The organism is Balneolales bacterium ANBcel1 (assembly GCA_029688905.1).
Classification (GTDB): Bacteria; Bacteroidota; Rhodothermia; order Balneolales; family Natronogracilivirgulaceae; genus SLLW01.
Map to the genome: position 1 here is coordinate 1 of JARULB010000006.1, position 57,671 is coordinate 57,671.

The following is a 57,671-nucleotide window of genomic DNA, read 5'->3' on the forward strand; positions in this document are numbered from 1 at the left end:
CTGGCGGCCACCTGCGCCCAGGTCCCGCCAAGATCGGCCACCGCACCGGTGTGCACCTGCGGGGGTTCCGCAATGCCTGTGTAATGAATTTGGTCAATGACCCAATTCATTTCTACGGCATAACCCTCGTCCTCAACCTGCTCGGTGTCCTTCCAGGCCGCATAAAACCAGAAGTGTGTGACTTCACTAAGTTCAATTTCAGCATGTGTCATCACCTGGTCGGCTGACACGTCCATGATATAGCTGTCATCAAAATTTACCGGCCCCTGGTCAAAAGTGGAGCTAAATCCAAATTCGGTTGAAGGTGTACCTGCAAAAAAACGAATTTCCTTGGTGTAATTGTAGCCAGTGGTAAATGGATTCAGCTTCGACAAATCGATACCATGGATATTCACTGGTTCGTCAAACTCCAGTTGCACAACACTGTGGTGCTGGGTCAAGATCGATGAAACGCAACCTTCCGTGGCACTGCCCTGAAACCCGATATCGGCACAATCCCGGGCTGAATAGATTCCCCAGCCTGCTTCCTCCATTGGCATCCATCTGGGGTCAATAAAAGTAATCGTTACGCCGACACCATCCGTACCTGTGGCAGTTACCGGGAATTCGTGCCCATGCTGCTCGTCCGGAATAACATTGTGAAAATCAATCACTTCCTGCGCCATGCCGGCCATTCCGGTGAGCAGCAAAATTAGCATAATCGCACCTGCTCTCATCAAACACGAGAGTGCTTGATGAAGTACAGAACTGCCGAAAACCGTCCTCCCCCTTTCCTGCACGAAACTCAGTTCTCCAAGCTCTGCCACATTTTGAGATGGTGGTTTATAAATGGCCAACTATTTTGACTTTTTAGACCTGAAAGTGGGCCGATTGAAATTATTTTTCGGCGAATTGCGTACTTGCAAAATAACACAGGCATATGGACATCCACTTTCGTTATCGACCACCTGTATGGAACCTTAAGCGACTTTTTTATTTTTTTTTGAAACGGGCGTATTAGTGGCCGGTGCTGAACGACGGGGACAGCGCGTCCTGGCTCACCGACAGGACCGAGCAAGTCCGCCTGGTCAGTGACCCAAAGAGATCACCAAAAAAAAACGGGAAAACACAAGGTGTACACCCTGCATTTTCCCGTCTTGCCCAACAACCTCCGACAGGAGGTGTCAACGGTTCCAATGGCCGGTTCCGCCTTCGGAGCCGGGATTGGAAAATTACATCAGCCGGTTGGTTACTCCAGTTCCTTGCCCCAGAGCGAGAACATCTTACGTGCCACGTCAGTGATATGATAGGTACCGGTAAACTTCTCCGCCGAAGGGCCATAGGTGTAGACAGGCACCGGAAGCGCGGTATGGCCACCGGTCGTCCACCCGTATTCGTGGCCCCCTTCACTTCCGGAGTTCAGCGTCATTCCGCCGGTCTCATGATCGGCCGTCACAATGACCAGCGTATTGCCATCATTTTTTGCAAACTCCAGCGCATCACCGACCACATTGTCAAAATCCTTCGTCTCCTGCAGCACATATTCAGCGTCGTTGGCATGGCCGCCCCAGTCGATCATGGCGCCTTCGATCATAATGAAGAAGCCTTCCGGATTTTGGGAAAGCTGTTCAAGCGCCGCGACGGTGAGCCGGTTCATCTGGTCTCCGCGCTGCGGGTAGCGCTGCAGATTCGCCCCCCGAAGAAAAGCGATCACACGGTCATTGCCCGCGATCTGGTCGATATTCTCTTCATCATCGATATAGACATACCCTTTCTCTTCCATCTCGGCAATCAGGTTGCGGCCGTCTTCGCGCTCACCGCCCTCACCTTCGGGCAGAAAATAGTTCCATCCCGCACCCAGCAGCATATCGATGCCGGAATCGACAAATTTTTCGGCGATATCAAACTCCTCGCCCCGGTCAGGGTGATGGACACCGAACACAGCGGGTGTGGCATGTGTAACCCTGACGGATGCCATGATCGCCGTGCTTTTGCCCAGTGAGGAGGCATATTGCGCGATGGTCTCCAGTGGCGTACCGTCGGGCAGTTGTGCAACCATCCCGCTGTTGGTTTTATACCCTGTCGACAAGGCGGTACCCGCCGCTGCCGAATCGGTAACCCTGTTGTTTAACGAATGCGTGAAGGCCGATCCCGTATAGGGCATGCCGGTCATGTTCAAACCGCCGAACTCATACCAGGCGGCGGCCACCTGCGGATAACTCATACCATCACCGATCAGCAGGATGATATTTTTGGGGATGTTCTGCTCTTTATCGGCATCCGGACCCTTTCCGCCGGTACATGAAGCGATCAAAAACAGGAACAAAAGAAATACGGCAGAAAAGCGGGAAGCGCGGAAATTATCAAACATGACAGTTTTTCTTTTTGGTTTTTGGAAATGATTTTTTTTGGAAATGACCGTGTCCTCTTAAAAGAACGACTACAAGATAGGTTACCCCGACAAACTTCCCTCACCTTTTAACAAATATTATCGGCCGGGCAAAATTCCGGGATACAGAGGGAGAATCAGATCATAAAACGGATCCCCATAAAAACTTGCGGGATGTGCTGGTACTGAATCAGGTGAGGGTAGTAGGTTCGGTCGTAAAAGTAATCGATTGTTTTTGTTCTGAACAGGTTGTTGGCATCGGCCCATAGGGTAACCTCGGAGGTTAAGCGGTAACTGGCGGTGATGGAAAGGTTGTTGCTTCCGGTCCGGTACCGGTCAAACCACACCCGTTCCTGCAGCTGCATTTCCGGAACCCACCGGAGATTTCCGTAGGCTACCAGTGCCGGAGTTGACCAGCTGTAAAAAGCACCGGCCGAGAATCCTCCCATATCGAAATTCAATCCGGCATTCACAATATGCGGGTGATGCCCCGGCAGCGGAAAGGTACCGTACCGATCGCTGTTTCGGTCCAGGTCGGCAACGGAGCGTGACCAGCTGTAGTTTACAATGCTGCCCAGATTGCTCAGGAACGAAGGCAGGAAATCAAGTTTTTGCTGCCACGAAAGTTCGAGTCCGTACACGGTTGCACGATCGCCATTCAGCCAGGAGCGTTCGTGCCATCCGCTGAACTCCCCTTCCTGGATACGCTGCTCAACAGGATAGACAAAGTCACTGAGTTGCTTATAAAAGAGTCCAGCCGTAAACTCCCCGACGTTCATGAAATAATGTTCGATGAGAAAGTCCAGGTTATTGGATATCATCGGCTTGAGGTTGGGGTTCCCTCCCACGATCGTCTCACGGTCATAGTTCTTGAGCCGGTAGGGCGAGAGCTGGTTAAAATCGGGCCGCCCGATGGATCGGGACCATGCAAGGCGCATATTGGTCATTCGCCCCAGACCGAAGACAAGCTGGGTATTGGGGAAGAACCGAAAATACGAGGTATGGTTCTCTGCAACGGTGGATCCGCGATAGCGGCCGCTGGAGTCGATCAGGCCGGCACGGCCCCTGTAGCTGTTCAGGGTTTGCTCCATCCTGAATCCGGCCAGCCAGGTGATCCTGCCCAGAACAAGGTTGCTCATGGCGTAGCCGGCAGCGGTATACTCGGACGCCCGGTAATTTCGTGTATCCGAGTTTTCGGCCCAGCGAATCCGGTCCAGCCTCATATGGGGATACTGTCCGTAATAAAAATCCCGCGCGCTGTTCAAATTCAACATCCAGGGAATATGGTAGGTATGGTGATGTTTTCTTCCCAGGATATCCCAGTCGGAATTTACATATTTATCGAACTGCGAGATGGTTACCCGGCTGGCATAATCCATCCGGAAGTCCTCAAACGCCCCTTTTTTTTTCGTAAGGCGGTTGCTTGCCCCAACTTTAAGATATCCCTGGTGGTGCGGGATGGTGGCGTCGATGGCGGCGGAGAGCTCATTGTCCCGGTGTTCGTCCCAGGTGTTATCCACAAAGTTTAGATCAAACAGGTTTTGGGACGGGAAGGGCCGGTTGATCAGATCGATGGTGGGGCTCTTTCTGTCATCGAGAGTAACGAAATACTCGTACTCCCGGGGGGATTCAAACCGAAACCGGTACCGATCGCGATCAAAGCGGCCATGTCCCCATCCGATGCGATACTCCAGATCGAAATCCTGGAACAGGTGTCTGGCCGAGGCGCGGAAGGTATACTGATCGATGCGAAAATCCTCCGTACGAGCGTCGTAGGTAATATAGCCGCGATCATGTCCGAATTCCCGTGAGGTCGTGTGCTGGTTGATGTAGGTTTCCACTCTGGGCCGATATGACAGGCCGTAGCGATGGTCATCCCGGCGCTGGACATTCACCATGCCCTGGACATGAAACGAGGTACGGTCGGACGGCTGGAATGTCAGCTGGATGCCGGTGCCGAATCGTTGCCGGGTATCAAACTGTAGTCCTGTGATGAGATAGGACAGAACGTCGACCGGGCCGTTACCGAAATTCATGATCTCCCAGTCTGTTTCAAACCCTTCACCCACGCTGGGCGATCGCTGATAGCTCACATTGACAGCATAGGAGAATTCCTTGCCGTGGGAATCGCCGTAACTGGCGGCTACCCTTGCTCCCGTCCCGGATTGCTGATAAAAGGCAGGGATCAATCCGCCACCGGCGCGAATATCCAGTTCCCGTGCCCCTCCGACGGGCCGGCGCGTGTTGATGTTGATTACACCTGCGAGGGCATCGGCATCCATGTCGGGGGTAAGCACCTTGATTACTTCCAGTTCGCGTGTCATGTCAACCGACAGGGTGCTCAGATCGACATCCCGGCTGCCGGTTCCGGTGGTACCCATACGCTGTCCGTCGACGGTAGTATTGCTCATGGCGCTACCAACGCCGCGGATATTTGAACCGCCATGCATCCCGGTCACCCGCAGCAACACATCCTCCACAGTCATGGTGGTGTAACGATCGATCTGTTCCGATGAGATGACGGAGCGGATGTTGATGGATTCACGCTGGCGGGTCATTGCACGGGCCTGACCTCTCAGATGTGCGATGATCTGGAGGTTTTGGCCGTGGATCAGGTCCTCTTTCAGCGCCAGGTCATAATCCACCCTGCTGTTACCCTCCACATTCAGATACGCCGTATAGGGTCTATAGCCCAGGTAGGAGGCGGTAACCGCGTATGAGCCTTCGGGAATCAGGCGGATGACGAAACGTCCGTCCTGGTCCGCTACCGCACCAAGTCGGGTACCTTCAAGAACCACGTGGGCTCCGGGCATCACTTCTCCGGTGGTTTCGTCGGTAACCCTGCCTGAAACGGTCCCATAGTTCACCAGAGATACCTGAACCAGGTGATGAGGGGTTCGGCCGTTCACATGATTGGGAACCAGAATAAGCTGCCCATACCGTGAAAACGCGATATTGATATGGTGGATTTCGTGATCGTAGAGCAGGCGGTAGAGTGCCCCCAGCAGAGTGGCGCGTTCATAGTCCACAGAGACCGGCTGTTTCCAGTCAATGTTGAGCGCATCCCTCGAAAACGCAACCCGGAACCCGGCTTTGGATGCGATGGCCACGATGGCATCTTCCAGTGAGACATTATCCAGCCGGACGGAAATCAGGGTGTTCATGGCCTCCTGGTGATGCTCGTCCAGATTGGCGGGAGCGTAATAAATCAGTGGATTTCGATCCGATTCGTGTTCCGGCCCGTGATCGGTAACCGGCCGTACCTGTGCCATGACCTGTCCGTGGCATAACAGGCCGGTCATCACAAGGGCAAATACAAACTGTACCCGCTTCATGGGTAATTTTTGATGCAAACAACAAGAGTACTGCATGCCCGGTCACTATTTGCCGTGCTAATCCGCACAAGGCGCGGGTGCGGGATTCCCGGTTAACGCGTTTCAGTAACAGCGGATCCTTGTGCTCCCTTATTCGGAAGGCTTGAAGTGGATTTCCCTGTCTTTCACTTCGTAGGATAGGTTGAGCGACAGTGCCATTACCCTGATCACCTCCGGCAGTGGTTCGTTCCTGAACGAAGCCGAAAGCCTCAACCCGGAGATTTCAGGATCGGAAAAATATACCTCCACACCATACCACCGATTCAATACCCGTGCGGCCTGCTCCAGCGGGGTGTCTTCAAATATCAATTTATTCTCCCGCCAGGCGATAAATCTGTCGACATCCACATGATGGGACATGGTGATCTCACCCGGACTCAGCCGGTCAATAATACCCATTTCTCCGGATGAGAGCATCACGCCTTCATGCCGTCCGTATGTCTCCTCCGACGGCAACAACCGCACCGACCCTTCCGTTACAATCAGCTTGATGCAGGGTTCTTCCTCGTAGGAGTAGACGTTAAAACGGGTGCCAAGCACCTCGGCGGTTGCGATGTCTGTGTGCACCCGGAAAGAGCGGCTGTCCGGGACTATATCAAAAAAAGCTTCGCCAGAAAGGTGAACGGTACGGGTATTCTCTCCAAACGTTTCCGGGATCATCAGACTGCTTCCAACGTTAAGCCGGACCTGAGAGCCGTCGTCCAGCACAATCGTAGCCCGTTCACCATGACCGGTAACAACTTCCCGCATTCCCATCAGTTCGGCGGTTTCCTGCACAGACGTTTGGTACAGAAAGATGGAAAGTGCCGTAATTCCTGCCGCTATGAGTAATACTGCCGCAGTACGCATTATCCAGTGCATGGCGCTGCGGCGCTGCTGTTTTCTTGAACGGACCCGGGCGGCATGATGTGCACTGCCCGTTGCAGCGGGTATCCGATCGATTTCCTTTGCACCATATCCGGTACCCGAGGATGCTTCAGAATCCGCGTCCAGCCGCTTTTCAAGCCGTTCCAGCGATGACGAGACATCGTGTTGCTTCGTGTTCGGCTGTTTGGCGTACCATATTTGACGTAACTCGCCCATGAGTGCGTCCCGATTCGGCTCCTGCTTGAGCCACTTCTCTACTTCCCGCTCTTCTTCAGCGGTGCACTCACCGGCCAGATATTTGGCCATTCTGCGATATTCAAAATCTTCCTTCAATCGATACTTTTTCCTCCGGCCAATAATTACAGACTGTACCTCATTCCAATATTAAAGTGTCTTACACTGTAACGGGTTACATGAGGATAATAATCACGATCGTAATAATAATCTACTGTTGTTTGGCCCAGCAGGTTACCGGCATCGGCCCATATCCGGATATTCGAGGTGATCCTGTAGCGGACCGACAACGACAGATCATTACGACCGGTACTGTAGCGATCGAACCAGACACGCTCCTGAAGCTGGATCTCCGGAACCCATTGCAGTGAGCCGTAGGAACGGAGCACCGGCGATGACCATCGATAGAACGCGCTTGCCGAAAACCCGCCATGGTTGTAATCCAGGCCCGCATTCACAATGTGCGGCCGCTGGTCGACCAGTGGAAAGGTCCCGAATCGATCGCGATCCCGGTCAAGATCCGCAACGGAGTGAGACCAGGTGTAGTTCAGGAACGTCCCCATGTTGCCGAGCGCACCGGGCAGGAAATCGAGCTGCTGCTGCCAGGAGACCTCTGCCCCGTATACGGTGGCCGACTCTCCGTTTAAAAACGTACGCTCCATCCATCCCGTGTGGGGACCTTCCTGGATACGGCGTTCAAACTGGTAGACGAAATCGCTCAGCTTTTTGTAGTAGAGGCCGAGGGTGAGTTCACCCACATTCATGAAATAGTGCTCGATCAAAAAATCCAGGTTGTCCGAAACCATCGGGTTGAGTTCGGGGTTGCCGCGACGAATAATTTCGCGGTCGTAGTTGATCAGCCTGTAGGGTGCCAGCTGATCGAAATCGGGTCGGCCGATGGAACGGGACCATGCGATACGGACATTGGACATGCGTCCTACACCGTAGACAATCTGCGCATTGGGGAACACATGGGTATAATTGTTGGTACTGTTGACATCGGTTGCCCCCCGGAAGCGGCCTTCCTCATTGATCACCCCTTCCCTGCCATCGTACCGGTTATTGGTGTGTTCCACCCGAACGCCGCCCAGCAGGCGAAATCGGCCGATATTGACCGTTCCCATCCCGTAAACAGCTCCGGTATATTCGGATGCGTCGTACTTGCGGGTCTCCGAGCTCTCCGCCCAGCGTTCCCGGTCAAGCCGCATATGGGGGTACTGTCCGAAAAAGAAATCCCGCCCGGAGTGGAGGTCCATGAACCAGGGTATGTGATAGGTGTAGTGGTAATCCCGGTCGAGAATGAACCAGTCTGCGTTAACCTCCCGTTCGAACTGACTGACATTCACCCGGCTGGCGTAATCCATCCGGTAGTCTTCATGCGTTCCGTTTTTCATGGTCAGCCGGTTGCTGAGTCCGAACTTGAACGATCCGCGGGTATGCGGCACGTCGAAGTCGACGGTTGCGGACAGTTCATTATCCCGGTGCTCATCCCAGGTATTTTCTGCATAAACCAGATCGAACATACCCTGCTGCGGAAACGGCCGGCCGATGATATCGATCGTGGGGTTGTGCCGGTCTTCCAGGGTGACGTAGTAGTCGTAATCCCTGGGTGATTCAAATTGAAAGCCGAATCGTTCGCGGTTGTACCGTCCATGGCCCCATCCAAGCCGGTACTCCATATCGAAGCCGTCGAACAGATGCCGCGCCGATCCCCGGAAGGTATACTGGTGGATGCGGTACGGTTCCAGCCGGGCGTTGTACCGCACATGGCCCCGGTCGTGCCCGAACTCTCGCGAAGTCTCGTTTTGGCTTATATAGGACTCCACACGGGGGCGGAAGCTCATCCCGTGCCTGATATCCTCGCGATCCTGGATATTGACCATACCCTGTACGTGGAATGTGGTTCGCTCGGTCGGCTGAAACGTCAGCTGGGCTCCGGTACCGTAGCGGGTGCGCGTATCGAACTGCAGGTCGGTGCTCAGGTAGGACATCACATCCACCGGGCCATCGCCGAAGTTCATAATCTCCCAGTCGGTTTCGAAAAGCTCCGAGGTTCCGGGCGCCCGTTGATAACTGGCGTTGACGGCATAGGAAAAGTCGTCGCGCGGGGAGTCGCCGAAACTGACGGCTGCCCTGGCACCGGGACCCGTATGTTCAAAGTAGCGCGGGGTGAAACCGCCCCCGAGCCTGACATCAAATTCCCGCGAGGCCCCTACCGGACGTCGTGTGCTGATGTTGATGACACCGGCCAGGGCATCGGCATCCATATCGGGTGTAATTACCTTGATCACATCCAGTTCACGAACCATATCCACCGAAATGGTCCCGAGATCGACGCTGCGGCTGCCGGTACCGGTAGTCCCCATTCGCTGGCCGTCCATGGTCACATTACTCATGGCCCGGCCCACCCCGCGGATGTTGGTGCCGCCGTGCATGCCGGTAACTCTGGAAAGCGCGCCATCGACGGTAGTGGTGGTAAACCGGTCCAGCTGTTCGGAGGAGATGACCGACCGGATGTTGACCGACTCGCGCTGGCGTGTCAACGCCCTGGACTGCCCCCGCTGATAAGCGACGACCAGAATATTGTCGCCTTCAATGGGCCGCGGTTCGAGTCCGATATGTACTTCAAGGCGATCATCACCGGTAACGGCTACCTGTTGTTCTGCGGTGTAAAAACCTAGGTAACGCACAACCAGACTGTACTCCCCTTCCGGTATCCTTCTGAGGGTATAGCGCCCATCGATATCGGTAGCCACACCGATTGTGGTACCTTCCAGCATGACGGTTGCCCCCGTCAGCACTTCCCCGGTGAATGCATCGGTCACTTCCCCGGTGATGGTCGCTGTCTGGGCCATGACCCGTCCGGCCGCCGGTAGCAGCAGGGCCGGAATCAGCACCAGGGCAAGAACCGGAATTATCAGCCGGAGTGAAGCTAGTAACTCCGGCTGATTCCGCTCCACGGATCCGGACGCCCTGTAGTCGTCTCTACTATGTGAGGAAGCAAGGGATAAGGTTGCGATGGGTGATGTAGTCATAGTCGTGATAGTTCTAAACGGTGTTCCTGTGGCATTGCATGGCACATCGGAAAGATGTCATGCGAAGCGATCGAAAGTCCGGTATGAAAGGGTTCCGGTTAGCCGGGATACCTTTGCGGGTTGGTGATCACAAATCGAAACGCAACCCTGCGCGAAAACCGATGCCGCCCCATTTTTCGATTTCAACGGGATAGAGGTCACGGTCGTAGTCATACACCAGGTATTCGTTGCGCAGCAGGTTGCTGACATCCGCCCAGAAGCGGAACTGCTGCGATATCCTCAGCCGGAAAGCGACCGACAGATCACTCCATCCGTCCGAGTGGCGATCGATGAAGGTTTCGCCGGCGGAAGGCTGCGCGATGACAAGCGCCTGTTGCGAACTCAGGGAGTGAACCGTTTCGGAGGTATAGTGCCAGGTAACCTGTCCGGAGAATCGTCCCTGTTCGTAGTGCAAGGCCGCGTTTACGGCATGCGGACTGTGGCCCGGCAGTGCAACATCGCCACTGCGCCAGGCAATCTCATAATCTGACTCCGACCAGGTGTAGTTGGCGCTCATCCCCATATTGGCGAGAACTCCGGGAAGATACCGGAACTGCTCCTGTACACCGATTTCAACGCCGTAAATGGTTGCCTCATCGTCACTGTTGGCCAGTTTGAACTCGGTCCATCCGTCATTGGGTCCGCCGGCAATAACCGAACTGGTCTGGTGGATATAGCCGGAAATTCGTTTGTAGAACAATCCTGCCGTAACAAGCGTCCGGCCCGCGATCTCCTGCTCGGCAAAGAGATTCAGATTGTCGGAGGTCATCGGATCGAGTTCCGGATTGCCCCTCGACAGGGTTTCGTTCTGCACGTGAACCAGTTCGTAGGGTGCGAGCATATTGAAATCCGGGCGGTTGATGCTGCGCGAATAGGCGGCTACGACCCGGGTGGACGGCGAGGGCGCGTACTCCAGCTGCGCGTTGGGAAACAGGTTGGTATAGCCATGGCTGACGGAGGTGTCGGCCGATGAGACGTATGAGCCGATGTCATCAAAGAAGACCAGGCGGCCATCGTAGGTACCTTCGGTGTGTTCGACTCGTACACCGGCCATTATGTGAAACGGACCTGTTTGCAACCCGGCCATGCCGTACCCGGCGTAGACCTGTTCCGAGGCGGTATAATTGCGGATTCCGGAACGGTAGAAATGGCGTCGTTCATCCACCATGAAAGTGGGCCTGCTGCCTGTGTAAAACGAACGTGCGCTGTAGGGATCCACAAAGGAGGGAATGAAATATTCGTCAAGCACATCGAAATTACCATGCCGTGTTTTGTGGAACTGGTCCAGGGTCAGTTGCCGGAGGTAGGTGTATCGGGTATCGCTGAAATCGCCTTCTTTATTCGTGGATCGCGCGTGGGTTCCCGCCTGCAGCGCAAGTGGTCCGACGGGAAGCTCCAGATCAAGTCCGGCGGAAAACGTATTGTCGATATGGTCGTCATACACACGGTCCATGTACTGGAACCGGATCCGGCGCGAATCGATGGTCTCATCTTCCTGAAGCGGAATATTGACGGGCAGCATGGACGGGCGGTCGGTGTCATGGCTGTGGATCTCGAAATCCAGGCCGGCAAGTTCAAACACCATCTCATCCCGGTACTGGCGGGTCTGACCGTGTGCCCAGCCGGCGTTGTACCGAATCACAAGCCGATCCAGAAGATGGCTGCCTTCGAAGGTAACATTGTGCTGAAGGATTTCCGGATCGTTCAGCATAGCGGAATAGCCGTAATGGCCCTGCGCGCCCTGTTCACCGGTGGCCTGGGGGGAGAGCCAGTCTCCGTTCGCGTTCCAGCTGTTGGTATGGCGGATACGATCCTGCCTGCCCTTGCTGAACAGCCCTCTCACCTGGAATCGGGTGATATCGGAGGGGTTGTAGGTCAGGTGCAGGAGTCCGGCGGTTGTGCTGCGTTCGTCCATGTGCAGGGCCGGCGAAATCCGTTCGTAGACATCCACAGTACCATTGCCAAAATCATGGGCGCCGTAGCCCAGCGAAAGCGACTCATACCCCCGCCGGTCTACATCATGGGAGAGGGTGATCGCGAACGAGAGATCGTCGCGGGGGGCGTCGGCATAGCGAACGGCGAACCGGGCTTCCGGACTCATTTGCTGCAGATATCGGGTGTTGCCTCCCCCTCCGGCGATAATGCGGAGTTCTCTTCCTGTCGCCGCGTTGCGCCGGGTGGACAGGTTGATGGTCCCTGCCAGGGCGTCGGCGTCCATATCGGGGGTGTTGAACCGGATTACCTCGACATCGCGGATCAGATCGGCGGAAAGCAGGGATAGCGCCACAGAGCGGTCTCCCAGGCCGGTTGTCGCCATTCGCCGGCCGTCAAGTGTCACCAGAAAGCGATCCTCGCCGATACCGTGCAAGTTCGGCCTGCCGCTGCGATTGACCTGCACCCCGGGCAGTCTTCTGATCACATCCTCAACGGTGATGTCGGTGAGGTAGTCCATCTGTCGCGACGAGATGACCGCGATGTCGTTTCGGGACACCGCCCCGGCCACCTGTGCTTCCGGTTCTTCCCGGAGGAGCTCTGTGGTGGCGGTATGTTCCGGATTGTTTTGCCCGGCCAGTGCGGGAAATGCCTGCAGCACGAATAACAGAGCGGGAAATAGTATCAGCAAGGCGCTGCGTTGCGTCCGACTCACGTCACATAATGATATGATATGGAAAGGCCTTTTCATGGGGTTTTCGACTAATGTATGTTTTCAAATGGCATCCGTTACCGGAATGAAACAGCGGCATGGTTCAAGCCGGGTGATACAGGAGAATGCGGGTGACTGCGATGGTGAAAGCTCATGGATAAAAGCCTCGAATCCTGGAGGGGACCATCTGATTACGGAGGCTTTTATCTCATGAGGAGGATCGTGTTATACGCCGGCATCCGACATTGTGAAACGCTGGATACCGGCGCGTAAATACGGCCTGGAACAGACGCTTATTTCACCAGCATCATCGTCTGGGTGATGACGCGTCCGTCAGCCTCCAGCCTGCAGAAATAGGTTCCGCTGGAGAGATTTGACGCGTCGAAGGTGACGGTGTGGCTGCCGGCAACCTGATGGCCGTTCACCAGAGTCGTCACATGCTGACCCAGTACATTGAAGATCGTCAGACTGACATGGTTGTCGGACGGAAGATCATACCGGATCGTAGTAGTCGGGTTGAACGGGTTGGGATAGTTGTGGTACATGTGCACCCGTTGGGGCAACTCGATATCATCCGATGAGGAGGGTACATCCTGGCCACAGATGATTCCGGTTGACCGAACACCGGTGTAGGTCAGCGGATTCAGGGGATCGAACGGTTCGCTGATCGCTTCAAGCCATTCACTGAAGGAGTGGTTGTCCGGCTCGCAAAGAGCGGTACCGTCAAACCAGAAGAAACGCATCACGTCGGGATCCCAGTTGGTATAGATCATCGGCACAGGCCCTTCGAGACCTTCGTTACCGGATACGATCAGGGCGTCAAACTCCGTTACGCCGCCGAAAATTCCCATGTTGATCAGGTTTTCGGGGAGTTCTCCGGTGAAGTGGTTATTGGCCAGGTTGAGCGAGTCCATGAGAACCAGGTCGCCGAGTTGCGGCGGAATGGGGCCGGTCAGCTCATTATCATCCAGTGCCAGGACCCTGAGATCGATCAGATTGGAGAGCCAAAGCGGAATTTCACCGGTCAGTCCGAGGCCGCCGAGGCCCAGTTCGGTCAGGTTATCACGAGCGGCAAGCCAGGAGGGAATCTCGGTGATATCCATTTGTGTGCGGCCAAGGTGCAGCTGTTCGATATCCGTCCGGTTTTCCAGCCACGAGGGGATGGGTCCGGTGATGTCGTTATCCGAAAGATCAAGGACCACCAGTGAGGTCAGGTCTCCCAACCAGTCGGGGATGTCACCGGTAATACCGTTGTTTCGCAGTTCGAGCCGCTGAAGTCTGGACTGGTGCTCCAGCCAGGAAGGGATCTCTTCGAGGTCAAAACCGATGTTCCTGAGATAGACCCACTCGAGATCGAGGTTGCGCAGATCCGGCATGGGGCCGTCGAGCTGCAGGTTCCGGAAATCGATACGCCGGAAAGCGCCGTCGCCAAAAACGGCCGGAATTTGACCGGTGAAGGCATTGTCTCGCAGACGGAGGCGCTGCAGTCCCGGAAGGTATGCCAGCCAATCGGGAATGGGTCCGGTGAAGTTCGCGTTATCCAGCCGCAGTTCATACAGGTTGTCCAGGAACGTCATATCGGGAATAGGTCCGCCGATCTCATCCCCGTCACCCAGATAGAGCCTTTCCAGCTGGAACATCTGGTTGATCCACGCGGGAATCTCGCCGGTACGGTTGGAGCCGTTCAGATAAACTCGCTCCAGGGTCTCGGCCTGGTTCAGCATCCAGTCGGGAATTGGGCCGGGATTGAGGCCATAGCAGTTACGAATATCCAGCCGTTGCAGCTCAGGCAAATTTCCAAGTTCTGCCGGTATATCCCCGGTATAGCGATTGATTCCGATTTCAAGACGGGTAATGGTGGAGGCGTTGCCCAGTTCGGGCGGAATCTGTCCGCTAAGTTGATTCCGGTAGATACGGAGATGCTGCAGCCGCGGGAAGTCACCCACTACCGGTGAAATTTCGCCCGTCAGCCGGTTGGAGTGGAGCACCAGACGCTCCAGATTGGGCATGGTGACGAACTCCTCCCACGGTATTTCACCCTCCAGCAGATTGTACTCCAGTTCCAGTCGCTGCAGGGTGGAAATTTCGGTGATGCCCAGGGGGATGGGACCGAAAATCTGATTGTTATCCATTTTTAGGCGTTCCAGATACGCCAGTTTTCTGACATCATCAGGGATTATGCCGACCCCCCTGTTGCTGCGCAATTCAAAACGCGTGACGCGCCATTCGTCGTCGTTGACCTCTTCTACCTGATCGACGCCATGCCAAAACTCGACCATGTCGGTCAGCCATCCCGAGTTATTTCGCCAGTTGGGTCCGTCCAGCGCGTGATACAAAGCCACAAGTGCCAGTGAATCGTCTTCATGGACGGATCGTCCCATTTCTTCGAGCGTACGATCCAGCTGGATGCCGTCTTTGTTTATAATGGTTGCTTTTTGGGCATAAGAACCTGACGCAGCAAATAACAGTGTCCCGCATAGCAGGAGGATCATCTTTTTTGCCGGAGCCGAAACAAGCATATTTTTCGCCCCGGTCAACCATTGCTGAGGTGAAAAACACCGGCTTCCGCCTTCTGTAGTAATATTCATAGGTACTCCCCGGTAAGTGTTGTTGTTAATAATCGGTGAAACTGTCTATAGAACGACCCGGTTTGCCGGCACCCCTACAAATTATTTTTTTCCGGTACCGCGTGCGGCCTGTTTCAGGAGTTGTGCTTCTTCATGAGGTCGCGAAGCATCTTCAACGCCCGTCCCATCTGGGTTTCCACCGTTTTTACGGATATGTCCAGGACCTCCGCGATCTCCCGATAGGTGAGTTCATGGTCACGGCTAAGGACAAAAATGGTCCTTCGGCGCTCGGGCAGTTTTGCAATCGCCTTGCTGACGGCATCCGCCAGTTCATCGTGTTCATAGAGCAGGTCCGGGGACGGTGCACTCTGGGCGGTTTCATGCATGGCGGTTTTTTCCCATCGCAAAACGACGTTGCGATGCTTCAGGTAATCAAGCGACCGGTTTCGAACCGAGCGATACAGATAGGCTGCGGGGTGGATTCCAATGTGCCACTCCGACCGCCGGTTCCAGATGTTCATGAAGACATCCTGGACCATCTCTTCCGCAATATCCGGACTTTCAACATACCGGTGGGCAAAACAGCATAACTCAGAAAAATAGGCACGATATAAATCGGTAAACGCTTTTCTGTCGCCTCTGCGTATTTTTTCAGCCAGCAGCCGATCGGATTCCTTTCCCTTTTTTACTGACATCTTGGATAAAAATGTTATCAACCTGAAATGCCAATACTATATTACCCCTCCTTCTCCATGACTTTTTCCAAAGCCATGGATTGTGCTTATTCAATAGTATCTGCGGCTTTAGCTTATCAAAATAAATGATAACCTGCAACGCGATATTGGGCATCGCTGCTTCACCGGGGAAAATCGCGCAAAAGGCTTACCCCGGCTTCACTACGAAGTTGATCACCCGGTTCGGGACGAAGATCTCTTTGATGATCTCTCCTTTTGCAAGATGCCTTGCCACGGATTGCTGCTCTTTTGCGGCCGCAAGGACGTACTCCTTGTCGGCGGCGCGATCGGCCGGCACTTCGACCTGCCCGCGCACCTTACCATTGACCTGCACCGCATATGTTTTCGTATCGTCCTGCAGGTAGCGCTCCTCGTACTCCGGCCAGGACTGATAAGCCAGGGTTCCGGAGTCGTTCTGCCCCCCTGTTGCCGCTTCCGGGCCGGGCGCACTGCCGGCAGACTGTGATATCGTTCCGTCGAGGATAACACTCCCCTCTTTTTCCGCTTTGGCCTGAAGCCGTGACCACAGCTCTTCCGCCAGGTGCGGCGCGAATGGCGAGAGCAGCAGGGTAAACGTGCCGAGGACCTGTGCCGGCCGCTCATCCCATTTCATCGCCTCGTTGGTGAAGATCATCAGTGCCGATATGGCGGTATTAAAGCGGTGGGATTCGATATCCTCGGTCACTTTTTTGATGGCCTCGTGCAGCTGTTTCATCTGTGCGCGCGTGGGCCGGCCCGGCCCGCCGTCCTCGTCTCCGGATCCGTTTGCAGATGATGAAGGTTCTCCCGAGCCGCCTTTCGCCTCTTTTCCCGGTGCAAAGGTGATCGATTCCTGCAATTCGCCGGTCTGTTCATCGATAAACAGGCGCCAAACCCGTTTCAAAAACCGGTAGACCCCCTCTACACCCTGCATACTCCAGGGTTTTACCTGCTCAAGCGGACCCATGAACATCTCGTACAGCCGCAGGGCATCGGCCCCGTACTGCGCGACCACATCGTCCGGGTTGATCACGTTGCCGCGCGACTTGGACATCTTGAACGAACGGGCATCCACGGCCGTATCGGTTCTCTTGAGTACGAAACGGTCACCACGTTTCTCCACCTCCTGCTCCGACAATTTGACGCGCTCGAGTTCCTCAACGGTAGCGGCCCGGTCGGCCGGCACAAACCGTCCCTCGGCGTCCCTGTAGGCGGTGAACTCCAGCTCCCCGAGAATCATGCCCTGGTTGACCAGGCGGTAGAACGGTTCTTTGGTGGAAACCACGCCAATATCGTAGAGCACCTTGTGCCAGAACCGCGCGTAGAGCAGGTGAAGCACCGCATGCTCTGCTCCGCCTACGTACAGATCCACCGGCATCCAATAGCGCTCCTGATCGGGATCCACCGGACCTTTTTCGTAATCGGGACTGATATAGCGCAGATAGTACCAGCACGATCCGGCCCATTGCGGCATGGTGTTGGTCTCACGGACCGCGGGCTGCCCCGTTTCGGGATCGGTGGTATTGACCCAGTCTGTTGCCTTGGCCAGCGGCGGCTCCCCGGTTTGTGTCGGCTGGAAATCGTCCATATCCGGGAGAGTAATCGGGAGGTGATCCTCCGGCAGCGGCTTGGGCTTCCCGTCCACATGTATGACCGGAAACGGCTCGCCCCAGTAGCGCTGACGTGAAAAGAGCCAATCGCGCAACTTGTAGGTGACCGTGTATTTACCCAGGCCCTTTTTCTCGAGCCATTTTGTGATTTTCTCTTTGGATTGGGCTACCGGCAGACCGTCGAGCGAAATTTCATCGTTGGCTGAATTGACCGAGACCCCTTCTTCGGAGTCGACATACGCCTCTTTTTCAATATCGCCGCCCTTCACCACCTCGACAATCGGCAGACCGAACTTGCGGGCAAATTCCCAGTCACGCTCATCATGGCCCGGCACCGCCATGATGGCTCCCGTTCCGTACGACATCATCACATAGTCGGCGACCCAGACCGGGATCTCCTGGCTGTTGACCGGGTTGACGGCGTATCCGCCCGTAAAGACCCCTGTTTTGTCCTTGTTGAGATCGGTGCGATCCAGATCCGATTTGTTGGCGGCTTCCTTGCGATATGCCGCGACGGCCTCACGCCTGTCGTCGGTAGTAATCCGGTCGACCAGCGGATGTTCGGGCGCCAGCACCATATAGGTGGCGCCAAACAGGGTGTCGGGACGGGTGGTAAAGACTTCGATGGTATCGGTGGCGGCGGCTGTTTCGCCGGATTCGGCAGGCCCGGCGCCGGTCTCGCTTCCGGCTTTCAGATAGAAAATCACGTTCGCGCCTTCCGATTTGCCGATCCAGTTGCGCTGCATCTCCTTGATGGACTCGGGCCAGTCCAGTTCCTCGAGGTCGTTCAGCAGACGCTCGGCATACTCCGTGATTTTGAGCATCCATTGTCGCATCGGTTTGCGCTCTACCGGGAAACCGCCGACCTCGCTCTTTCCGTCGATCACCTCCTCATTGGCCAGTACCGTGCCCAGCGCCGGACACCAGTTCACCGGCACGCTCGCTTCGTAGGCAAGGCCCTGCTCATACAGTTTCAAAAAGATCCACTGGGTCCAGCGGTAATAGGCGGGATCGGTGGTATCGACCTCGCGGTCCCAGTCGTAGCTGAATCCGAGCGACTGCAACTGCCGCCGGAATCCGTTGACATTGGCGTTGGTGGTAATGCCGGGGTGAGTTCCGGTTTTGATGGCATACTGTTCGGCGGGGAGTCCGAAAGCGTCCCATCCGATGGGATGCAATACGTTGAAACCATTCATCCGCTTGTATCGCGCCAGGATGTCGGTGGCGGTGTACCCTTCCGGATGGCCTACATGAAGCCCGGAGCTGCTGGGATAGGGAAACATGTCGAGCACGTAGAACTTCGGGCGGTCCCGGTCGCTGTCATCGGTGCGAAAAGTTTTGTTTTTCAGCCAGTACTCCTGCCACTTCGGTTCGATATCAGCGGGTTTGTATTCACTCATGGTTCTAAATGGGGACTAAAATTCCGGTTTCACGTCCGTTTTATGCGCTATTTCTGTACAGCGGATGGTTTTGTGGTGTGAAGATACAGCTTTTTTTCGGGTTATTGAAGAGAGGCGAATCTGCGGCCCCCCTGCACATCAACACCCTTCCAGGCCATCCATTTTCCCAAGCATCTATACTGTTTATGGCGGCTGCATAAACTGCCGTGATCTATCCCGATAGCTAAAGCAGGTTGCGCTATAAATTCTTGTAACTTATTGACAGCTTTTGTATTTAGAAGGGCAGGCTATTCAGGTACGAAAAAGCAACAAACCATCAGAGAAACAACTGCTTACACCGGCCCGTTTCTGGAAGTCAGTACGGGTGCGGAGAATGATCAGGAAGCACAAGATCATCATATGCTATGGATGACATAAAGATAATAATTGCGCAGCTGGAGTCCGGAGAGATTGGGGATATGACGCAGCTGGCATCCGATCTCAGGAGCTGGCATGACCAGCTCCTCAAACAAAAACATGAGGATCAGGCAAAGAAAGCCAGGCTTCGGGAGCGGGTCAAGGAGCGTGATTGCCTGTATGAGGTTATCACACGTCTTCAGGCATCGAAAACCGAAGCCGACATGGAAACCACCTTTCAGGAGGTTGTCCATCTGATACCACAGGGATTTCAGTATCCCGAACGGACGGGAGCCTGTATCCGGCTGGGACGCAGAACCTGGTGCAGCCCCGGTTTTAGAATGAGTGATGGCGGGCTTGTCGCATCCAAAGAGGTTGAGGACGGGATCATCCTTGAACTTCGGGTCGGTTTGCAGATTGATAAACCGGGGGCGCCCGATTCCGGGCTGGCTGACACTGCCGTGAAGCCTCCGCGATATCTGCCCGAAGAACAGCTGCTCATTGAAAAGATTCTGCGGTTGCTGGCGCGACAATATGCGGATCATGTCACTTTCCAAAAGCTGGCCGAAAGCGAGCAGCTTTTCCGGACCACATTATACAGCATCGGTGACGGGATCATCACCACCGACAAAAACGGTGTGGTGCGCCAGCTAAACGGTGTCGCCGAACAGCTTACCGGATGGAGCGAGGATGAGGCCACAGGCAAACCCATCCGGGATGTGTTCACCATCATCAATGAAACCACCAAGGAAGAAGTTGATAATCCGGTTGACAAGGTACTGAAACACGGAAAAACTGTGGACCTGGCCAATCACACATTGTTGATTTCCAGAGACGGCAGGGAAATCCCTATTGCCGACAGTGGCGCTCCCATTCGAATCGATGACGGAGACATTATCGGTGTGGTTCTGGTGTTTCGGGATATCGAAAACTGGCGGAACGCAGAAAAGAGCCTCCAGCAGAACCTCAAGGAGAAGGAGGTGATGCTGGCGGAAATCCACCATCGCGTTAAAAACAACATCGCCGTCATTTCCGGATTGCTGGAACTGGAGGCCGAACAGGCGGAACGTCCGGAATTACAGGCACTTTTCATGAAAGCTGAAAGCCGAATCCGCTCCATGGCACTGGTGCATGAAAAGCTGTATCAGGCGTCTTCGCTTTCGGAAATTGATTTCGGCTCGTATATCATGGAGCTTGCCGGCCATGTACTTGAAACTTTCGCGCCGGATAGAAGTGTTACCATCGATTTCGACGTGGGGCCTGTGCATCTGGATATCACCCATGCCATTCCGTGCGGAATGATTCTCAACGAACTGATCTATAACGGCCTGAAATACGCCTTCCCCGGCAGCGGAAACGGGAAAATCACAATATCCCTGAGTGAGCGCAAAGGCAGGATACGGATGGCCTACCGGGACAACGGAGTCGGGTACAATGATGCCTTTCTGGAGGATTTTGCCGACGGTAAGCTGCAAAATCTTGGTTTCCAGCTCATCACCGGACTCGTAAAACAAATTCGAGGCATACTGAATATCGCGAATGAGGATGGGGCTTCGGTCATTATCCACTTCCCGAAGAACTGAACGCATGTTCGCGAGATTATGTGAGTGCGGCGGTTGCTTGCGCGGCGGTTGCTTGCCCACACACGCAACCGGCATGTGATCGAAAGTGCCGAATTTTGTCGTGTTGCCTGCTTCTGTGCGCTACCGTTGCAAACCCACAATTCGCTTATTCCGCAAGCAGCCACTGCAGCACATCCACCCCGTCAGGCTGCCAGGCTATCGGCGGACGCTGGGCTTCCTCAAGCGGAGCCAATCGAAGGCCGCCATCAGACACTGGTTTGCGGATGTGCTCTTTCAGCGTGTCCGCCGTCACGTAGACCTGCTGCAGACGGTGGCCGTAGCGGGATGCCAGTGTTTCGGCCTGTGCCACCGGTTCGGGATGATGTATCCAGCAGACAACCCGCTCCATACCGGCCATGTCGGGTTCATCGGTAACCAGTGCGGGTCCGGTTCGCACTACAGCGCGCTTTACACTCTTGAGATAGGCCGACCAGTAGCGGATTGAAGGATGTTGTTGCGATTCGGAAGGGTTTTGCTGAAGGAAGTCCATGAGAGCGGATTGCAACCCGCTGGCCGCTTCCGTCAGCGTGACCGGAGCGATGACCACGGCTACCGACCGGCAGCCCTTACCATCGTATCGCAGAATCGCTTCCGCCAGAGACCCGGCAACATCCGGCGCAAGATCTCCGGCATCATTGAAGTCGGCGCTGGAGAGTAGCGCCATGGAGAAGCGGGCCGTGCGATATAAAAAGCGGGTGTATTCGCGGGACAGTCCGAGCTCCCGGCAGCGGCGGGTAACGGCATCCACCGACCCTTCGGAACCGGCAAACAGTACATTATCGGCACGGATACCCGCAAGATCGTCCATATTGGTACTCCATGAAATCACCTGATCCGGCAGGCGCTCTTGCAACAACCGAAGCAGCCCGTCCATTAGCCGGGGATCCTTTCGCGTCAACTTCCCGTAGTAGGCGCCGCCGGAGAGCAGAACCGCCAACAGATCCTGCAGGCCGACCATGGGCAGGTTTCCCGCATGCAGGCACAGCACCTTCCGGGTTTGGCCGGGCGAAGCTTCCGCTTTGATTCCCGTTCGTGAAACAGCGGTATCCACCCATTGGATCAGGGTTTTTCCGGTGACCGTCCTTCTGATTTCCTCCAGCATGAAGGTCACATCATGGCGCGGGAAGAGGCCTTCGGCGACGGTCCGTTCCACCGACTGTCCCAGCAATCCGCCTTCATTGGCCAGCCAGGCGTCCACGGCTCCGGCGATGCATGCAGTTCGGTGCCTCTCCATCTCAATCCTCCATAAGGAAATTGCAGCCGCGCAGTTCGGCGTGATCCCGGCGGCCCAGAACCTGAAACGTGCCGTCTTGCCGGGCGATGCCCATATCCTGCGTCAAAAAAAAGGAGAGGGAGTGGACATTCGCCAGGTCGATGATGCCGATTAGTCCCTGCTCCCCTGCCGGTACGGTTTGAAGCGGGTTTTCGGCATCGCGGATGCTGATTCTGAGCCATGGCGGTGTCCGGAACCAGCCGGTGCCGGGGTCCCATGCCTGGCTGCACATCTCTGCCATGCCGTATTCGGAGTGTACGGCGTCGGCGGGGAGACCGAAGCCGGCGGCGAGCTGTTTGCGCAACTCCTGTTTGGAGAGTTCGCGCCGCCGCGTTTTCATGCCCCCGGTCTCGACGATGACCGAGCCGGCAGGCAGGTTCGGCGCCCCGGCGTCGATCAGGTCCAGGAGTCCGAATGCCGCCCCGAAGAGCATCACCCGCTTTCCGGCGGCGGTGACCTGCTCCCAGGCCTCCTGCCCGGGCGTGCGGTCGAGCGGAAGAAAACGGCTGAGGCCGCAGTCGTCCTGCCGCACAAAATGGTCGATCATGGCAACAAGCGACGACTCGGGGTTGTCCATGTACCCCGGCAGCCAGGCCAGAATCGCAAACCCGTCAGCCGGGTAAAAGCGGGTAAAACCGTGCCACGCCGATTCGAGATAGAGCTTGCTATCGGCGATATGGTGGGTGCTGCGGCGGGATCCGGTCGTGCCGCTGCTGCGGAACCGCATCTCCGGTTTCCCGACATAATCGGCCCTGACCTGCGTATCCCGGAACACCTGAATGGGCATCAGCGGATACTCTTCGGGGCGAACCGATGCGCCTCCGGCAGGTGTGGCCGGCGAAATGGCATCCCGAAGAGACGAGTCCAGGCCGAGACCTTCGCAGAAGTTCCTGTAGACAGGCAGATGCCGGTACTGATGCCGGAACACAACATCCGCTTTCTCCTCAAACGGGATGTCGGGATCAATCACAAAACTGCGCCATGCTGTGCGGGAGGTATTCATACTGCTCAGTCTGCCATTGGGCCAAGATCCATCCGCACCAGTCCGCTGCCGTGCAGCAGCCATGCCTGCCGGCCAAGGATCGTGAAACTGCGCCATGTGAGTGGAGAGGCCTGGCCGACGGCCATTTCCGGCAGACTCACGCGGCGGAGAATTTCACCGGTGCCGTCAATCTGCATAATATGGGCGGATCCCATCACCCATAACTCCCTGTGCGCCCTGGCCAGCGCGCGCACGGGTTCGGGCAGGTGCAGAAAACCGAGGTACGAGCCTGACAGCGAAAACCGGTGAAGGACCTGTTCGCGGCTGTCGGCCACCCAGATCACTTCATCCAGAATGGTCATGGAGAGTGGGAGCACGCGGTCGTCCGGGCCAAACAGTTCAAAACTGAGATCATACTGCCCGTTGCTGTCGATGCGGAAGACGCGGTGGCGCTCTTCGTCGTAAAAAAACAGGCGGCCGGCATAGTCGGTGGTGATCAGCGCGGGGCGGTAGGCCTGGCCGTATCCGGCGCGCTGCGGCAGGGAGACCGTTCCTATATACTGGAAGCGGCGGTCGAAAACCTGGATACGCCGGTTGTTCCGGTCTGCCACGTATATTTTGAGTTCGTTGGTGGGATCGATGGCAACGGGGTTGTCAAACTGGTAATCGCCGCTGCCGAGGCGTCCTGCCGAGTCGATTCTCACTCCTTCCGTGTCAATTTTCAGGATGCGGTTGCGACCCCTTTCGACAATAAAAAGGTGTCCGGCGGATGAGGCCCGCACGGCAACGGCATCGCTTAGTCCTGTCAGAACAGGCGAACGGGGTTCCGCCTGCGGGCTTCCGGTAACACCGGGGGCATCCGGCATCGGCATCGGTCCCGGTGCCATCCAGAATGGCAGGATCAGGCACAGAACGGCAATATGAGTCACACTGGAACGCATGGCAGCACCAACAGGGCGCGATACCCGTTTTCAGGCTCGCTTCAGCCCCTTGGCTCCAATATCCCTCCTGAAAACGGCATTATCAAAAGAAATTTTATCCACTTCACTGTAACAGCGTGTGATGGCGCTTTTCAGGTCGGGACCGCCGGCCACGACAGTGAGAACGCGGCCGCCGTTGGTCAGCAGCTTCCCGTCCTCCAGGCGTGTGCCGCTGTGGAAGACGATGGCCACGTCCGACACCGCATCCAGCCCGGTGATCTCCTTGCCCTTGGTATAGGCCTCGGGGTATCCTCCCGAAGCCATCACAACGCCGCAGAAATGGTCGTCCGACATCTCGACCTCGCACGACTCCAGCTGGTGGTTCACCGTAGCGAGCATGACTTCAAGCAGATCCGATTTCATGGCGGGCAGCAGCACCTGGCACTCGGGGTCGCCGAAGCGGCAGTTGTACTCGACGACTTTGGGCCCCTCGTCGGTGATCATGAGTCCGAGGTACAACACGCCCCGGTACCCATGGCCTTCCAGCTGCATGGCCCCGAGCGTCGGGTAGAGAATGGTGTCTTCGACGATGCGGAGCATACGCTCGTCCACGACCGGAGCCGGAGCGTAGGCTCCCATACCACCAGTATTGAGACCGGTATCGCCCTCCCCGATGCGCTTGTGATCTTGCGCGGAGAGCAGCAGCCGGGCATTGCGCCCGTCGGTTATAGCAAAAACCGAGGCCTCTTCACCTTCCATAAACTCCTCCACGACGACTTCCTTTGCCGCCCTGCGCAGCGACTCATCCTCGCGGATGCGCTGCATGTGCTGGAGCGCTTCGGTCTGCGTCCGGCAGATGAACACCCCTTTTCCGGCGGCGAGCCCATCGGCCTTGATCACAACCGGCCAGGTATCGTTGTCGAATTTGAGCCACGATTCGACATCATCCAGCACGGTATGTCCCGAGAAATGGGTGGATTGGGCCGTAGGAATCTTGTACTTGTGCATCAGGTTCTTGGCGAAGGTTTTGCTGCCTTCAAGCCGGGCGGCGGCCTTCGACGGACCAAATACCTTGTGGCCGCGCTGCTCCAGAAAATCGGTGATACCGTCGACCAGAGGCTGTTCTGGACCGACGACCGTCAGGTCAATCCGCCGTTCCTCAATCACTCCCGCTACCGCCTCGAACCAGGACGTGACGTCCCCGGCATCACTGCCCGGCAGCGCGATGTTTTCGCCATATGCGCCGGTTCCCGGATTGCCCGGAGCGATGAACAGCTTGCCCAGCTTCGGGGAGCGGCTCAGGGCCCATGCCAGGGCATGCTCCCGGCCGCCGGATCCAAGTATCAATACATTGTGTTGTGCCATAGGATTGCGGTCTTTTCCGGTCCGGCGGGGAGCCGTGGCCGGTTATCGGTTAATCTAAAATGCAGGGTGCGGGATTCGAAGGGCATCCGAACCCGTCCGGAGCTATGCCTGCAGCACCGGACGGTTCAGAATAAACCGGGCTTACTTCCGGCCTGCCGCGATAGCGACCAGTTCGGCGAAGCTGTCGGGCTTGAGGCTGGCGCCGCCGATAAGTCCGCCGTCCACATCCGGGTTTTGCAGCAATTCGTCGGCATTATCGGGCTTCATGCTTCCGCCGTAGAGAATGCGGATGGCATCGGCGATTTCCTGACCGAACAGGCCGGCAAGTTCCTGGCGGATGAATGAGTGCATCTCCTGTGCCTGGTCGGGTGTGGCGGTTTCGCCGGTACCGATCGCCCATACCGGTTCGTAGGCGATGACGATCTTCGCGGCGTCGGATGCGTCGATGCCGGCCAGCGAGCCTTTGGTCTGGGTCTTGACTACATCAAAATGGCTGCCGTCCTTGCGCTCCTGGAGCACTTCGCCGACACAAACGATCGGTGTCAGACCGTCGCCCAGGGCTTTCTTTGTTTTTTTGTTGATGATCGCGTCATCCTCACCGAAATATTCGCGGCGCTCGGAATGGCCGAGAATCACGAAATCGCAGCCCAGTTCATTGAGCATGGCGGTGCTGACTTCACCGGTGTACGCGCCGTTGTTTTCAAAATGGACATTTTGTGCCCCGATCTTGACGGCGCTGCCCTCCTTGCGGGCGTCAAATGCCGCCGGCAGCGAGATAAACGGCGGGCATACGGCCGCTTCGACGCCATCAATCTGTTTCTGCGCGGCGTCGTCCAGCTTCGCAAAAAAGTCGGCGGTCTCTTTGGGACCCATGTTCATTTTCCAGTTACCTGCAATCAGGATTGATCTCATAATACTTCTCCGTTGGTTAGCAATGTGTCGATTTTAATAATGAGTTCGTTGAGGTTGTGGCCGTGCAATTTGCGCACTATCCGCCCTTCACTGTCGATCAGGAAGCGGACCGGCATTTCATAAATATTCCAGCGCTCCTCAAGGTCTGATTCGGCAAAGGCTCCCGCCGATGCCACGGGCCAGTCCTGCCCCCGTTCGTTATAAAAAGCGTTAACCGCAATCGGACTGCCTTCTACGGGTATGGTCAGAAACCGGATACCGCGATTCTGAAACAGTCCGAATATGGTCTGCAGCGCGGGGTAGTTGCTCTGGTATTCGCGATCGGCCAGGCGAACCACCTCGATCATTGCGGGGGATCCCTGCAGATCGTCCCTGGTGTAGGGAATGGCCATCCCCGTGCCGGCCACGTCTGCAAATCCAAGCTCAAAATCGGGCAGCAGGGCACCGGCGTACAGGTGCTCGATGTCGTATTTCAGGACTTCGAGCCAGCGGGCGACCTCTTCATCATCCCCGAAATTCTCTTCAAAACGGCGCAAATGCTGCCGGGCCAGATCGGTGCGCGAGCTGTCGTACAACACTTCAATGCGGTGCATGGCCAGCCGCCGGCTGATGTCCCTGTCGCCGCTCCGTTGTTCGAGCGAATCGGCCCAGGCCAGCGCGTAATCGAGTCCGTTCTGCCTGAGCTGCGCCGGGAAACCGATCTGTGAGGCCACTATCCGGATTTCCCTGACATCCCCGGCTTCCTGCAAGCGGCGAATCAGCTTGCCGTCGTCCTGCTGCTGAAGCAAGCGCAGCGATTCCCTTGCGGCGAGTTTGCCGGCTACCGATTCGGGCAGGTCACGCCAGGCGTTCCAGAAAAGATCACTCCAGGTGTCGATCAAATGCGGGATGGTGTCGGCGGGAACCGCGCCGGCCGATGCAAGGGCCATCATACGGTTAAACTGGCGGTCCAGGCGGTTGACGATATGCAGCGCCTCATGTTCCTGGGAACTGATTTCGGCAAATCCCGAAAAACGGGGAAGCGATCCTTCGATGAGGACGGTGTCGCCCCTGGCGAGTACCATGGTGGTGTCGGCAAGGCGCCTGGTGCCCCGATGGATTTCGAGGGCGTAGATATCCGATTCTGCCGAGCGTGCGGTGGCGCCGAAATGCCCGTCGCGGTCGGTAACCGCGCGGTAGAGGGTATCGGGTCCGGCCGTACGGCTGTAATCCAGCACATAGACCCGGATTCCGCTGAAATCGCGGGTCGGGTCGAGGGCCTCATCCACCGTAATGGTCCCGTGGATATGAGCCGCCGGGCCGCCTTCATTCGAATCGGTATCGGAGGAAGAGCCGCATCCGGCGACCGTTATCAAGGGAATCGCCACCAGTAAAAGGACGAGCAGGCTAAGCGGGGCATCGAGGCCCCGAAGGCCGTTTATAGTGCCATATTCAGGACCGGCATGACACTGACAGGGAGCGGTCATCCTTCCTCCTCCAGTTTCTTCTGAATCAGTTCCTTCACCATACCGGGGTTGGCTTTGCCCTGCGACTGTTTCATGATCTGGCCGACGAAGAAGCCGATGAGGCCTTTCTTTCCGTCGCGGTAGCGTTGCACCTCTCCGGGATTGTCGCGGATAACCTGATCCGCCAGGGGCTCCAGAAAACCGGTATCGGACACCTGAAGCAGGTTCAGGTCACCTGCCAGGGTTTCGGCGCCCTGATCCGATTCCACCATTTTTTCGAGGATGGTTTGCATGGCCGATGAGCTGATCTTGTCGTCGTCGCGCAGTTTGAGCAACCCGGCCAATCTCTCGGGGCGTACGGGAAACGCTTCAATATTCCAGCCGTGGGTATTCAACAGGCGCCGCACTTCGGTGATCATCAGGTTGGAGGCCTGTTTGGGCGCAATTCCGAGGCCGGTCACCTCTTCAAAATAGTCGGCCATGGGCCGGTCGGCGGTGAGTACGGAGGCGTCGAAATCCGGCAGGTTGAACTCCTCCATGTAGCGTTTGCGGCGCGCTTCCGGCAGTTCCGGGATTTCGAGGAGAATCTCCTCAAGCATCTCGTCGGTCACGATAACCGGCGGGATATCGGGTTCGGGGAAATAGCGGTAGTCGTGCGCCTCCTCCTTGGAGCGCATCTGCCGGGTTTTCATTTCGTTGGGATCCCACAGGATGGTCTGCTGCACCACCTTGCCTCCCGAAAGGAGCACCTCCTTCTGGCGTTCCACCTCATAGGCCAGGGCGCGTTCCACATTGCGGAACGAGTTGAGGTTTTTGATTTCGGTACGGGTGCCGTACTCCTTTTGTCCGCGGGGACGGATGGAGACGTTGGCGTCGCACCGCAGGCTGCCTTCTTCCATATTGCCGTCGCAAACGCCGAGGTAGCGAACTATCTGCCAGATTTTTCTCATGTAGGCACCGGCTTCCTCCGGACTCCGTATGTCCGGTTCCGAGACAATCTCCAGCAGCGGGGTTCCGGCACGGTTCAGATCGATGAGGGTGTTGTGCGGATCCTGGTCGTGAATCGATTTGCCGGCGTCCTCCTCCATATGGATACGGGTAAGGCCGATGCGTTTGGTTTGAGTGGCGGATGCGCCGTTGCCGGCGGAATCGCCCCGGCGGCCGTTGTCTGCCGGCACCTCGATATCCAGATAGCCGTCGTAACAGATCGGGGTCTCGAACTGGGAGATCTGATATCCTTTCGGCATGTCCGGGTAAAAATAGTTTTTCCGGGCGAAAATGGATTTCTGCGCGATTTTGCAGTTGGTTGCCAGTCCCAGTTTGACGGCGAAGCGAATCAGATTCTCATTCGGAACGGGCAGCGTGCCGGGATGCCCCAGGCACAGGGGGGTCACGTTCGTATTGGGAGAGGCGCCGAACCGGTTGGATACCGGAGCGAACGCTTTGGATTCGGTAAGAAGCTGCGCGTGTACTTCCAGTCCTATGACGGTTTCAAATTGTGTATCCACGCTCATGTCGGTAATAGATTTGTCATCAAAAAAAAATCAGCGGCTGCGGTCCCATTGCCTTGTTTCGGTGCCGGGTGCCATCCGAGGCCGCTCCTGCACGACTGAAGTCACCTGCACGGCAATTGCCGGGAGATCCCGTACCGCCGCACAACCTTGCAGTGAAAACCGGCAGGCACGCACAGCAATCCGGAAATGGTATCGGGCTTGGTAAAAACGTGCCGGGGCCGTTCACGGATTATAAAACATCGATACCCGGCACACCGCCGGGTGCAGCAACGGCCCAAAATACAAAAAAACGGGTAACCGAACACCTGGATTGCAGGAGAAAATCATTTCAGGGCCTGGTGCTCACGACGTATCTGGGTGTGCATCCCGTCATAGTTGAACACCGACCGGAATCCGTTGGCGGACATAAAATGGGAGGCTACCCGGCTGCGATTGCCGGAATTGCAGTAGATCAGGTAATCGGCATCGGGGTCAAGAGCGGTAACGCGTTCCTCGAACGAAGGGTCGCTGAGGTTGATGGTGAGGGCACCCTCCACCGTGCCCCCGGCCCACTCTGCGGGTGTGCGCACATCGATGATGACGACATCGCGTTCGGCCAGCAGTTTTTCGAGCTCTCCCGGCCGGATATCGATATAAGACGACTCCTGTGCCGACGAACTGCAGAAAGTAAGAGTGATAAGGGCGGCAAACAGTGCGGCCCGGCAGATCAGATTTCGCATGGCGTAAAGATAGGATTTTTATAAATAAATCGCTAAGCCGGCGACTTCATGCGGCCGGGACGGCAGGCTGTCATCCGATCACCTGCTGGGTAACACAGTGGATGGATCCCTGTCCCCATACCAGATCGTTGCAGGGCACATCCTTGATATACCGGTCGGGGAACACCGACTGGAACATCCGGAGCACCTCGTCGTCGTAGCGTTTATCGTAGGTTGGAACCAGCACGCACCGGTTGGCAATATAGAAATTGGCGTAGCTTGCGGGCACGTAATCTGATCCGTCGACCGTAGTGCCCGTGATGCGGGTTTGCGGCAGCGGCAGCTCCACGATTTCAAACGGGTTTCCGTGGATGTCGGTCGCATCCTTCAGGATGTTCCAGTTCTCAAGCAGGGTCTCGTAGTTGGGGTCGCTGGTGTCGTCGGTTACCGTAGTAAAGATCACCCTCTCCGAGACAAAGCGGGCGAGGTCATCGATATGTCCGTCGGTATCGTCGCCCCGGAGTCCGCTTTTCAGCCAGATCACCTTTTCAATACCGAACCACGTGCGCAGATTTTCCTCGATTTCGGCTTTGCCGAGGCCGGGGTTTCGGTTGGGGTTCAGCAGCACCGACTCGGTGGTCAGCAGGCAGCCTGCCCCGTTTACGTCGATAGAGCCGCCCTCAAGCACCATTCCGGGTGCGACTGTCGGCAGATTGAGCAGGCGGGCGAGCTTGCCCGGCACCGCGTTGTCGAAATCATACGGGGGGTATTTACCACCCCAGGCGTTGTACTCCCAGTCGCACAGTACCACTTCCGGCGCACCGGCTCCCGCCCCGCCGGTATCTGATACGGCCTGCGAGCCTTGTTCTCCGGTTTGCTTCCCGGCTTGTTCTCCGGTTTGCCTCCCGGCTTGTTCTCCGGTTTGCTTCCCGGTCAAACCCGGCATCGCCGTTACGTCTGGCCCGCCCCGCGATTCCGCCGACAGGGATGAGCCCGAATTACTCCGGCCGGTGGATTTGGCTTTGTCGTACGGAAGGAGCGAAATCGGACCGTAGTCGCGTATCCACACATCATTGACCGGCATGTGGATGAGCCGGACCCGGTTCCAGTCGATATTCCGGTTTTGGAGCAGAGAGGCGGCGGCCTGCCGAGCCTCCTCATTGGCGACCAGCAGCATCACCTCTTCGTGGGGCGTGAGAGCTTCCAGGATGTCGGCATAGACATGTTCGGCTCGGTTCAGCCGGATTCCGGGCCAGGTTTCCCGGTTGTCGGGCCAGGCCATGAGAGTGAGTTTGTGCGGCGCCCATTCGGGGGGCATGTAATAACGTTTACCGGGCATAATATTTTTCTGCAGGCGCCATCAGCTTCGCTGGAACAGGATTAGCCCTCCGGTGCGCGCCAAATTTGCAGTACACGGCACAAACAGAGGGAACATGTCATCAGCTTCGCTGCAGATACGCTCGCATTATCGGGTGTAATAAATAATGGCGATCCGGGCAATCTCTCCGGATCGGATTTCCAATGCAGCATCCTCCCGGCTGGGAACCGGCCGGGAAGTCGAGGCAATATACCTCATTTCACGTAAACCGTCTTGATATTTGTAAACTCCAGGATGCCGAGATGTGACAGCTCGCGTCCGTAGCCGCTGGTTTTGATTCCTCCGAAGGGAAGGCGGGGATCCGATTTGACAAATTCGTTCACGAAACAGCAGCCGGCCTCCAGCTCTTCGGCGGCGATGCGGCGGCCGCGCCGGGTGTCTGCGGTGAAAACGGCGGCACCGAGACCAAAAACCGAGTTGTTGGCCAGACGAATCGCATCGGCTTCGTCTTTGGCGGAGATAATGGCGGCAACGGGCCCGAACAGCTCTTCGTCAAAGGCCGTCATGCCGGGGGTCACGCCGGTGAGTACCGTTGGAGGATACCATGCTCCGGGTCGGTCCGGTACCTTCCCGCCCAACACCAGCCGGGCACCCTGGCTGACCGACCGCTCGACCTGCTCGTGCAGTTCGTCACGAAGATCTTCCCGCGCCATGGGGCCGATGGTGACATTTTCGCGCATGGGGTCGTCCATAACCGCATCGCGCATGTGTTCGACAAATTTTTCGGTGAAGGCGTCCAGAACCTCCTCGACCACAATGAAGCGTTTGGCCGCGATACAGCTTTGCCCTCCGTTGATAAGCCGGCTGGTGGCGCAGGTGGCCGCGGCGGCGTCGATGTCGGCATCCTCCAGAACGATGTAGGGGTCGCTGCCTCCCAGTTCGAGAACCGTCTTTTTCAGCATCTCACCCGCTTTGGAGGCGACGGCGCTGCCGGCCGGACCGCTGCCCGTCAGGGTTGCCGCTTTCACCTTGTCGCTTTCCAGAAGCTCCTCCACCAGAGAGGTTTTGATCAGCAGTGTACGGAAGGCGTGTTCGGGGAAACCGGCATCGCGAAACACCTCCTCGATGGCCAGCGCCGAACCCGGAACGTTACTCGCATGCTTGAGCAGGCCGGTGTTTCCGGCCATTAGCGCGGGAGCGGCAAAGCGGAACACTTGCCAGAAGGGGAAATTCCAGGGCATTACCGCCAGTACGGGCCCCAGTGGATTGTAAGTAATAAAGCTTTCCGAGGCATCGCTTTCAACCGGCTCTTCGGATAAAAATTCCCGCGCGTTGTCGGCGTAGTAGTCACATACCCAGGCACACTTTTCGACTTCTCCCCTGGCGGATGCCAGCGTTTTTCCCATCTCCCCGGTGATGATGCGGCCGTATCGATCGGCCCGTTCCCGCAGCAGCGCCGCCGCTTTTTTCATGAGGCCGCTTCGGTGCTCGAAAGAGGTGTTGCGCCACTCCAGAAACGTGTCGTGCGATTTGTCCACTACCCGCCACATCTCCTCTTTGCTGATGGTGTCGAAAGTACGGACTGTCTTTCCGGATGCCGGATTGGTCACTTCGATACGGGAACTCATAGTGTGAACTCGTTTGGGGTTGGGGTTTTTGACATCGCCGAAATTCAGGTTAAGGCCGAAGTACAGGTATGGCCAAAAATCCGGGCGTCGCCGAATTATGGAATATCGCCGAAGCTATTATTCTACGTAAACATTCCGGGATGGCATTCCGTTTGATCACGATGGGTATGCCGCAGCTTCCAGACGTAGGCCGGTATGCCGGACAGCCGGCCGACAGTCCCTCCTTCACAGGTCCTTGAGCCATCGGGAGAGCAGTACGTCATGCACATAGTAGCCGTCATAATCCTGAATGATGAGCTCCTTCTCCTGAAGTGCCTTGAGTGATGCCGCCAGCGTACTGGTGGCACCAAGCCCCTGCCCCTGCACAAACTCTTTGGAGAGCGGGTTTGTTACCGGTTCCCCTTTGGCAATGGCAACCAGGGCTTGCCATTGCCGGTCGGTCAACAGTTTGCCGTACCCGGAAAACACCTGTTTCTCCTGGGTTATGATTTCATCAAACACCCGGATTATCCCGGCTTCGGTTACGTTATCGCATCCGGCAAACAGTTTGTTACAGACCAGTTGGATCGCGTACGTCTGGCCGCGGCACTGCCGGTAAATCTCTTCGACATGATGAAATCCGATCTCCTTTTCATGCTTTTTGAAATGCTTCCGGATGAATGCAGCATACGCTTCCAGTGGAATGGGTTCAAGGCGTATCTGCTGTGCGCTTCGGTAGAACGGGCGGGATTTCTGTGTGAACATGGATTCCATCATGCCCCGGTGACTTCCGCTGAACAAAAACCGCAATTCGGGATATTGCTGCGTCCAGGCACGAAACAGCGCTTCGCCGTTGCTGTCGGAGTAGGAGGAAACATGCTGGAACTCATCGATTCCAATAATGACCGGTTTTTTGTGACCGGCGAGAAACGCCCCGATCTGCTCGAGGGTCTGTTCCGGCAGCCGGGGTGCCTGCCACCGGAAAGTGAGATATGGCTGCCCCGTATATGCATTGAAGTGAATTTCGGCTCCGACCTGCCCCAGCAACTGCTGCAGGGTAGCGGTAAACCCCCGCTCGGTCCGTCCGAAATACTGATAAACGGCCTGGGTGATGGCCCGGATCGCATCGGAGGCACTGCGCGTGGCCAGCAGGTCCACATAGATGAGCTCATGGCCCCTTTTCCTGGACAGCTCATCAAAAAAACACTGTATCAACGCGGTTTTGCCGATCCTTCGCCAGGAATAGAGGACAACATTGCGCTCATTCCGAAAATGATCATGCAATTGCGACAGTTCCTGCTCCCGGTCACAGAAGTGGCGCCGGTCGATGTAACCGCTTAGCAGAAACGGATTACCGGGTTCTCTTTTTGTCATGGTGTCAGCTCCTGTAATCAAGGCCGGAATCCCCAGAAATGTGCCAAAAACGCTGATTCGGTTTAAAAACCATCCTTATTGCCCTTTGGCCATTCACTTCACTACAACATCTTCGTTACATAATTATTGTAACGAAGATTATGGAACATTGCCAACTAAAATTTTGTGCCGGGTTCGGGGCCTTCGTTGCAAACCTGTCAGGAGGCTATCGTCTGGAGGCTATCGGCGCAAACCGAATCTTGCAAGTTCCGGGGAGAAGCCGTGGCCTTTCCCGAAGTCGTCTTTCCGTTTTCACCGGAACGGGACTGTTACTCTCCCCGGTACTTCCTGAGCCGGTCCACCAGTTCGTTATTGACATGCGTGCTGATCGGGACTTCGATAACGGCCACAGACCGGCGGGCAAGGTGTTCCTTCAGCAGCTGCTCCAGTTGTTCGGGGGATTCGGCACGGTGGCCTTCCACCCCGAAACTGCGGGCGAACGCGGGGAAATCGGGATTGTCGATTCGGGTACTGACCGACCGCTGCCTGGACAAATGCTGTTTCCAGCTGATCAGCCCATAGTCGTTGTCGTTGAACACCAGTACTATGAACCCGGTGCCGAGCCGCCGGGCGGTTTCCAGCTCCTGCGCATTCATCAGAAAACCGCCGTCGCCCATGGCCGCTACAATCTGGCGCTCCGGCTGATGCAATGAGGCCGCTATCGCTCCGGGCAGCGCGATACCCATGCTGGCCATTCCGTTGCTGATCAGACAGCCATTCGGACAATAGGTCGGGAAGTTGCGTGCGATCCACATTTTGTGGGTTCCTACGTCACTGATCAGGAGTCCGTCATCCTCCATGACATCACGTATGATGTGCAGCGCCCCTGGCACGGTAAGCTCCGTTCGGGCCTCTCCCTGATCGAGCCGGTACCGATCCAGATCGGTTCGGATACGGTCGCGGACGGGTTCAAACCACCGTTCCTGCAACTTTGGCAGCAAATCCTCCTTGAGATTCAACTCCCAGAGCGCGGCGGAGATATCCCCGGTCACCTCCAGGTCGGGGTCGTATTCGGTATAGACTTCGGCGGGATCAAAATCCACATGGATGATCTTCTTGTCCTCACCAATATTCCACTTTTCGGGGGGATATTCGGCCACATCATACCCTACGGTCATGACCAGGTCGGCCTGCTCAAACGCTTCCGCCACATAATCCTTGAAACCGAGTCCAATGGCGCCCAATGAATACGGCGACCGGTCGGAGAGCGCGCCTTTGCCCATGAATGTCGAAGCGACCGGGATGCGGTGCTTTTGAGCGAACTCGGTCAGATGCTTGCTGGCCAGTTTCCGGATAGCACCGTTGCCGGCAAGGATGAGCGGTTTTCGGGCTTCAGAAAGCAGTTCTACGGTTTTACGGATCGCCTTGTAATCGGACCCCGGCCGGCGTGGTCGTTTCGGTGTGATGGGCTTCAGAGCGGCATCCACTTGCAGATCGGCGACATCCTCGGATAACTCGATGTGGGTGGCGCCGGGCTTCTCCTGTTCTGCCAGGCGAAACGCCTTGCTGACCATTTCGGTGACTACTTCGGGGGAGGTTACCGAGGCGTTCCATTTGGTGATGGGCCGGAACATGTTAACGATATCGATCCGTTGGTGACTTTCGTGATGAAGCCGGTCGAGGCCACCCTGGGCGGTGATGGCCACCAGGGGAGCCTTGTCCAGGTTGGCATCCGCCACGCCGGTAATCAGGTTGGTGGCGCCGGGGCCAAGCGTACCGAGGCACACTCCCGCCCTGCCGGTCAACCGTCCGTGTACATTGGCGATAAACGCTGCACCCTGTTCGTGCCGGCACGGGACAAATTGAATAGCGGATTGCTCCAGGGCGAACAGCAGGCTTTCGTTCTCTTCCCCCGGAACCCCGAAGATATGGGTTACGCCTTCAGCTTCAAGGCATTGAACAAAAAGTTCGGCTACGGTCATGGTTCTCGGGCGTCAAGGTTTCTGGTTTGAGCAGCTACACGGGCAGATTGTGCAGCATGTTCCGAAAATGGTGCAGCTCGTCCTCATTGACGGTATGCCCCATTCCCGGATAAATCTTTTTGGTGACATCGGCCCCGAGGTTTTCAAACACTCCGGCGGTATCCTGCACCCGGTGTTCCGGGATATGCGAGTCGATATCGCTGCAACCGATAAAGACCGGCGTCTTTTTCATGGACCCCCGGTACCGACTGTAGTCGACATCCGGCCCGATGACACCTCCACTAAGGGCAACCACGCCGCCATAGCGATCGGCGTTGCGGGCGGCGAATTCAGTTGACAAACAGGCCCCCTGCGAGAAACCGGCAAGTACTATGCGCTCTTTGGGGATACCGGCGCCGAGTGCTTTTGTAATCAGTTCGTCCATCACCTGCAGGGCCGACTCAAGCCATGGTTCGTTCTGCTCCAGCGGCGACATGAACGGGTAGGGGTACCATGTGTGATTGGCGGCCTGGGGCGCCATCCACGCCAGATCCGCGACAGATGCGCCGCCGTTTTGCGGATCGGCTGCCGATACCTGCGAACCTGCGGTTGTCTCCTTCCGTGCTCCTGCGGCACCCTCCTTCCGGGCGCCTGCCGACTCCTCCAGGTGCATCAACTCATCATACAACGTGAGGATGCTGTCGGCCGAAGCGCCGCGTCCGTGTATTAATATTACGGCTCCTTTCGCCTGATCCAGCGGTTTGCCTTTTTCCAGGACCGGCTGGCCCTGGTGAGGGTGGTCATTATTCTGAAACATGTATTCAATGGGGTTATGGGTAGGTAACGGGCCCGCCGCACCGGGAACCGGTTATGGATGCCACCGGTGGTCAGTGTACCGGCTTGACAACTGTCGAGCCGTGACGACCAAACCGAACAAGGCGCTGTCTCTGCAATCCGGTTTCGCGGACGACTGTAGTTATGCGGCGGTCCTTGTGAGTATCATATCACAAATAACACGCGCGGCGCAGGGAATCATTCACCGACAGCAACACATCCACCAAAACCGCTCCGATACCGGTAAAACGACAACTTGTAGAGTATCGCTCTGGATTCTGAATCAATCCTCACGCCATCTGCCCCTCCATACCGGCCTCTGGTTCAGGCCGCCGACGAATATCGCCTGTTGCGGATCCATTACCTTTTTTTGGAATCAAAGCGGTATATTTTCCCTTCCGCTTCCCGGCAGCTTCGATCGGAAGATGAATGCAACCCGTTATCATTCAAATAATTGCGTAGAAATGTCCACAGTCCGTTTATTTCAACAACCCCGCTTCTTCCTGCTCACCCTTTTTATCATCGGCCTGATGGCCCCGGCGGTTACCGTGCCCTCGGCTTTTGCCGGCGGCTCCCACTGGTCACCGGAGGACATCGTCAGCCAGGAACGAGCCGGGCAGTTTGCATTTTCCCCCGACGGGACAATAATCGCATGGGTCAAAACCCGTAATTCAAGTGAGAAGGACCGCAATGTCACGGACTTGTACCTGACCCGCCTGGACCGCACTGCGGGCAACAGTCCATCCGGCGGCCGCTCCGCTGGTGCCTCTTCGGAGGACGAAGCTTCATTTCTGACCATACGCCTGACCCGCTCCGAAGAGTCGGACCGCAACCCCTTTTTCTCCCGCGACGGTAATCTGCTCTATTTTCTTTCATCCCGCGATAACGGCAACAAACTGTGGGCCATGAATCTCCATGGAGGAGAACCGTATGAGGTGCATGAATTTGACGAAGGGATCCGTAGCGTTCAGCAGCTCGAGGACGGCACCATCACCTTTCTGTCTGATGAGGGCGACCTGCTTATCGAGACTGAACGAAAGGACCGGGAAGACAACACGCAGGTGATCGAAGATACCGTCACATTCAAACCTGTGCGGCTTTTTTCATTTGATCCGGATTCACGGCAGGTCCGCCGCCTTACCGACAACCTGTTCCCGATTTCCACCTACGCGGTTTCGGACGACGGGCGCTTCGCCGTAACCGGGCACACCCGCAGCCCCCATTACGGCGCCGATGCCCATCCGCCCCCCTCCTACTTTTTCTGGGACCTTGAAACCGGCAAACGAATACGCATTTTGCAGGGGATGCAGACCCCCGGAAACTTCTCATTCACCGACGACAATCGGGGCGTCTATTTTTCTGCTGTGACCTCATCCGACCCCCAGTGGAGCGGTGCCGGTATCTCCGAACTCTATTATATGGAGATTCCGGAGGATGAACCGCTTGCGCGGATTATGGAAGCTCACGCGACCAACGCACGGGCCGAAGCCGAGTCAGCTAGCAGCAAACCCCATCCTGCCCGCATCGGCCAGGCGAACAATCGGGAAGCGGAGGTGTCCGGCAATGCGGATACGGCGGACAACCGTCAGGCCGGCAAAGGGCGTACCACAGATGCCGGTGCCGGTTCGAAGCCGGGAAGCGATGAGCCGAATGGTGGCGGCAACGTTGACCGATTCGGATTTCTGCCACCCGGCGAAGTGCCCGATGGCCCTCTGAGTGTAGTGAAGGTCCCGCTGGATTGGGACTGGGCCCTCGGCTCCGGCTATCATGTACTCGGTAATGATGTTCTCGCATCGCTGGCCGATGGACCGACCCGCAAACTGGCCCATTACGAACGTCGTGGCAACGGAGAATGGCGCAAACGAGAGGTAGATGCCGGAAAGCACAACGGGCGTGTGGCTATCGCCGCCATCGCGGAAGACCATTCGAACATGGTATTCGTCCATTCCACCGCCTCAACCATGCCGCAGTACCGAATCGGGGAGCTCGATGTGCGCCGCCGCAGCGCACAGCTTTCCGAGGGCAAAGAGCTGTTCCAACTGAACAGCGGGTTGCGGGACAAGCACATAGCAAAAACCGAGATTTTTCGCTGGACCGGGGCCGAAGGCACCGAGGTAAACGGCATTCTCTACTACCCGGAAAACTACGATCCCGAACGCCGTTATCCGCTTACCGTGGCGATTCGCGGCGGACCCGCCGCCGTTACCCTCGACTGGTGGAATATGAGCTGGGCCTATTTCCCGCACATCCTGTCACAAAAGGAATCGTTTGTACTGATGCCCAATTACCACGGCTCTTCCAGCCACGGACTGGAGTTCGTGGAGTCGATCAAGGGCCGCTATTATGAGCTGGAACTGATCGATATCGTCAACGGGATCCAAACCCTGGACGAGCAGGGCAAGATCGATACAGATTCGCTCGGGGTGATGGGCTGGTCGAACGGATCCATCCTCAGTATCGCGCTTTCGATTGAATATCCGGAGATGTTCCGGGTGGTCGGGGCGGGAGCCGGCAACGTGAACTGGATCTCCGATTACGGGACCTGCATGTTCGGTGTCCGATTCGACCAAAGTTATATCGGCGGAGCGCCCTGGGACAGTACCGGCGCCCTGTTTTACAACACGGCATACATCGAGAAATCGCCGATCTTCCGGATGGACCAGGTCAGGGCTCCAACCATTATCTTTTTCGGCAGCGAGGATCGCGCCGTGCCGCGTGATCAGGGATGGGAGCATTATCGTGCGCTTCAACAGATTGGCCGGGCACCCGTCCGTTTCCTTTGGTTCCCCGGTCAGCCGCACAGCCTGCAGAAACTGACGCACCAGACCCGCAAACTGAAGGAGGAGATCGCCTGGTTCGACCGATATCTGTTCGGCACCTACGAAGAGCCGAACCGGGCCTTCAAGGATGACAGCCCACTGGCCGAACTGCTGAAGCGTGACAGCCTGGCCAGCCACGGCGGATATTACGGCGTCCGCAACAGCGACAAACTGATTCCCGAAGTAGTGCCGATCGGATCAGCGCAAAACGGAAACAGCGGGTTCCCGGAAGGGTCGGCCATCGGACGCTTCCAGGTCACCAACAAGCAGTTCCAGGCGTTTGATCCCGAGCATGAGTTCCATCCCCTCATGGGTAATCACCCTGTGCGGTATGTGACGGTGGATCAGGCCAGGGCCTACGCCGATTGGCTCAGCGGTCATACCGGTCAGACCTGGCGCCTGCCCAACGCCGATGAGGCTGAAATCCTGCACCGGGCAGCGCACCGTGCCGGAGCCCGGCAGAACACGCTGAACCGACTGGCCGGTTACGACATCACCGTGGACGAAGTGCAGCTGCTGCGAAGCAAAACAGATCTGCTGCCACCCGACAGACTCATCACCCAGGCCGGCAGTTTTGGTCCCGTGACCGTCGGAGAGGCGGAGATATACGACCTTGGCGGAAATGTAACGGAGTGGGTGGATACCGGTGCGAAGGGAACCGGGACCGCCAAAACAGGCGACAACAGCCGCGGGGTTCACGCGACTGACACCTCCCCGGCCGTTTACGGATTCAGCGCTATCGACTTTGTCGACAAGCGTGACGCATCACGTCCGCCGCCCAGGCTCTCTTTCACCGGATTCCGGTTGATTCGCGAGTAATGACGTGAGAGGAACCCGATGCGCATTCGAATGGGAGGCCAACCGTCCGCGTCGTTCCGGTGACTTGCGAGTAACGCCGGGAGGAAAACTACGGGGCGGAACGCACTGATGTTCCGCCTCCGAAGCAAATTACCTGAAATTCAGAAAGATCGGGCTCTGCAGCTCGGCAGCCAGTGCAGCGGCTTTCTCGAAAGCGGCCAGGCACTCCTGCTGCGATTCGGCGCAACCCGGGATTACATGTGCTTCCATCGGCTCACCATCACTGCCGAATGCATAACGATCCGAGGATGCCGCGCAGGTGATTTCGATCGTCATCGGCGTATAGATACTGAATGACAGGATCGCCACAACCTGATTCAAAAAAGACAGTTTGGTTTCTACCTTTGCGACACCGTCGCTGCAATAGCGCTGTGCTTCGATGGCATCGTCGAGCGTTATCAGCCCGTTTATCAGCGTGGAATGCCAATTCTCCGTATGCACCTCTCCGGATTCCGGCAGCCCGGTTGTGACCTGCGCATGGTAACATCCGGTCAAAAAAAGCACCACGATAATCATGGTGGCAGATAGCATCATCCTTTTCATAACTCCCCATTTTTTTTTGTTTGTCGCCGGTCTCCATCTATTCCGGAAGAGATCGAGCTGTTTTTGTTTCAGGCTCCGGTTGCCTGTTATGCTTGAAACCATCATTCATCGCCCGGGAACTCCCGAGTGATAACAGGATACATCGCTCCGCCCCATCCGTTTTGACAAGGTCCGCATCAATGCTTATCATGCTGATCCCCGTTCGGTCATTTTCCGGAAAATCCATGTCCCGTTCGGCAGATCGCTGCCCCCCGGACGATGATTCGACTGAGCTAATAAAACTTGATGCTAATTCTCCAGTTACCTGTACCGCAACCAAATATACCAACAAACCAATTCTCGTTTGCTGTTTTTTTGGGAACAGCACCCTCCGATTTCACTTCATCAACTGTGCTTCCGATGGACTCTATATCCATATCCATGATAAATCGGCCTCCGCTTTAGGATACCCCGGTTCATCCTCTCATGGAAATTATCGAGTCATCATCCCGGAAAAACCAGGCAGCCTGCCTGAAACAACGAACTAACCATTGCCTATGAAACCCCTCCGTATACTGCTTGCAACGATTCTTGTCACCACCTTTGCCTCTCAAATCACATCCGCACAGGAGTTCCTGTACGCTGGCGGGCCGCTCAACGAAACCTCCAGCTGGGTGGAAAACGGCGGTGCTCACCCCGACGATTTTTCTACTCCGGGACAGCAATTCCGTATATCGGACCATGATCCGCATACCGATGGCGACTGGACCCTTTCGGGGGAAGGAAGCTCGCTGATCATCGACACGGATGAAGACATAGTGTTTGCAGCCGGTTATACGGTGACCCTGGATGGTATCACCATCTCGTTTACGGGTAATGCGGGTGGCGACCTTGAAGCGCAGGGGGATCTCACTCTGGCAGGTACTATTGCCTGGGAGTACGACGACACCGGGGATGTCTGGAGTTTCGATTACCGGGATGACGGCGACCAGACCATCACCGCCGGCGAAGAGGCGCACCTCCTGGTTTACAATTTCCGCTCTGACAAGGAAGAGGGCTCCTTGGATCTGGTGGCCGCGGAACCGGGCGGAACCGTACTCCAGACCTATAACAACTTCCGCACCAACTATCGCGACGGGTCGCTCTTCCGCGACAACGGCAACCGGATTGTCGTAGGCGACGACATCCGTATTCGTGGCGGCGCTGATAATTACGATTTCACAGGTACTCTCGAACACCGGGTGCACGACGGCAACTCCGACTATGAAGAGGTTGTCGCCGAACTGAACAATCTGTACATCCATGTCCGTGGCGACGGTAACCCCCGTTTTCGTGATGATGAGGAGTATACCCGGGATATCATTATCCGGTCGGACCTTATCGTGGATATGGAAAGCAGCGGCGACTTCGAGTTCAATGATGTCCGGCTCACCATCGGCGAAGACTTCCGGATCACCCATCATCGTCCAGCCGGCACCGGTGACGACGACGACGCCGAAATGGACATGGATGACGCGGAAATCCATGTCGGGGGCGATTTTATCGTGTCCGTCTCCAAAGAGGAACCGGACGGTGATGAAAACATCGACATGGACGACGCCGTGGTTCACGTAACCGGCAACTTGCAAATCACCGCCTCCGATAATGGAGAGTTCGATTTCGACGCCTCATCCGTTACGGTGGAAGGGGATATGGAGCTGATCCAGACCGACTACGGCATCATCGACCTGGACGAGTCCGTGCTGGCTGTGGACGGCAACCTGCTTATCGATGTTAACGGATTCGAGGACTTTGAAATGGGTGAAGCAGTGGTTACCGTTGGCGGCCATATGGAGATCATCCATCACCGCCCGGAAGGTGCCGACGGCAACGGCGAAGTGGACGCGGATGATGTGACTATTGAAACCGGAGGCGACTTCATTATCCGCCTCTCAAAATTTGAAGAGGATGGTGACGAAAATATTGATATAGATAACGCCGTGGTTACCGTTGGCGGCAATTTTTACGTCTTTGCCGATGCAAACGGAGAGTTCGACCTGGACGATTCCCGTGTTACCGTTCCCGCTGGATATGTGCGGATGGAAGCCTCCGAAAACGGTATAATTGACCTGGATAACGGCACGCTTATCGTCCATGGTGACGTCACATTTGTTCTGGATGGATCCGGTGTCCTGGATCTGGACGACAGTATTCTGGAGCTTTCCGGCTCTCTTGTCGTTGATGCGCCGGTAGAAGCGGTTATCATGACCGACGAGTTCACGGCACGCTTTTTCGGTGATTCCGACCAGTCGGTTTCCGGTTTGGCCGGGCGCCATTACCATGTGCTTGAAATCGACAAGGACGGCGGACATGTAAGCCTTCCCCAGACCCTGACCGTCAACGAGCTCTTTTTTGCCACCCTGGAGAATAACGCCTCGCTGTCGGATGATGGCGGCAACATCCGCATCAGCCACTGGTTCGCTCTGCAGGGGCACGCGGAGAGTTTCGACCTGCAGGGATCTGTAACCCTGCTCGAAGTTCCGGAGCCTGTTGATGATGGCGAGGAAGCCGTTGCGAAACATGTGCCCGGTTCTCACGACACTGCGGACGATCCGCAGGGAGAGCTTCGGTTCGAATACCAGCAGGTGAGTCCGGTTGATGTAGCCTTCGAACTGTTTGTACAGGCGGAAATGGACACCGCTTCGGCAGGCAACGCCGAGCTGTTCACCCTTTCGGAAATCAATGCCGTTGCATCGGGAACCGTACTGTTCTCCGAAGCCGCGCCGGTATTTCTGGTCCGCCAGCAGCCGGAAGGCCCCGCCGGCCAGGTGATTCTCTCCGAATTGACATGGCGGCTGCCTGATGATGATCCGTTCCCGACAGACAGCGAAACAACGCCCGGCGTTCCTGAGGAAATCAGCCTCGAACAAAATTATCCCAACCCGTTTAATCCGGCCACAACCATACGCTATGAATTGCCGGAGCATTCTGATGTGAGACTGGCCGTATATGACCTGCTGGGCCGCCAGGTGGCGTCGCTTGTTCAGGGGCAGCGGGCAGCAGGCCGGCACCAGATCACTTTCGATGCGTCGCATCTTTCAAGCGGTGCCTATATCTACCGGCTGGAGGCGGGCGGACTCACCCTGACCCGTCAGATGATGCTGCTCAAATGATCTGAAGCGACCGCAGCCAGGCAATTTCCTGTTTCCAGCGGTCCGGTTCGGTGGTCTCGAGTATCATCGGGATGCCATCCAGGCGGTTGTCGTTCATGATCAGCCGGAACGGCTCTTCTCCCATGGTACCGAGCCCAAGCGGGGCATGCCGGTCAACCCGGCTGCCCAGCTCCGATTTTGCATCGTTCAGGTGCATGCCTCGCAGCCATTTGAGTCCGATTACACGATCGGCCTCCTCCATCATCTCCCGGTACGCATCGGCTGTGCGCATGTCATATCCCGCCGCGTGCGCGTGGCAGGTATCAATGCAGAAGCCGACCCGCTCCTTGTCGCCGACCTGGTCGATAATCTCGGCCAGGTGTTCGAAGCGGTTGCCGAGGTTGCTCCCCTGACCGGCCGTATTCTCGAGCACCACCGCAACACCGGCGGTTTTATCCAGCATGATGTTGACGCTCTCGGCGATACGCACCAGGCACTCGGTTTCACTGATCTTGCGAAGATGGCTTCCCGGGTGGATGTTGATCTGGGGAATGCCCAGCTGCTCACAGCGCTGCATTTCATCCAGAAGGGCGGCGCGTGATTTTTCGATGCCCTCGCTTTCAGGGTGACCCGGATTGATCAAATAGCTGTTGTGCGGCAGTATCTGCCGGCCGGTAAAGCCCAGCTCTCCGCACCGCTCCCTGAAAGCTTCCACCGCTCCGGGATCGAGCGGTTTGGCCTTCCACTGCCGCTGGTTTTTCGTAAACAGGGCAAACGCGTTTGCCTCAATGGCACGGGCATTCAGAGGGGCGTTATCCACCCCTCCTGCAGCACTCACATGCGCACCAATCCATTTTCCGGGATGTGCGGTCATTGGTTTATCGCTGATCCGTGAATCTTTCAGTCCTGGTTGAGTTGAACACCCAGCGCTTCAAGATCGAGCCAGGAGTCCGGTTTTACAGTTACGGGTTCTTCAGCCAGGAAGGTTTCGAACCAGCGAAGCATCCTCAGGTTGTAATCAAAGCGGGAAGTAGAGTGCACGTTGCCGTGTCCTTCATCGGGATACCAGACCAGGCGAAGCGGCACTTCCGGCTTGCGAACCTTGATATGGCGGTACAACTCCAGCGACTGGGCGGGGTGTACGCGGGTATCCTCTTCGCCATGCATGATGAGGAGCGGTGTTTGCGCGTTTTCTACATGATAAATCGGACTCCGTTCCAGGTTCCACTGCCAGTGATCCCAGAGGCGTTTGCGGGAATGAACCAGATAGAGCTCTTCGGGGATGTCGCTGGTGCCCCATTTGGAGATGTTGTTACTGATGCCGACAAACATGACCCCGGCCGCAAAGCGGTGGGAATAGCGGGTCGACATCCATGCGGTGGCATATCCGCCGTAGGAGCCGCCGGTGACACCCACGCGATCGGCATCGGTAATTCCCTGTCTGATCAGGTAATCGACGCCATCCACAATATCATCAAATTCGGCGCCGGCAAGGTCACTTTGGCTGGATTTGATAAATTCGATTCCGCGCCCCGTGCTGCCCCGGTAGTTGGGATAGAACGTAGCGAATCCGCGGCCGGCGGCCACCTGGCCGGGCAGGGAATAGCCGGTAAGCCAGCCATTGCTGTAATGCGCTTCGGGTCCGCCGTGCACCATCACAATCGTGGGATAGGGTCCGCCGGTCTCTTCTACCGGGTAAATCAGCAGGCCTTCGATGTTACGGCCGTCTCTCGCCTCATAGCTGACAACTACCTGGCGGCCCATGGGAACTTCATCCAGCCACTCGTTGGAATGGGTCAGGCGTACAAGTTCGTCGTTATCGGCATCAAGAAGGTACACTTCAGAGGGATGGGACGGAGTCTGGACAGAAAAAACAACCGTACCGTCATCGGAAGTCACAAAACGGTTCAATACGGGACTGTCGATGCCGAGCCGGCGCTCAAAGCCGGAGCCATCGGGGTTAATGGTACCGAATGAACGGGCGGTGCTTTCACTGGCGATAAATCGGATCTGGCCGTCATCCGTCCAGTTGATCTGCTCGAATTTTCCATTGAAATCCGGGTAGATGTTTTCGGGGGTGCCGCCATCGCTTGATACGATCATAATGCGTCCGTCGATGGGATCGTGGATGCTGTTTCCGGCGCGAAGGGCCAGCAGGCTGCCGTCCGGACTCCAGGTTATCTGCCCCAGTTTCCCGGCGTTATCGATTTCGACGGTTACCTCGGCGGTTTCCGGATCAACGATTTTGACCTGTTGAAACATGTAGTAGTCATCGATATTCGGGGTCGGGGTTTCCGAGATGGCCAGCCGGTCGCCGTTCGGGCTCCATGTCATGATGTAAATGGTGCCGTCGATCTGAATGCGGCGCGCTTCCGGATCGTCGGCAGTGAGATCGACCAGATACCCTTCCCGGTTTGGAATATTCTCCTCATAAAAAGTCGGCTCATAAGGAAGCGGATTCTCGGGCAGGTCCAGCTGCTCCATGGAAATCACCGACAGCGCATTGCCGGAGGGATGCCAGCTATAGGCGGAAATGTTGCTGAAATGCGCATAAACCTGACTGATATCACCGGATACCGGATCAAGTTCATAGAGTGTGACAAAATCGTCATCCTCCTTGTTACTGGTGAAGGAGAAAGTGCCGTGATCCGGCCTGACAGCGATATTGCCGGCCCGGCTTTCCATTTCGATCTGCGTATGCGTGTCATCCTCCCGGTCGATCAGGTAGAGTTCGGTGCGATTCCTTGCATTATCTTCGAGAGGATCGACCGGAACCGTTCGCGTGTAGAGGATGAAACGGGCATCCTGGGATATCTGAATGGCCCCGACATTTTGGATGCTTGCCAGTTGCTGCGGGGTGAGGGGTTCTGCCTGAAGCGATCCCGCCCATACTGTCACAAGAGCGAAAATAGCGATATAAAACGTGATTCCTTTTGGTAACGATGTTTTTTTCATGGTACGCTTTTTAAATTAATACAGCGGATGGCCTGATGACAGCCCGCCATTGCGAATGAGATTCTATAGATAAGCAAAATAGGGGAATTTTCCACAAAAAAACCCCGCCTCCGGTCAGGGAGACGAGGTTTATTGAATCGAGGTCTCTGTCGTATATCTCCGGTACACTATTCCATGTTGTCCGGATTTATTAACTTTTTGGAAATTCCTTTGGCGATAGCTTCGGAACGGGAATGCACTTGCAGTTTCTGGTAGATGTTGCGGATGTGGTATCGCACACCATCCACAGAGAGAAAAATCTCTTTACCGATAGCGCTGTAAGAGCAGCCGGTTGCCAGCTTTTCGAGTATCTGGTGCTCGCGTCTGGTCAGTGTTTCATCCGAGCTGCCCTGGTGAAAGGTCTGAATCACCTTGCGTGCGATATTCGGGGTGATGGGTGATCCGCCCCTCCAGGCGTCTCGGATGGCGTCGACGAGTTCTTCCGGACTCACTTTCTTCATGAGGTACCCCATGGCACCCGCTTTCAGGGCATCAAAAACATGCTGGTCGTCATCAAAAATGGTGGCCATGATCATCACCATTTTTGGGTAGTGTTCCCTGATGTTCCGAACCCCTTCGATACCGCTCATTCCTGGAAGTCCGATGTCCATGATCATCAGATCGATGCGCTTCATATCTTCGGAGGCGAACGCCTCCTCGCAGGATCCGTAGCTGCCGACCACGTTCAGGTCGTCTTCGAGGGCTATGAATGTCTCCCAACCGTCCCGCATGTAGCGGTTGTCTTCAATGATTCCAACGTTTATCACGATAGTTCGCTCTTCAAATATTGGGTGCCGATACTGCACACTGTCTGTGTGTGTTTCAGCGGATTCCGTGTCTATGATATCAAATAAACGCAATGCTCCGGGCCTCCATGTTGCCGTGGTCACTTTTCAGGAGCAACCCCTGCATGGGAGTTGCCTGAAAAAAAGGTACCACTTGGCCACCGGCGGCGCACCGCATGTTCATGTAGTTTTTCAGATCCTGACCGAGACGTTCCACCGGGTTCCCATGCCCGGATCCGATTGAAGCTCTGCCCTGCCTCCGATCAGGCCGGTTCTGCGCCGGATATTGGCAAGGCCGTTTCCTGCAGTCACTCTCTCCATATCCATCCCCTTTCCGTCGTCCTGAACGATGAGAATCAGCCTGCCTGTTTCATGGCGAATCACCACATGCACGTGTCCGGCTTCGGAGTGGCGTGCCACATTGACCACCATCTCCTTGTAGATCAGCCAAAGGTGCTGCCGCAGCTGCATATCCATTTTACCCGGAATAGTGCCGGCAATATCGAGAGTATAGGTCATTTTCCGACTTTCCAGCAGATCCGAGGTATACCGCCGGCATCGTGACAAAAACGAATCCCAGTCGTCGTGTTCCGGATTAATAGCCCAGACTATATCCGAAATTTTCTCCTTGGCTTCCCCGGCGCTGTCGGAAATGAGCTTGACAAACCTGCTTTTGTCCCCTTTTGTGCGCTGACTCTCAATTGCTCTGGCGAAGAAGCTGATACTGCTGAGCGTGGCACTGATTTCGTCGTGAAGGTCACCTGCGATATTGTTCCGAATCTGCTGTACTCTAAGAACCTGGTTCAATCGAACCCGGTAGGCGGTATACAAAATTCCGCCTGCGGTCAACACATAGAGCAGATACGCCCAGATGGTCCGGTACCATGGAGGCAACACCTGAAGGTGGAAAGGTTCTGCGGCCGCAATGGTACCATACACATTCATGGCCTCTACCAGAAACCGGTAGTGTCCCTCGGGGATATTGGTGTAGTCTTTCCAGGTTTCTGCAGACCAGGCCGACCATTCGCTGTCAAAGCCCTCCAGTTTCACTCGGAAAACCGTCTGTTCCGGCAGGTCGTAGCTGGCGGCGGCATAATGAAACCGGAGTTCGTTGTTGGCATAGTCCAGAACCACAGGATTTTCGTTCGCACCATAGGCAATGAGCGAATCGGTTCGGACCATCACCTCACAGATGGTAGTATGAAACTGCTGTGCCGTATCGAAGCGGTGTTCGGGTTCGAAGCGGATGAGCCCTTTTTCCGTGCTGAACCAGACGCTGCCGTCCTCTGCGGGATAAATGGTATTACTCTGCAGATCGGTGAGTCGGTTCAACACCGGTTCACCGATGGTATAACCTCCGTATTCGGATGGGCGAGCCACCTGATAGCCCATCCCTGACCGGAACCAGACATTGCCATTCGCATCCTCTCTGGCCCAGAATATTTGCCTTTCGGGTTCGGTGAACATGTCTCCAAACCGTTCATCTGTATACATTGAGTCACTTTCATGGTCAAAGCGCTGGATTCCCTTGCCCCAGGTCAGAAATGCCGGCTCACCGTTCAGTTTGGCAACATAAACCCGCTTGTCGTCGGCACGATTCTGAAGCCGGGTGAGATAATGAGTGATGGTATGCCCGGTAATGTGCTCCCCCTCATATTCCAGCTGAATGTGGTGCAAGCCGAGCGACTCCGTCCCGATCCAGATATTGTACCGGTCTTGGGTGAGTATGGAATTCGGATTGATAGCCAGCCCATCAATACGATACCGCTCAACCACTTCCCGCCCTTCCAGGCGTGCCACGGTAACGGATGACTCTTCCGCGGCTACAATGGAAACGGAGTCGAATGGTGCCGCCACTTCGGCAAATGAATTGTGCGTCAGCTTTTGAAACCCTTCCCCATCGTAACCGTGCAGAGTGCCGGTACATGTGACATATAAATATCCCTGGTGGTGCAAAAACTCGTTGCAGAACGTTTTATCATCGAAAAGCTCTGCCCTGTCGTCATCCTTAAAGCGATAGACTCCGGCCGAGGATGTGAGAAAAACCTCCCCGTTGTGCACCGTCATTCGCCGGACAGACTCCCTGATACCGTTGCGATGGTCGAATCGACGAAAAGGCAACCGCAATTCGACTCTGGATAAACCGTTCAGCGTTGCTGCCCAGAGACTGCCGCTTTCATCTTCGTAAAGGCCGTAAACAGAATTGCTGATCAGACCGGCCTGCTCGTTAAGAATGCGGATCAGCTCCCCTTCTGAATTCAATTGTACGATTCCCCCGTTGCGGGTGGCTATTACCAGACTGCCATCGGAAAGGACCCGGGCCTCATGGATATAATTGCTCCGTAGATACTCTTCAGCCCCGGATCGAACAGGGCTGAGTTCACCTTGATTAAAAGAAAAACATTCATAAAAAGAGCAGAAAAACTCCCTCTCCCCCGACTTGAGATAGGCCTGCAGCGTTTCTGACCCGAACAAACCGGAATATTCCCAGGGATGAAGGACATCCGAACCAACTCGCTGAACCCCGTGATGGGATTCCCGGACATAAAAAGCACCTTTCCTGACAAACAGTGTAGTGAAACGTGTTTTCGCCGGATAAACCGTAACGGTGCTCCCGTCGTACCGGAACAGGTAGTTGGCGGATTGAAAAACCACTTCACCACCGTATGCCTCAATTCTCCAAATATTGTCCACTTCTATGGAATCGGGGATGAGGGGCAGCAAAGACCGGTAGGCGACCGGTTCTCCCCTGGGCGAATCTGATGCCGTTACAGTACTAACGCCTGTTCTCGAGCGATTTGCAGCAAGCGACGGTGGTACACTTTCTCCAGCAGCGCTTGCTGCAATTCTGGCTTCCGGCTCTGATGATTTCAGGTAACCAAATTCTCCTAATCCTCCCGCATAAATTCGTCCGGCATCACAGGAAGCTATACTTAAAACACGTCCATTGGGAATCCCGATCGTGTTCCAGTTTACTCCGTCGAAACGGAGGATACCGGAGAGATTGGCAACGTGTAGAACCCGGTTCGAATCGCTGGCAAATGCCCAGTTCTGAACATGTGCATTGTACTCGTCCGGACTGAAACTGGTGATAAAGGGGTATCCACGCTGCTCTCCCGGCAATCCCGAAGCCCCGGAATTTGCACAGACCAGAAAAAGCAGCACCAAAAAGTTACCCCTTAATACCATATTTCCGATTGTTGATGTATATCGTTATCCCATCAGAATATACATCATCCCGCAACTTATGGGAAGGGATCCGGGGGAGGAATTATATCAATATCCCGGTCAGATCCTCGTGATCCTGTATTGGGGTCATCAGCGGCCGCCTCCGGTTGATTCAGATCCGCTATTTCATACACGGCAACCGTCTGTCCGGGAAATTTCGGATGGGCGTTGTTAATCTGAAAAGGGCTCAGCCGCAATCCGTTGCCTGTTCTCAATTCGAAATTTGTATGCTCATCGAAAATAATGATCAAAAAATCTTCGAGGGTAAATGATTCGCTCTTTTCGGGCCCCAGCTTGTGAAACTCCGGCGACTTGTGACTTTTACTCATGCAGGCATAGCTGATCGAAAAATCACTGCCGGTTTTGCCCCGATTGCTGATTCTGCAAGTAGGTTTTCTGGATTCCATAACACGCTCCTTTTTATTATTGACCTGATATACCCCGGACACCCGTGACTTGCATAATGGCCCCCGAAGCGATTGAGTGAAAATACGTTGCCAGGATTCAACCGTCAATTCAGACAGAAAATTCTTTTTAAGGAACAATACTTCCGGATATAAAACTGCCCTTCCACGTGTCACACGGACCGTGAAAGGGCAACCTTATCTCAAGTAGAAATCTACCGCTCTCTTTTATAATTTCTTGTCGAAACCTTTCACATTGAAACTTGCCTGCCATGCAATCTGAAAGATTCCGCATTCCGACAGTATAGTACCAACTGCCCGGCTGCATGTCACCGCATGGTCATGCGGTATTGATTGTTTAGAATCCGAAACATGCTCATAGATTTTTGCCGATCAATTTGGTATCGTTAAGGCCTTGAGAATTGAAGCTTCTCCCTGATATTTTGCAGGACTTCCGGGATGCCGTTATACGAGCTTACGGCCACTCTGTGTGAAACGAAATGGACCGCACTGCTTGTTTTTATCAGATATCTGCAGCGCCAACCGGGGGTTTTTTTACACTCACTACTGAAATTACTACTGTGCCATGAGCAACGACCTATACGGAATTGTCAAAAAGCTTGAGTCGCCAACCGGCTCCCACGATTATTACAGCCTTGAAGAGCTCCAAAAAAAAGGCCATGCAATCGAAAAGCTGCCCTTCACCATCCGCATCCTGCTGGAAAACGCTTTGAGAAATTACGATGACTTCGCGATCAAGAAGGAGCATATCGAGACGTTGCTCAACTGGAGTCCGGACGATGTACCCAGCGAAATCCCCTACATGCCGGCCCGGGTGCTGATGCAAGACTTCACCGGGGTTCCGTCTGTGGTGGATGTCGCTTCGATCCGTTCGGAAGTCGGGCGTAAGAAGGGGGCTTCGGCCGCGTCCGAAATCAATCCGCAGGTGCCGGTGGACCTGATCATTGACCACTCCGTGCAGGTCGATTTTTTCGGGACAGCCGATGCCTATCAGAAGAACGTGGATCTGGAGTACCAGCGCAACGGTGAACGCTACAGCCTCCTGAAGTGGGCTCAGCAGGGATTCGCCGATTACAGCGTACTGCCTCCGGGCCTCGGAATTTGCCACCAGGTAAACCTGGAGTATCTGGCCCAAGGGGCAATTTACCGCAACGGCTATGTCTTCCCGGATACACTGGTCGGCACCGATTCGCATACCCCGATGGTCAACGGTATCGGTGTGGTTGGATGGGGTGTCGGCGGAATTGAAGCCGAGGCCGTCATGCTAGGCCAGCCAATCTACATGCTGAATCCGGAAGTGGTCGGACTCAAGCTTACCGGCTCTCTGCCGGAAGGCGCCACCTCCACCGACCTGGTTCTTGCCGTCACCCATCTTCTCCGCAAACACGGAGTCGTCGGCAAGTTTGTGGAGGTCTTCGGAGACGGGCTCGACAGCCTTACCGTGCCCGACCGGGCAACTATCTCGAACATGTCGCCGGAATTCGGGTGCACCGTCACCTTTTTCCCCATCGACGACCGTACTCTCGACTACATGCGTCTCACTGCCCGCGATGACGATCACATCAAAACGGTTGAGCAGTACACGAAAAGCAACATGCTGTGGCGCGAAAACGAAAATGCCATCACCTACAGCAATCAGCTGGAACTGGATTTGCAGACCATCGTGCCGGCGATCTCCGGACCCAAACGGCCCCAGGACAAGATTGTACTGACCGATGTCAAGAACTCCTTTATCTCGCTGATGAAAGAGGGATACGACCGGTCTTATATCGATTTGGATGACCGGGAGCGATGGCTTTCCGAGGGTGGCAATAGTCCTTCAACCGTCAGCGACGGCTCCTCCGGTGTTACTGCGGAAGTCGACGTGGAGGTCGAACCCAAGGCAACCACGGACAACGGAATCAAATCCGTGGAAGTTAAAACCGGCGATACCGAATTCATACTGAGTGACGGCTCGGTGGTAATTGCAGCGATCACAAGTTGTACCAATACCTCCAACCCGTCGGTGATGCTGGGCGCCGGCCTTGTCGCAAAGAAGGCGGTTGAAAAAGGCCTGGACGTCAAACCATGGGTAAAGACCAGCCTGGCACCCGGTTCCAAGGTGGTCACCAAATATTACGAAAAATCAGGCTTGCTGCCGTTCCTTGAGGCGCTCGGGTTCCATACCGTGGGTTACGGCTGTACCACCTGTATCGGCAACAGCGGTGATCTGCCGCCTCATATCGCCAGGGCTGTGGAAGAAAACGACATGGTGGTCTCTTCGGTGCTCTCCGGAAACCGGAATTTCGAAGCTCGCATCCACCCGAGCATCAAAATGAACTTCCTGGCATCCCCCATGCTGGTGGTCGCCTACGCGATTGCCGGAAGAGTGGACCTCGACATGCTCAACGAGCCGCTGGGACACGACCCCAATTTCGAGCCGGTCTACATGAAGGACATCTGGCCGACCGAACAGGAGATCCGCGAACTGATGGAAGAGGTGATTCAGCCCGAGGACTTCAAAAGCAATTACGCAACGCTGTTTGAAGGCGACGATACCTGGAAGGCTCTTGACGCCCCGACCGGTGAAGTGTATCGGTGGGATGACGACTCAACCTATATCAAGGAGGCCCCCTTCTTCAAGGATATCTCGGAGGAGCCTGATGCTCCCGGGGATATCACAGATGCCCGAACATTGCTGGTACTCGGCGACTCCATCACTACCGACCACATCTCCCCCGCCGGAAAAATCGGCGAGGACACGCCCGCCGGAAAATATCTGATCAGCAAGGGCGTCGAGCCAAAGGACTTCAACTCCTACGGCTCCCGGCGCGGCAACCATGAGGTGATGATTCGCGGAACCTTTGCCAACGTTCGGATCAAAAACCAGCTGGTGAACCGCGAAGGCGGCTGGACCATCCACCATCCCACCGGAAAGGAGATGCCGGTTTATGACGCGTCCGTCGCCTACGCCGAAGCAGGTACCCCCCTGATCGTGCTTGGCGGCAAGGAGTACGGCAGCGGCTCTTCGCGCGACTGGGCGGCCAAAGGCACCAACCTGCTTGGAATACGCGCCGTGATTGCCGAAAGCTACGAGCGAATCCACCGGAGCAATCTGGTGGGCATGGGCGTGTTGCCCCTGCGTTTTCAGCCCGGCGAAAACCGTGAAAGCCTCGGACTCAAAGGAGATGAGACCTTCACGATTTCCGGAATAGCTGACGGACTGACGCCCAACAAGGAGCTGAAGGTAACCGCCGTGAAAAGCGATGGAAGTTCCGTGGACTTTACCGCAGTCGCCCAACTGAACTCCGAAGTTGAAATCGCCTACTACCGGAACGGCGGCATTCTTCAGTATGTACTCAGACGCTTCCTCAAAGACCTGTAACTGAGTGCCAGTTATGGCCCGGCCGGGTCGGATTACCTGTCCCGGTCGGCGTACAGCGCTTCCAGTGCGGCGGCAAGATACACCATCGGGGCATTCCAGTTGATGGCGATTTCGTTGGATGCGTAGGAGCACCAGTCATCTACAAACGATTTGGCCGGCAGATCCGAGGGATAGATACATTCGTCCTGCTGACCGGGATTGGGACCTCCTGCCACCAAACCCGGAACCGGAGGCACATTGGCCCTGGCATCGGAAGGACGGTGGTGAATATCCATAGGAGTTTTAAAACCGAAGCCGGTGAGGAATGAGTATCCGGTGGCATTGCGCCCCAGCAGGTAATCCAGATTCGCCTGGGCATAATCGAGATAGGTACGGTCTCCGGTCAGGCGCCATGCCTGAATCAATGCCACTCCCTGGTTTCCGGCAACTCCGGAGCTGCCCCACACATAATTCGATTCATCACCATCTATGACCGTATCATACCCGGTGCGTGATGCGCCGGATACCAGCCGGTCGGCCAGATCCACAATCAGCTTTTCAACCTGCGGGATGTCTCCGGACGCAACGTCCGGAAGCTCCGGGGCAAACCGGGCCAGGGTGTAATAGGCAAGGGCCTGCACATTGCCCCAGTTCGGTACCGTAAGCTCCCCGTCCGGAAAGAGATCCACCGCATCGTAATACTTCGGGTTACCCGTAGTGACGAACAGTTCGGCGGCCGCCCAGATGAATTCATCCGAGGGATCTCCGTCACCGTAGGCACCGGTGAGGATATCCGGGTTATACCGTTCGTTCATGATGTTCTGGTTGTACAGTTTTCGCGGATTGTTCATGGCCCACTCCCAGGCGTGTTCCGCCGCGGCAAGACAGGAGTCGGCCAGGCCCGGAACGACGTCTTCGTATTTTTCAAAGGCTCTTGCCGACTGGGCCATCACTGCGGCAAAGTTGAGCGTGCCGGTGACACTTTTCTGGATCACGTAACGCGTTGATGTAGCCTCTGCCGGCATCACCCTGCCCTCAAAATTGGCCGTTGTCAGCTTGTGATATACCCCGCCGTCGTAGGGATCCTGCATGTTCAGATACCAACGCAGGTTCCAGAGTACTTCATTGAGCACATCCGGCATTCCGTTTCCGGTTTCCGGGATATCGACATCAAAAGTGCTCATATACTCGGGAAAGTCTTCGTATAGCGACAGCATGGTGCCCATGGTAATTCCCGAGTTCACGGAATACTTATTATAGTCGCCGGCATCGTACCAGCCCTTCGGAGCGGAAATAGTGGAACCCGCGGGCCGTTCAGGCGTAGCCGCCGATGGATGAATGACGACAAGGGTGTCCGGATGTCCGGCCGGCCTGGCCCATACCCCTCCGTACCGCTCGGATATGGGAATGGACATGCGCTGATGATAGTAGCTTTTAAGCGAGGCTTTGGCAGCCTCCTCATAAATCCTGGGGGCTATAGTAAACGGGTAGGAGTAGCCAAGTTTCGTTACCCAGAGTATATAGGTTCCGGACGTGCGAAGCTCGGAAAAGTCGGCGATCCTGACCCGTTCACCGGAATTGGGGGCTTCTTTCAGCCTTCCCAGACGACCCGTGTACAGCGTATCTTCGAAATCCGGAGAAAGGATGTAAAACACATCGGGTTCCCCCTCGGTGACCACCGCTTTTTTGGGAGCATCGGGATGAAAGCCGATTTGATTGAGATGAATGGCCTCCGACAGGCGCTGGGCCTGTCCGCTTGCCGTGATGAAAAATGTGCAAAACAGCGCCAAAAATAATATCTTCATGGTTATTCAATTTGATTTATTAATTAACCTGCAAAGGAAGATACTTTTCTGGCGACAATGAAACAACGAAATTCGGTGTGAAAGGTGCAGTCTCGACGCGGAAAACAAAAAAAGCCCGAACCTGCTTGCGAGGAACGGGCTTACAATGTTTTGGCATTGCGTGAAGGATAGCAGTTTCTATGCGGGAATGCACAGCAACTTGCATATCCGTTTCAGGCCATCGTGCCGGGCGGGATGAGTTACCGTCTTGCCATTGACGCAACCGGACCGGTGCTTCAATCCGGTCGAATCACAAACCAGCTGGTTTCAAATTTGCTGATCCAGATGTTTCTGCAACTGCGCCTTGGGTACGGCTCCGACAATCTGGTCAACCACCTCTCCACCTTTGAAGATGAGCAGTGAGGGAATGCTTCGAATGCCGTACTGCATGGATATCTGCGGATTGCTGTCGACATCCACCTTACCGACTTTAACTTTTCCGTCATAATCGGTGGCAAGCTCTTCCACTACCGGGCCGACCATGCGGCAGGGGCCACACCATTCCGCCCAGAAATCCACCAGAACCGGCTTGTCGGCCTGCAATACTTCATCATTAAAATTGCTGTCTGTGAGTTCTATCGTCTTTGACATAATCAATCTTCCTGGAATTTGTATTCGAATTTTTGAAAATCAGTTTACCGGGTATAACACATGCAATCCGATTTCCATTC

The 57,671-nt window shown here is 55.8% G+C and carries 34 protein-coding genes; 4 read left to right on the top strand and 30 right to left on the bottom strand.

What is annotated here, in order from left to right; translation table 11 throughout:
• From QA596_09205 to leuS, 9 genes are all read right to left on the bottom strand, one after another.
• A partial coding sequence (locus QA596_09205; protein ID MDG5767640.1) for a hypothetical protein occupies positions 1-836 on the bottom strand: 836 nt, incomplete at its 3' end.
• Positions 837-1,228: 392 nt separating this feature from the next.
• Positions 1,229-2,350 carry an alkaline phosphatase gene (locus tag QA596_09210; GenBank protein ID MDG5767641.1) on the bottom strand — a complete coding sequence of 374 codons (1,122 nt, stop codon included), beginning with the start codon at positions 2,348-2,350 and terminating at the stop codon, positions 1,229-1,231.
• Between the two features lie 155 nt (positions 2,351-2,505).
• Positions 2,506-5,703, bottom strand: a complete 3,198-nt coding sequence (locus tag QA596_09215) for a TonB-dependent receptor (protein MDG5767642.1) — start codon at positions 5,701-5,703, stop codon at positions 2,506-2,508.
• Positions 5,704-5,832: 129 nt separating this feature from the next.
• Positions 5,833-6,942: a FecR domain-containing protein gene (locus QA596_09220; GenBank protein MDG5767643.1), complete on the bottom strand. Its 1,110-nt coding sequence runs from the start codon at positions 6,940-6,942 to the stop codon at positions 5,833-5,835.
• 26 nt (positions 6,943-6,968) lie between these two features.
• Positions 6,969-9,878: a TonB-dependent receptor gene (locus QA596_09225; GenBank protein ID MDG5767644.1), complete on the bottom strand. Its 2,910-nt coding sequence runs from the start codon at positions 9,876-9,878 to the stop codon at positions 6,969-6,971.
• A 127-nt stretch (positions 9,879-10,005) separates the two neighbouring features.
• The gene (locus QA596_09230; protein ID MDG5767645.1) at positions 10,006-12,564 is read right to left on the bottom strand and encodes a TonB-dependent receptor; all 2,559 of its coding nucleotides are present in this window, start codon (positions 12,562-12,564) and stop codon (positions 10,006-10,008) included.
• Positions 12,565-12,854: 290 nt separating this feature from the next.
• Positions 12,855-15,149, bottom strand: coding sequence for a leucine-rich repeat domain-containing protein (locus QA596_09235; protein ID MDG5767646.1), 2,295 nt, complete (start codon positions 15,147-15,149; stop codon positions 12,855-12,857).
• Positions 15,150-15,262: 113 nt separating this feature from the next.
• Entirely contained in the window at positions 15,263-15,823 is a 561-nt protein-coding gene (locus tag QA596_09240; protein ID MDG5767647.1) for an RNA polymerase sigma-70 factor, read from the bottom strand.
• A gap of 187 nt (positions 15,824-16,010) precedes the next feature.
• Positions 16,011-18,851, bottom strand: coding sequence for a leucine--tRNA ligase (leuS, locus tag QA596_09245; protein MDG5767648.1), 2,841 nt, complete (start codon positions 18,849-18,851; stop codon positions 16,011-16,013).
• A gap of 404 nt (positions 18,852-19,255) precedes the next feature.
• Here leuS and QA596_09250 point away from each other — a divergent pair, with 404 nt between their 5' ends.
• On the top strand, positions 19,256-20,830 hold the full coding sequence (locus QA596_09250) for a histidine kinase dimerization/phosphoacceptor domain -containing protein (GenBank protein ID MDG5767649.1): 1,575 nt from the start codon (positions 19,256-19,258) through the stop codon (positions 20,828-20,830).
• 145 nt (positions 20,831-20,975) lie between these two features.
• On the opposite strand, the gene QA596_09255 is transcribed toward QA596_09250, so the two are convergent.
• The 13 genes from QA596_09255 to QA596_09315 form a co-directional block, all read right to left on the bottom strand.
• Positions 20,976-22,103 carry an acyl-CoA reductase gene (locus QA596_09255; GenBank protein MDG5767650.1) on the bottom strand — a complete coding sequence of 376 codons (1,128 nt, stop codon included), beginning with the start codon at positions 22,101-22,103 and terminating at the stop codon, positions 20,976-20,978.
• A 1-nt stretch (position 22,104) separates the two neighbouring features.
• On the bottom strand, positions 22,105-23,145 hold the full coding sequence (locus QA596_09260) for a hypothetical protein (GenBank protein ID MDG5767651.1): 1,041 nt from the start codon (positions 23,143-23,145) through the stop codon (positions 22,105-22,107).
• Positions 23,146-23,150: 5 nt separating this feature from the next.
• Entirely contained in the window at positions 23,151-24,053 is a 903-nt protein-coding gene (locus QA596_09265; protein ID MDG5767652.1) for an NHL repeat-containing protein, read from the bottom strand.
• Positions 24,054-24,095: 42 nt separating this feature from the next.
• Positions 24,096-25,409, bottom strand: coding sequence for a phosphoribosylamine--glycine ligase (gene purD, locus QA596_09270; GenBank protein MDG5767653.1), 1,314 nt, complete (start codon positions 25,407-25,409; stop codon positions 24,096-24,098).
• Between the two features lie 141 nt (positions 25,410-25,550).
• Positions 25,551-26,321, bottom strand: a complete 771-nt coding sequence (gene tpiA / locus QA596_09275; protein ID MDG5767654.1) for a triose-phosphate isomerase — start codon at positions 26,319-26,321, stop codon at positions 25,551-25,553.
• Positions 26,318-27,787, bottom strand: a complete 1,470-nt coding sequence (locus QA596_09280) for a hypothetical protein (protein MDG5767655.1) — start codon at positions 27,785-27,787, stop codon at positions 26,318-26,320. Before QA596_09280 ends, tpiA begins: the two co-directional genes overlap by 4 nt.
• Complete coding sequence (gene gatB, locus QA596_09285) at positions 27,784-29,280, bottom strand: Asp-tRNA(Asn)/Glu-tRNA(Gln) amidotransferase subunit GatB (protein ID MDG5767656.1); 1,497 nt, start codon at positions 29,278-29,280, stop codon at positions 27,784-27,786. The genes QA596_09280 and gatB overlap by 4 nt, the downstream gene beginning before the upstream one ends.
• A 323-nt stretch (positions 29,281-29,603) precedes the next feature.
• Positions 29,604-29,999, bottom strand: coding sequence for a rhodanese-like domain-containing protein (locus QA596_09290; GenBank protein ID MDG5767657.1), 396 nt, complete (start codon positions 29,997-29,999; stop codon positions 29,604-29,606).
• A 70-nt stretch (positions 30,000-30,069) separates the two neighbouring features.
• Entirely contained in the window at positions 30,070-31,317 is a 1,248-nt protein-coding gene (locus QA596_09295; GenBank protein MDG5767658.1) for an agmatine deiminase family protein, read from the bottom strand.
• A gap of 233 nt (positions 31,318-31,550) precedes the next feature.
• Positions 31,551-32,924 (bottom strand): NAD-dependent succinate-semialdehyde dehydrogenase, encoded by a 1,374-nt coding sequence (locus tag QA596_09300; GenBank protein ID MDG5767659.1) that lies wholly within the window; start codon positions 32,922-32,924, stop codon positions 31,551-31,553.
• 225 nt (positions 32,925-33,149) lie between these two features.
• Positions 33,150-34,277 carry an ATP-binding protein gene (locus QA596_09305; protein MDG5767660.1) on the bottom strand — a complete coding sequence of 376 codons (1,128 nt, stop codon included), beginning with the start codon at positions 34,275-34,277 and terminating at the stop codon, positions 33,150-33,152.
• 308 nt (positions 34,278-34,585) lie between these two features.
• On the bottom strand, positions 34,586-36,238 hold the full coding sequence (locus tag QA596_09310; protein ID MDG5767661.1) for an acetolactate synthase large subunit: 1,653 nt from the start codon (positions 36,236-36,238) through the stop codon (positions 34,586-34,588).
• Positions 36,239-36,272: 34 nt separating this feature from the next.
• Entirely contained in the window at positions 36,273-37,034 is a 762-nt protein-coding gene (locus QA596_09315; protein MDG5767662.1) for a dienelactone hydrolase family protein, read from the bottom strand.
• Between the two features lie 481 nt (positions 37,035-37,515).
• Here QA596_09315 and QA596_09320 point away from each other — a divergent pair, with 481 nt between their 5' ends.
• A complete protein-coding gene (locus tag QA596_09320) occupies positions 37,516-40,689 on the top strand; it encodes a prolyl oligopeptidase family serine peptidase (protein ID MDG5767663.1) in 3,174 nt (1,057 codons plus the stop codon).
• A gap of 129 nt (positions 40,690-40,818) precedes the next feature.
• On the opposite strand, the gene QA596_09325 is transcribed toward QA596_09320, so the two are convergent.
• Positions 40,819-41,271 carry a hypothetical protein gene (locus QA596_09325; protein MDG5767664.1) on the bottom strand — a complete coding sequence of 151 codons (453 nt, stop codon included), beginning with the start codon at positions 41,269-41,271 and terminating at the stop codon, positions 40,819-40,821.
• A gap of 536 nt (positions 41,272-41,807) precedes the next feature.
• Between QA596_09325 and QA596_09330 the strand changes: the two genes are divergently transcribed.
• Positions 41,808-44,402, top strand: coding sequence for a T9SS type A sorting domain-containing protein (locus QA596_09330; protein MDG5767665.1), 2,595 nt, complete (start codon positions 41,808-41,810; stop codon positions 44,400-44,402).
• Here QA596_09330 and nfo read toward each other — a convergent pair.
• From nfo to QA596_09355, 5 genes are all read right to left on the bottom strand, one after another.
• Positions 44,395-45,255: a deoxyribonuclease IV gene (nfo, locus tag QA596_09335; protein MDG5767666.1), complete on the bottom strand. Its 861-nt coding sequence runs from the start codon at positions 45,253-45,255 to the stop codon at positions 44,395-44,397. The genes QA596_09330 and nfo overlap by 8 nt on opposite strands.
• A gap of 26 nt (positions 45,256-45,281) precedes the next feature.
• Positions 45,282-47,336: a S9 family peptidase gene (locus QA596_09340; protein ID MDG5767667.1), complete on the bottom strand. Its 2,055-nt coding sequence runs from the start codon at positions 47,334-47,336 to the stop codon at positions 45,282-45,284.
• A gap of 167 nt (positions 47,337-47,503) precedes the next feature.
• Positions 47,504-48,142: a response regulator transcription factor gene (locus QA596_09345; GenBank protein ID MDG5767668.1), complete on the bottom strand. Its 639-nt coding sequence runs from the start codon at positions 48,140-48,142 to the stop codon at positions 47,504-47,506.
• Positions 48,143-48,352: 210 nt separating this feature from the next.
• Positions 48,353-51,349, bottom strand: a complete 2,997-nt coding sequence (locus QA596_09350; protein ID MDG5767669.1) for a two-component regulator propeller domain-containing protein — start codon at positions 51,347-51,349, stop codon at positions 48,353-48,355.
• Positions 51,350-51,405: 56 nt separating this feature from the next.
• Positions 51,406-51,717 carry a hypothetical protein gene (locus QA596_09355; GenBank protein MDG5767670.1) on the bottom strand — a complete coding sequence of 104 codons (312 nt, stop codon included), beginning with the start codon at positions 51,715-51,717 and terminating at the stop codon, positions 51,406-51,408.
• A 661-nt stretch (positions 51,718-52,378) separates the two neighbouring features.
• Here QA596_09355 and acnA point away from each other — a divergent pair.
• Positions 52,379-55,177 (top strand): aconitate hydratase AcnA, encoded by a 2,799-nt coding sequence (gene acnA / locus QA596_09360; GenBank protein MDG5767671.1) that lies wholly within the window; start codon positions 52,379-52,381, stop codon positions 55,175-55,177.
• Positions 55,178-55,209: 32 nt separating this feature from the next.
• Here the strand turns inward: acnA and QA596_09365 are convergent, their stop codons facing one another.
• Together QA596_09365 and trxA are read right to left on the bottom strand one after the other, a co-directional pair.
• Positions 55,210-56,961, bottom strand: a complete 1,752-nt coding sequence (locus tag QA596_09365; protein MDG5767672.1) for a glycoside hydrolase family 9 protein — start codon at positions 56,959-56,961, stop codon at positions 55,210-55,212.
• Between the two features lie 306 nt (positions 56,962-57,267).
• Complete coding sequence (trxA, locus tag QA596_09370; protein MDG5767673.1) at positions 57,268-57,594, bottom strand: thioredoxin; 327 nt, start codon at positions 57,592-57,594, stop codon at positions 57,268-57,270.
• Positions 57,595-57,671: the final 77 nt, after the last annotated feature.

What these genes read in the sequence shown, in the direction of transcription:
- QA596_09260 (MDG5767651.1), bottom strand. Translation starts at nt 23,145, where the DNA reads ATGAATACCTCCCGCACAGCATGGCGCAGTTTTGTGATTGATCCCGAC.
- QA596_09255 (MDG5767650.1), bottom strand. Translation starts at nt 22,103, where the DNA reads ATGGAGAGGCACCGAACTGCATGCATCGCCGGAGCCGTGGACGCCTGG.
- QA596_09215 (MDG5767642.1), bottom strand. Translation starts at nt 5,703, where the DNA reads ATGAAGCGGGTACAGTTTGTATTTGCCCTTGTGATGACCGGCCTGTTA.
- QA596_09295 (MDG5767658.1), bottom strand. Translation starts at nt 31,317, where the DNA reads ATGCCCGGTAAACGTTATTACATGCCCCCCGAATGGGCGCCGCACAAA.
- QA596_09365 (MDG5767672.1), bottom strand. Translation starts at nt 56,961, where the DNA reads ATGAAGATATTATTTTTGGCGCTGTTTTGCACATTTTTCATCACGGCA.
- leuS (MDG5767648.1), bottom strand. Translation starts at nt 18,851, where the DNA reads ATGAGTGAATACAAACCCGCTGATATCGAACCGAAGTGGCAGGAGTAC.
- QA596_09210 (MDG5767641.1), bottom strand. Translation starts at nt 2,350, where the DNA reads ATGTTTGATAATTTCCGCGCTTCCCGCTTTTCTGCCGTATTTCTTTTG.
- nfo (MDG5767666.1), bottom strand. Translation starts at nt 45,255, where the DNA reads ATGACCGCACATCCCGGAAAATGGATTGGTGCGCATGTGAGTGCTGCA.
- QA596_09340 (MDG5767667.1), bottom strand. Translation starts at nt 47,336, where the DNA reads ATGAAAAAAACATCGTTACCAAAAGGAATCACGTTTTATATCGCTATT.
- QA596_09240 (MDG5767647.1), bottom strand. Translation starts at nt 15,823, where the DNA reads ATGTCAGTAAAAAAGGGAAAGGAATCCGATCGGCTGCTGGCTGAAAAA.
- QA596_09280 (MDG5767655.1), bottom strand. Translation starts at nt 27,787, where the DNA reads ATGACCGCTCCCTGTCAGTGTCATGCCGGTCCTGAATATGGCACTATA.
- purD (MDG5767653.1), bottom strand. Translation starts at nt 25,409, where the DNA reads ATGGCACAACACAATGTATTGATACTTGGATCCGGCGGCCGGGAGCAT.
- QA596_09300 (MDG5767659.1), bottom strand. Translation starts at nt 32,924, where the DNA reads ATGAGTTCCCGTATCGAAGTGACCAATCCGGCATCCGGAAAGACAGTC.
- QA596_09305 (MDG5767660.1), bottom strand. Translation starts at nt 34,277, where the DNA reads ATGACAAAAAGAGAACCCGGTAATCCGTTTCTGCTAAGCGGTTACATC.
- QA596_09315 (MDG5767662.1), bottom strand. Translation starts at nt 37,034, where the DNA reads ATGTTTCAGAATAATGACCACCCTCACCAGGGCCAGCCGGTCCTGGAA.
- QA596_09330 (MDG5767665.1), top strand. Translation starts at nt 41,808, where the DNA reads ATGAAACCCCTCCGTATACTGCTTGCAACGATTCTTGTCACCACCTTT.
- QA596_09290 (MDG5767657.1), bottom strand. Translation starts at nt 29,999, where the DNA reads ATGCGAAATCTGATCTGCCGGGCCGCACTGTTTGCCGCCCTTATCACT.
- gatB (MDG5767656.1), bottom strand. Translation starts at nt 29,280, where the DNA reads ATGAGCGTGGATACACAATTTGAAACCGTCATAGGACTGGAAGTACAC.
- QA596_09325 (MDG5767664.1), bottom strand. Translation starts at nt 41,271, where the DNA reads ATGAAAAGGATGATGCTATCTGCCACCATGATTATCGTGGTGCTTTTT.
- QA596_09250 (MDG5767649.1), top strand. Translation starts at nt 19,256, where the DNA reads ATGGATGACATAAAGATAATAATTGCGCAGCTGGAGTCCGGAGAGATT.
- QA596_09355 (MDG5767670.1), bottom strand. Translation starts at nt 51,717, where the DNA reads ATGAGTAAAAGTCACAAGTCGCCGGAGTTTCACAAGCTGGGGCCCGAA.
- tpiA (MDG5767654.1), bottom strand. Translation starts at nt 26,321, where the DNA reads ATGAGATCAATCCTGATTGCAGGTAACTGGAAAATGAACATGGGTCCC.
- acnA (MDG5767671.1), top strand. Translation starts at nt 52,379, where the DNA reads ATGAGCAACGACCTATACGGAATTGTCAAAAAGCTTGAGTCGCCAACC.
- QA596_09235 (MDG5767646.1), bottom strand. Translation starts at nt 15,149, where the DNA reads ATGAATATTACTACAGAAGGCGGAAGCCGGTGTTTTTCACCTCAGCAA.
- QA596_09310 (MDG5767661.1), bottom strand. Translation starts at nt 36,238, where the DNA reads ATGACCGTAGCCGAACTTTTTGTTCAATGCCTTGAAGCTGAAGGCGTA.
- QA596_09225 (MDG5767644.1), bottom strand. Translation starts at nt 9,878, where the DNA reads ATGACTACATCACCCATCGCAACCTTATCCCTTGCTTCCTCACATAGT.
- QA596_09350 (MDG5767669.1), bottom strand. Translation starts at nt 51,349, where the DNA reads ATGGTATTAAGGGGTAACTTTTTGGTGCTGCTTTTTCTGGTCTGTGCA.
- QA596_09320 (MDG5767663.1), top strand. Translation starts at nt 37,516, where the DNA reads ATGTCCACAGTCCGTTTATTTCAACAACCCCGCTTCTTCCTGCTCACC.